Here is a 57671-nt window from a genome sequence, read left to right on the forward strand (position 1 = left end):
GGTTGAGAGCGCTGTTATTCCGAATGCCCAAGAAAAGAAAAGGATTTTATCGGAAGTAAGTGCTCTTGAGAAAAGGTACCAGCAGGATAAGACAGCTCTCCTGATTCCTGCTGGTGTTGGTATGACAGCTTCTTTTGCCATTCATGAGATTGAAAAGCTTGTTCCAAGATTACATGATAGCGTCAGAGAGAATCCCCTCGATTCGATAAAGCTGAAAAGCTTGGTTAACGAGTTAACTGACTACGTAAACGGAATTCTATCAATTTTAAGAAAGGGCGGCATCAAAAATATTCTGCTCGCTGAGACAGTTGAGCAGGCCGTAAAAAATTATGAATTGCGGCTGCAGATGAGAAAGGTCAACGTCAGCGTGCATGTCGACCCGGGAATCAGCGAAATCAGGTGTGACAAGCGCCTGCTGATAACGATGTTGATGAATCTCATCGATAACAGCATCCACTGGCTGGAAACAGTGTATAAGCCGAACAAAGGAATTTATATATCCGCGACCAAGTCGAAGGATGGCGTCTCCATCGTAGTGGCTGACAACGGCCCTGGGTTTAAAGACAACATCGAGGACATCGTGCGACCATTCTTTAGTAGAAAGGATGGGGGAATCGGCATTGGCATGTACATGATAGACACAGCCATGATGCAGTTCGGAAAGCTTAACATCATCTACGACAAGGAAGAACTGCTTGAGAGGAATATTCCGGCCATGTATAATGGCGCAGCGGTCGAGTTACTCTTTAATAAATTCTAGTATGCTACTCTTCGAGAAACTTCAGGGAACTCAGGTGGCACTGATTGATGACATGCCGGCTGACGCATTGCCCATTCAGACGGCTTTTGGAAGGAAGCTTATAAAAGCAGAATTCTTCGAGGTTAATCTGGAGGAAATGCAGGCTCCGCCACATCCCATCGAGAGCATAGAACTGGTATTTCTTGACCTGCACTATGACCCTAATATTGGCCTGCCGTTTGACCCATACAGGTGCGCCCAAAGCATCAGGAATATCGTTCCTGAAGGCAAGAGATACATTCTGGTTGTATGGTCCAGAGACACCAATAAGGCGCAGGATGTGATTGATATTCTGGATGATATAAACCGCACACCAACTCAGGTACACCTGAAATCAAAAGAACAGTTCTCTCTTGCTGGTGGGGCCTACGATGTTGAAAGGTTACTCGCAGAGTTGAATTTCGAGATAGGCACGCCTTCGACCACGGAGAGTTTTTACGGGCAGATAATCGAAGTAAAAAAGCAATCTGTATTGGTCGATTGCTTGGTCAACGAGGAAGAGAAAAAATTCCAACGAAGGAGATTCGACTTGGAGCCCTTGGAAGGCGCAGTGACCCTGGAAGAAGGAGGTTACATGTTCATCAGAGTTATTACCAAGCCAGGAAGTAAGGTGTTTGAGTTTTCAAATACCAAATCCGATAAACTGGCCACTCTCTTCTCAAAAGAGGGTTATTTTGATGACGTAGACGAAAGCATATTTAAAGAGGAATAATGGTCTCTTTAACTTTTAAGGATGTTGGCCAAGGCGACTCAATCATACTCGAATGGCTTGACGGCAGCGAGAAGCGGATAGGGGTTATCGACTGCAACAAGAAAGAGGACAGCAACCCTGTACTCAAACACCTCATTGATGGAGGCTACGACAGAATAGAATTTCTGATACTATCTCACCCCCACGAGGACCATTATTCCGGCTTTATTGAGCTTTTTGAGCATTGCCTGAAAGAACAGATTCCGATTGGGTGGTTTGGCCACACGGTCTTCCACCTGAACAAGGATTACTGGAAGTTTTTCGAGCCAACTCCCGGTCCTGTTCAGGAACTGGGCAAAATTGTGAAACTCCTCCCTGCCCTGCGTTCACAGGGTTTATTGGGTAAAATCTGCCAGCTTATGGAAGGATGGCAAAGGCAGCTCACACCAAATCTGGCGATTAAGACACTCTCGCCGGCCCATCTGGAGGGGGAAGCTTATAACCGGCTTGTCAGACTGGACTCCAGTTCCAATCCCAAGGAAGCCAGCCAAGCAGCAAACATGCTTTCGACTGTGTTGCTCATTACCATCAACAGTTTTAATATTTTGCTGACTGCAGATGCCGTCACCTCAACACTGAAGCGACTCAACAGCGACCCGGAACTGGAAGGCATAGCATATTCGATTGTCCAAGCCCCCCACCACGGTTCCAAGAAGAATTATTCAGGCAGGTTCTGGAAGGGGCTGGCAGCTGAAGCCGGGAGGAAAGCCGTGATTTCGTCCGGTCATCACGACGGCTACCGCCATCCACATCTTCAGGTGCTCACTAAACTTCAAAAGCTCGGCTTCACAATTCACGCCACAAACATCGAATACGGAATGGAGAAATTCGTTGAAGCCATGCGTAAGACCATTGTGCTGGATATGGTAAGTGTGCTGGACGACAAAGGCGGCGACAAAACGTTTGACTTTACTGGTAGCTGTATGGTCCGCGAAATCAATGTCTAGGCTGGCTTGGCCGGAACGACCAGAGAGACCGTATCTTCAAATGCCCATAAACAAACCCTCAAACTTGGTGGATAGTACAAGTGTACTACCGCCTTGAGGCCGAGTGGATGTGCGATGTAACCGCCAGCGCCAAGGGAACAAACAAGACCTATCCTATTCCCCTATACCTATGCCCGGCCACGGCAGCCCAGCGCCACCTGTCGCGCCCTCAGCGGAAAGCCGAGCTTCAGTCAGTTGAGAAACACGAACGACAATGCATAGACCGAAGCCGGGTGAGACACGCTCATAACAGAACTGCTACCTAACAGCATCCCTTTCCCTGAATAAAGGAGGCTTGGCTAAGGTTAGTCCATCACCCTGAAGCCTTCATCAGCTTCCACCTCTGAACTCTGTCTTGGGTAACCATCTGCCCCAGCAAGTTGAAGAATAGCTAAAAACTGCCATACCTTAGCTAATTGGCTGTCCATAATAGACCAACCAACTAAACAGTCTTCACAAATAATCGAGCGCATATGCAAGCCGAAATATTAGATACGAGAGTTGAAGGCTCTACAATGTGTTATTTAATAAAAGCCTCTTTGTTTGATTATATAAACAGCCTTCCAGAGAATTACCAAGAGTATAAGATTCAGCGTGGAATAGTATCGAATATATACTTGGACTCGTTGATTAATACTGTATTAAAGGGGAGCCATATTCCCCCAATTGTATTGACTGTTAGCAGTACAAAAGAGAATCCTCCGCAATGCGGCACTGTTAACATTGCTGCTTTTCGAATACTTGATGGACTACAACGCACGTATAGGCTGCATATGATATGGAAAACTATAATGTTAGCTAAAGAGCAGCTGAGTGCCAGCAGAGACATACTTGAGCTTAACCGTTATCAGATGTCGAAGAGGTACTCTAAGGAGCTTACGAACATAAACTCCAGTACGAAGATATTATTTGATATAGTACAGGATTTCAAGCAAAAGAGACCATCAGGAGATATTGAACAATCATTTAAGGACAACTATCAATGGTTTGAAGTCTGGTACAATCTGTCTCCGGATGAAGAAGTGAATAAAATGCTTATTCTAAATGCTGGACATAAGCCAGTTAAAATTAAGCATCAACTGGAGTTGATTTTTTTAAACATTTTACCGGTTTTTGAAAACATCAATATTGGCAGATTTCATCTTGTTAGAGAACGAGAAACCAGTTCAATTCATTACGGCAAAGAAAGGTCAAGGGGCGAGTTTTTGTTCTCACATTTAATATCAGCATTACTATCTTTCAGAGTAGGGCAACCTGTCACAACAAACTCAACACTCATTCTAAAATCTCAGAATGAAGATTTTGCGACCGAAATTGATTCGAAGTTGCTGAGTTATGAATTCTTGGTGCGCTATATTAATTCTGTTCTTGAAATAGAATCCAGCTTACTGGCTAATTATGATATTGAAGGGATAAAATGGATTGGAAGAGAAGTTGTTCTGTCCGGTATCTATGGAGCAATTGGCAAGTCAATAGGAATACACAATATTCACATTGAGAACATTGATTCCGCATTTGAAGGTGCTGTAGACTTATTACTCACGAATATCCGCAGATTGAATATTCACGAGTTCGAAACAGAACGTAACAGCTTAGATTTGGCAAAAGTGAATATCGGAACAGCTAATAAAAACGCTGTTTTTAGAGGGGTTTTACACGTGCTAAGTAGCCGGAATAGTGGAGGCATTTCATGGGTTGAATTCTTCAAAGGCTCCACAAATGAATAGAACGGATATCATCTTTGACAACCTTCTTGGCTTCTTACAGAGTCTGAATGACGAGCCATCAATCGAAGCTTTTGTTGGAACCTTAAACTCGGCAGATGAGGAGAGATTTGTGGAAATCAGCGAACAGCTTAGTACAATAATAACTAATCTCACTCTCGCTAAAGAAAATCAAGTATTTCCTGCGGACTACCCGAATATACTGGCTATTATTGCCATACTTGAATCCGATTTTCCTTTGTATCAAATACTTAATCTAAACGAAATTCGATTTATTACAATAATATCTAATCTACTCGCGAATGAGTCATTTAACCTAACCGACCCGAATCCAGTTAACTATACTGTTAATTTTGATATTGGTCGAGCCTTAGAGCTTGATTCAACCATAATACCATTTTTTCATTTTTACAACAGCAGTCATTTTGACGAGTCAATTTTTGTTATTGATTTCAGCAATCCATCCGGATTTCATGACTATATAACGCAAAACACAATCCCTGAGTCACTGTATCTTGTTTTATTATCTAAACTTGCAGCAGGGTCGATAAATGAAAAAAGGAAATACATATTGGCAAAAAACGGAAGTTTTGCTAGTATGCCAAGTACAATCGCTGGGGTCCTTATGCATTACGTTTCAGCTGGATTACCTTTCCATAGCCCCAAGAACTATACTTCAGCTACATCCAATCCATGGCGGGATAACATCTCCATCTCGAATAAATATCAGCAGTTCAACAACGTTCTATACGTATTGAGTGAATACAGTCATAATAAAGAGATTTTATCTAAATATTTGCTTATATACCATGTTATTGAAGAATTTATGTATAAATCATTACTAGTGAAGATGGAGAGCATTAATAATGGAAGAATGTTTTCGATGAGAGATTTTAGTACAATGAACAAAAAAATTGCAGAAAGCGAACTGGTAGCGTTAAAAGATTTTTTAGCTGATGTCAATGCTTTGCCATATGCAGGCGGCTTTGTTGCCGACCTGATTTACTCGAAGTGGAGCACGTTTGTTAGTGGGCTGAATCCTTCTCAAACATCTGATGTCGAATCTGTAATGAATGCGCTTGCTGTATCTAAAAATGGTTTTACAATTAGCGCTGTCAATAATGTTGCTAAATTGAAGGAAGTATTGCCAAAAATGGTATACATGATACGAAACGCTATTGTGCATAACAAAGCGACTGAATTTCACTTAACTTATATATCGCTTAGTGATGCGATGTATAAATTGATAAATGAATTCATGATGCCTTTTTTGGAAGAGGCTATATTTTACATTACGACTAACCCAAACACAAGCCTAGTTTGGTTCATACATAGTGAATTAGCTCTTTGGGACAACAACTAGCCACTTAGTTGCATTACATTTTCTACGTTGTTAGTACAGGAAGAACATACCCGTTACGAACTACACTATTCTGTAAATACCATACTTTGCCTTTGACCGAATCGCTGAGCCTCAATTCCCCTTTCTTTATTTTGATAAGGAAGCCTGCATCCTCTGCTTTGAGCTTCCTGTTCGATTTTTCCCAATCAACCAGATGCTCAACATCCTGCATGGTTATGATTCTACGGGGCGCAGTAGTGGTGGCTGATACAGTCTGTTCAGCATACAGCTCTTCAAGCAGCTGCGGATTTTTCTCCAGCACCAAGTCGACAACAGACCTGCCATTTTCAACTTCGCTATCCGTAAGAGGACGTTTTTTATTGATGCTTAGGGCGATTGCAGCACATTTTCCGCGTTTATGCGGTGTCAGCAGGTCAGTCTGACGACCCCATTGCTCAATGATTTCCCATGCCTTTGCCCCAAGGGAGCGAAGTGACTCTTCCTCCTGCCGGCGCTCCTCAGCTGCCAGTTCATCGTTGTTCTGACTGTAGCGTTTCTTTTGCTGCTGTGGGTCCGCAAAGTCATCTGCCAGCAGGTTGAGCATCTTCTGGCGACTGTCGCTGGTCGGGGCTTTGGTAAGCAGCAGCTTCCAGTAATCCTCCTGCTTGGCCCGTTCACTTACTAGTTTTCCACCGGCATTGTCCAGCAGGAATTTGTCGACCACGTAGAGCAGCTTGCGGATAACTTCCCGCAGGTTTTCTGATACCTCCTGCTGCTTCCAGATTTTAAACAGGTCAATCCGCCCTCCGGTGAGGTGGTTCAGAAAGGCCAGGGTGTAAGGGACCGTAAGGAACTTGAAATCCCCGATTTTGGTAGCCCCCCGGCCATACTCTGTATCCGCGGCCCGGAACAGAATGGCTTTGGCTATCAGGTCCTCAAAGAAGACATTATTGGGCAGGAAATCCTTCTTCAGCTTATCCTTCAGAAACTCCGAGTAGTTCTTCTGGGCACCCCTGGCCACAAGGTGGGGGTAGCCGTTCCACATGTGCTCGAACTTGGCAACCATTTCCTTGCTGAAAAGCTGTTTGCGCGGGTTCTGCTTCTCGAAAGCCGTGCGCCGGCTCGACGACAGCTCCCGGTTGTAGGCCACCTTGTACTGGCCGCGGGCCCGTTCAAAGAACCAGCGGGTCTGCAGCGCGGAGCCTTTGATTGCTGGCGCCCAGCAGGTACGGGAAATCTTTTCGAGTTGCCGGTTAAAGGCATTGTTGGCCGACAGGTCGGCCGCCTGAATACCATTCTGACTGTTGGCGTACTGGGAAATCAGCGGGATGATTTCGTCCATCTCCTCGGGCCGCCGCAGCACCGTCAGCTTCATCTGGACGAAGACCGTGCTGATGTCCGCCTTGTCCTGGCGCTGTGTGCGGAAAATAGCGGCCGTGGTCTGGCCCCCGTTTACAATCTGCAGGTCGCGGACCTTGTAGATGGCCCACCCTCCCCCGGGCATCTCCCGCACTTCGGCATCCTCGGCAGTGGCCGCGATGCCGTTGTTGTAAGCCAGAAACCGGTGGGGAGCCGTGCGGATGGTGTTGCGGATTCCCTTGTTTACGCCACCCGTAAAATCGAGAAAGGAACGAACGTTCTGCTCCAGCAGGCGGGCACCGTAGCGCTCGTAGATTTCCGCCAGCATGGTCCCGGAAACAATCGCCAGGCAGGATTGATAATCATTGTTGCTCACCGGCATGGGCAGGCACGCCAGCGGCTTGCCATAGCTCTTTTCAAAGTCTATTTCAATGGGCTCCCGGCGGTTCCGGCTGGTCCATAGACGGTGGAAGCGCTCAAGGTCCCACAGATGGTACTGGACGTGCAGGGTATCCCGCAGTTTGCGGTCCGGCAACACAATGTCCGAGGTCAGCCGGGCATTGGTCAGGATGAAGATGCGCGCCCGCACCACTTTGGCGGCGTGCTCAAACAGCACCTGCGCCAAGTCATAGACCGGAGCCGACTCATCGAGCTTTTCCCGGTAGCCGTTAAATACATCCTTCAGAAAGCGCTCCGACTGGTTGGCAGCTGTTGTTACCTCGCTTTTGGGAAACGAGCGCACCTCCTCACCCTCCTGGAAAAAGGTAATGAACAGGTCAACGGTTTCGTAGTCCTCGCTGAGCGCGTACCCGTTGATTTTATGCTGAATCTGATTGGCTTTGTTTGCTTTGATGCTGGTACAGACGCGGGCATCCTCCGTCTCACCAGCATCAGACAGCATGCCAATCATGTACTCAGTAGCTTTTTCTTCCAGTAGCGCTCCCTCCTGCTCCGCCTCTGTAAGAGCACGGATTTCCTGATTCAGGTCGGTCAGAAAGGTCAGCAATTCGTCGGTATCAGACATGGGAATCGAGCGTAGCAGTGAGGGTAGCGAAAGGAATCAGATAGGGAAGCAACTGGTCGGTGTCGACGGTGTAAGCGACTGAGCCAAGCCCGGGCGGCAGGTCCGCCGCCCGGATGCGCGGGAAGGCCTCGTGAACCAGGGCCGGCATGGTATGCCGCACCCGGAATCCCTCCGCGTGGTAGCGCTCGGCCTGCGCATGGAAGTAGCCGGCCTGGTGCAGGCGGGTTTCAAAAAGCTTGAATACGGCCGGGTCGGACTCTAGCTGTGCAACCAGATGCTGCACCAGCTGGGGCAGCGTTTCGCCGGCATTTTCCGCTACCTCCAGAAACAGATGCACCAGAAAGAGCTGTTCGAAGGGACTCTCATCCAGCTGGGCGGCGCCGCTGACCTGAAAGGACTGACTGCTCCCGGAGCTGGTTTTCACTTCCACCGCGTTTGGCCCGAAGTGAAAATCCTGGGGGTCGTGCAATGGACCTGTCCAGGCATTTATTACCAGACCAGGTGCCAGCCCCTCCGCGAGCAGTTCCCGCATCAGGTGCAGTTCCCCGAACAAACCCTGCCGCGCCGGACCACTGAGCCCGGCCGGGTTAAACAAGCCGAACAGTTCCTGCCAGCGGTTGAGCCGGGCCATAAAAGCCCGCAGGTGGGCGTTGCTGTCATGGGCATCTGCCAAAGCCGCCACGATGTCGGCCGCTAGGATGGAGAAGATGTCCGAAAACCGCTCATCCGTCAGAATCAGAGCCAGCAGAAACGCTTTTTCGGGTTCATCCGGGTCCGGCAGCGGCTCAAGGCTCAGGCCAGAATAGCGACGGTCGGGGGTTATGCGCGAACGCAGGCGCACCGGCAGCGCAAGCATCAGCACCCGGCGGATACCTCCGTCGGGTGCATTGAGTATCCCTGCCGAAAGCGGGCTTTCGGGGTTGGCCGGCAAACACGGGAGGGCCTCTACCTTACCGGATGCCGGCGGTTCGAGCGCAAGTTCTTTCCAGATGGCTTCTAGGCCAGCGGCGGTTCCGGCGTTAGTCATCGTCGCGGGTTATCTGCTGGTCGGCCTCGTCGTCCAGCTCGTTATCGTCTTCATTGGTAAACTCGGCCAGCAACTGTGAATTACCCATGTAAGTCACTTTCCGGTCACCTTTCAGCGCCGGGAAACTAATGGCGTAACCCATCACCGGGATACCATCCTCATATTCTGCGGGCCTCGGGTCGAGCGGGTACAGCAGCAGCAGCGCCTCGGAAGCAGGCCGCTGCAACCGGATTTGCTCCCCGGAAGGGTAAGCAGCCCCGGCACGCTCTGCCCGGGTGGCTTCCAATGCCTTGCTCAGCTGGGTGTCGTCCAAATCAAGCGCTTCGTGGCGCGGACTGATAATGTGCGCCTTGGGAATTACGTATTCGACGGTACTGACCGCTTTGGACTTATCCTTTGCCCCGGCCGCATTACGGAACGTGGTGCGGACCATTTCCGGCTTTTCGTTGATGATAAACGGCACCTTCAGGTTCGTATCATTTTCTGCCTGCATCAGGATGATGGTCCATTTAGTCAGGCGTCCGTCCTGTTGCTGTTTACTGATGTAATCCGTCAGTTTCCCCGGCTCGATGTTGCGCTGGGTCGTCAGGTATTCCAGCAGGAAACCCTGCACCGTATCGGCGCTTACCCCGCGCCAGGCATAGGGCTGCCTGCCCACCGGAGCCAGTGCCCCCAGTTGGTTGATGAGCTTCTGCACCGCATCGTAATTGGTCTTTATGAAACCGGGGTCGCGACGGGGGAAAGCATAGGTCTCCATCAGCTCACCCGCAAAACTCAGCTGCAGCGGCCAGGCCCCGCGCATCCGGTTGGTCGCCGTAATCTGGAGCACCCCGGGCTTGGAGCGGATTTTCAGGCCGTACTCTTCCGGCGTGCGGCGCTGCCGTACCATCCGGTCAAACTCCAGACGCAACTCTTCGGTGGCCAGGGTAATGTGACGGTACCAGCTGATGATTTCCCCGCTGGTAAACAGCCGGCACAGGTCGGCGTATCCGGGACGGTAGCCGAACCAGCGCCCCATCTGCATGAGCGTATCGTACATCCGCGATGCCCGCAGGTAATAACTCACGCACAGTCCTTCCAGCGTAAGCCCACGGGAAAGCTTGTTTCCGCCGATGGCAATGACAAATAATCCCGTATCGTCGTAATCGCTGTAAGCCAGCGGCAGGTGCAGGGTATCGCCGGTTCGGTCCGGGGTGCCGTGCACCACCCGCACCTTAATGCGTTCCATGGCCGGCCGGAGCTGCTTGCGCACCGCCTCCCAGCTCAGGGGTTTGATGGCGTGGTCATCCAGCAGTTTTTCATCGATAAACCGCGCCGTGACCGGCTCGTACTCGTTTTCCCATAACGCCTTCAGCGCCGGCTCCAGACTGTTTTTGCGCAGGGTCAGCTTGGAGCGGCAGTCGCTCAGGTACTCGCTGACCAGTTTTCCGGTCTGGTTCTGCCAGCGCACAAAGCGCGAGACGTGGATGAGCATCGAGCTGTGCTGCCGGGTCTGCCCGCGGGCCATGCGGGCCGCACAGGTCAGGAAGAAGTGATTCACTGCATCTTCCAGGGAATCCGGCAGGGAAGTGGGCAGGTCGTCGTCCTTTTTGTGTTTGTTGGGAAACAGCTCTAGGTAGTTGTCGGTCTCCTCGTCCAGCTCATGCACCACCGGCAGGACGTTCTCATGGGAGCCATCCTCTTCGTCATCCGGGTCGCCGATTCCAAAAATCTTGTCGGGGCCGATGTAATTGGTCGGCGGGGGAATATTGACGATGAAGTCCCGGGGGAACAGCTCCTGCCCGACGGCAGCGTCCAGGGTGTTGTGGCGCCCTTTGATGCTCAGGTTTAATGCCTCAAAATCGGCGCGGCTGAGTACGGGAATGAAGATGTTGGCAAACGGAGTCGCCGTGTAGCCCACGTAGGCCTTCTGCTCAAACAGAGAGAGCAGTACCCGCACGGCGGCGTTCACAGCCGATATATTCTCCTTGCTGACGTTAATCGAGGCGTTGTCAGCCTCGTCGTCAATCAGCAGCAGCGGCATATCGCTCAGCAGGCGGTGCCCTTTCTCGGTCTCCTCTCCCTTGGCGGCAAGCCACAGAATCAGGTTGCGCAGGATGCTGACATTCTTTTTCACCACTATCAGCACCGGGTCCGACCCGAAAATGGTAGCGGGTACACTGTCCGCCAAGGAGGTTTTAAAATCCCCGTTTGACGCGCTGGTGGTCAGCGAGTGAGCCGGCACCTTGCGGTCACGCTTCCCCACACCAATCCAGTGGTTTCCGGTGCGGTGAGTACGGGCCGTCTGGGTATTATACCCAACGAAGCCCTCGTCCAGACGTTCCTGCGTCTGGCTGCGGAGGCTGCTATGGATACCCGCCAGCACAATAATGAGCTTGTAGCCGGCATCCGCCGCCTTGCAGATAAGACCGGTGTAGTTGCCGGTCTTGCCGGACTGTACCTGCCCCACAACCATACCGCGCCGGTCAAAAGGCAGGGTGCTGCGGGGGTTACTCAGACGGTCAAGGATGTCATCGGTCAGGTCGCCCAGCTGGTCTACGGTATGAGCGGCCATCCGCCGGTCGAACTGCATGTAGTCGCGGTAGCGGCTCCAGAACTTCCATTTGATGTCCTCACGGGCCTTGTCCAGCCACGGGGGCTGCCGGTTGGCCTTATCCTCCAGAATGGCGTAATCCAGCGATTTCACCCGGTAGTAGGCCAGCAGGTCCGCCTGCAGCCGCTCTTTGTCAGCCTCGGGGTACAGCATCCCGACCCGGCCCACCGTTTCGGTTATAACAGCCGGGGTTTTATGGGCCTTGGGCGTGAGCATGGTGATGGCCACACTCAGGGCCTCCTCGTGGGAATCAGGCATTCGGGAGCTTGTCGATGAGGTGAGGGAAATAATTGAAAGGCTCCATGTTGAACAGCAACTGCCGCACGTCAGCCGCGGAGCGGCCGGCCGCCCGGAAGTCCCTGAACAGGTCCTGCAGCAACGGCATGATTTCCTCGTCGCCGACGTTTTCGTACGGCACGGCCTGTTCGCGGGGCTTTTCCGCCTCACTCAGCACAATCAGGGGTACGGGGATGGTTTCCTCGCACATCCGCAGCACGGCATGCAGCAGCGCGGAAGACTGGCCTTTGCTTTTTTCGAGCAGGTCCTTTACCAGCGGGTGCTGGCGGTTGATGGTGTAGTGCCGCTGACCCAGGCGGACATTCTCCTGCCAGACCGGTGTGAAACCAATGCTGTGGGTGTGCTTGAGCTTGCGCCCACGGGCCCGGTAGACTTCCACCGCCCGGGTGCGGGCATGGGTGCCGATTCGCTTGAAGTCGCCCTGCAGCGTGGTCGGCGGGAAGGACTGCGCTTTGCGGATGTCAATCTGCCAGGCATCGTCCAGCGTGTTGGGCAGGTCCACCATGATGCGGGCCAGCTTGCAGTGCTCCTCGCGGCGGAACAGGCCCAGCCAGTCCCCCGCTACCAGCAGCCGCCGGTTACGGTAGATATAAAAGCCCTGGTGGGCACCCCAGCCGCGCAGGCCCCCTGCTTCCTCAAACAGGTCGGGATGGGAAAGCCGGCGGTGATGCGGCAGAATGTAGGGTCGGATAACCACCTGCCCGCTGAGCAGGGTTTCGTCAATCAGACGCTGGGTGAAGGGTTCAGCCGTGAGAAAAGGGTCCCAGGGGCTCAGCTTCTCTCCGTTAACGTAAATCGTCAGGCTGCCGTCTTCCAGATAACGGTGAAAGACCATGGCCAGATGATGTTCGACCAGCTTGACGTACTGGCCAAAAAGCGCTTCGTGCTTTGGATTGCCCAGCTGCAGGGTTCTCACCAGCCGGTCCATCTTTTCCCAGAACACAATGGTACCCTGCGGCTGGGCTGCCAGTTGTTCCACCAGGGATTCATCCGAGACGTGGCACAGCAGGTTCCAAGCCTTTGCCTCGTTCACATAATCTAGGTCCCAGCACCGGAAAGTCACCTCTCCCAGCCGGGGCTTGGAAAGAACTGTGAACCGGCGGCATTGGGAGAAAGAGGCAGTTTTCAGGCCCAGTCCGAACCGTCCCAGGTCGTCTTTGTGGCGCACCTGGCTGGGGTGCCGGCTGCCCGGTCGCATTGCTTCCCGTAGCGCTTCCGGGTTCATACCCCGGCCATTATCCGATAGTGTCAAAGTGGACTGCTGCCCCTGCCAGATGATTTCGAGCTGTACGTCCGTTGCTCCGGCTGCAATGCTGTTATCGATTATATCGGCCACGGCCGTGTCCAGCGTGTAACCGATGGAGCGTAGGGTTTCGAGCATGGAATCAGCCCGCGGGCCGGCCTCCTCGAAAGGAATTGTCTCAAAGCTCATTGATAGCCGGCCTGTTGCCGGTAGGTAGAAACCCGATAGTGGAGGTATCGGATGAAGGTAAGAGTTATATCAGATTTGGCATGGGGAAGAAAACAGCTGGTACATCCCCTGAACGAAGATGGCACCAGCTGTCTGACTGAAATCCGGATTAATATGCAGCAGGAATCGTATCGGATTCTTACTGCGCGTAGTTTAGCGCCAACTGCTTGTCTTTTTTGCCGGAGCGGCGTTTACCTACCGGAGAGTCCGGCCGTAGAAAATTTCCGACGCCATTCAGCGCATTGCGAACGCTTAGGGCAATTCGTTCACCCATCAGCGGCGGGACTGCATTGCCAATCTGTTTCAGCGCCGAAGTCCGGGGTCCTTCAAAGTAGTAGTTGTCAGGAAACGACTGCAGTCTGGCCGCTTCCCGCACTGAAAGCGAACGGCGTTGTTTGATATCCGGGTGAATGTAATAGTGTCCGTCTTTACTGATATGTGCCACCACAGTCTGTGAGTAATGCATATCCGAGGCCACTACCTTGAACCTGTCGGTGAAGTCCGTCTTATTCACGTGAAAAATAAGATGACCCGGCAGCTCGTTATATCGCATTCGCTGATATTCATCGCCCCCGTCGTTCCAGTGTTCAATAAACAGCCGGTAAATCTCCCGGTCTTCCTCCCGGTGCGGCCGGGCGTGATGCCAGGTTATTACCGGGCATTTTTGGCGTAAACCTGACCATTTCAGGTATGGCGTATTGGTCTTGGGTTCGTAAGGAGTAGGCGGGAAAACCTGACCAGGCTCCAGAGGCGGCAGGTCACTGAGCAGTTCCTCTACTGTGAATCGTTTCTGTTCTTCTGCCGTCAGGGTCCCGAATGCCGGATAGCCTAATGCCGGCTGGTCAAGACGCCAGCCAATGATAATCAGTCGCTCACGGCTCTGCAGCACCCCGAAGCTTCGGGCATTCCACTCCCGCACATCCATAGCGTAGCCCGCTTCCAGAAACGTTTCCCGGATAAGGTCCAGTTGCTGTCCGTTCCTGAAGCTCAGCATCCCCAGCACGTTCTCAAACACGAACATACGGGGACGGTACTTTACCAGGAATTCTGCATACTGCAGATAGAGCTTACTGCGAGGGTCGTTTTCCATCACTGCGCGCCCCAGTCGGGCGCGTCCGGCAACGGAAAAGGTCTGACAGGGCGGCCCTCCGATAATCAGGTCTACTTCCTGCTTTCCTTCCGGCAGGCGTTTCAGTTGCAGGTCAATCTTATCAAATATTCCCTGCCGCGTTTCTTCACCAATGGCCTCGTTGATGACTGAATCCAGTAATCCTGGCTGAGTCTTTTCAATCAGTTCATACAACTCCTCGCGTGGGAGCTTGCCGCGGAGGTAATTGAAGTATGGCTGGTAATCCTTTTTCTCGTGCAGACAATACCAGGCCAGTCTTGTGCGGATAGTATCGCAGGCGTGGGCATCCATTTCTACGTGCGCCACCGGAGTGAAGCCCGCATTATGGAAGCCTTCGGATAAGCCACCTGCGCCCGCGAACAGGTCGATATAGTTCATTGTCAGCTATTTAGCGAAAACACTCGCTTTTCCAGCACACAAGTACGGAACTTTTCGGCCATTTGCCAGCAGATTTAGCATTCCAGTTCATCCGATTCGGGGGCTGTCAGGGAATAAAAGAGCCTTTCCAGCGTACGTTCCCGATGCGGTGGCCGAAGCTCACATTCCCACACAACCAGCACCCGCCACCCCTGATTTTTTAATTCTGTCTGCTGGCGCTCGTCATTGGTTACGTTGCGCCCGATTTTTTCCATCCAGAACTCGGTCCGGGTTTTCGGCACCACAAAATACCGGCATCCTTCGTGCTGATGCCAGAAGCAACCATGCACAAAAATCACGGTCCGAAGTCCGGGGAACACCATATCAGGCTTTCCTGGCAGCCCTTTGACATGAAGACGGTACCGCAGTCCACGGCCATGCAGGTACTGTCTCACCAGCATTTCCGGCTTGGTATCCTTGCCCCGTATGCGGGACATATTGAAGCTGCGCGTGGAAGGGGTATGAACGTCGGCCATCAGTAGGTAAACGTTATGGCAGCATATAAGGTGCTTTTTGCTGAACACCCCCCGTACCGGAACCAGCCTCATTGCAGGTCGGATATTCGCGGTTTCTTTCTTCCTTTACAGGACAGTATCCCGCCTTCAGATGCCTGCAATATTATATCAACCGGCCGCTACGCCCCAGTCAGTATCAGACCAGGGATTGTGGACGCCCGGCCTGACGCCGGAATTCCAAGGCGCTGCAGACTTGGTGCCGGGTTTGTTACGCTGCAGCCCCAAACTGGTGGACGTCCTAGCGAATGGCCCTGGCTACATCGTCTACTCTGTATTCGATTGCGAAGACGAAATCAATCCGGCCGCAATGGAAGTGGTGGGAAAGCTGACCGGCCAGTCGTTTGATATTGAAAACGAAGACGAGATACTACGCGGACCGGTTCTGGTCGTCTTGGCCGGACACACACAGACCCCATAATTTGCTCGTGCTGCTTCCACCACTGGCCACCGAATACGGGTGCTTGGTGTAGTGACTGTGGTTCTGACGCTTACTTCTAAATACTTTCCCAGCCCGTACTATGCCCATGCCCGCAGAGATTCTGGAGTCAATGCTTGATTCTGAACTGGAAAAGTTCTCGGAGATAAGTGGCTTACCGGGAAGCGCTGTTGTCAACATAGTCAGGGAAATGGACATTGTTTACCTGTATCTGCGTGGCAGCGGACAGTTTGACGCTGCCTATACAGACTATTTTGAAACCATTCATCAGTATGGATGGCCACTGCTACTCCAAGCATGGTATTCAAAAATCGAGCAGTCCGAGTTCCAGCAAGTCCTGTACTCAAACAACGATATTACTGCCTGGGCCGACTCTGTCATTCACGCAACTGGTAAGCTTGCTTTTGCTCGGCAGCTGGTAATGTTCTGCAAAATGGGCTTTGCCTCAATCAGTCAGCCAATTGAAAGCGAGTTTGTATTCGCTACTACGGAATCCTATTCCAATGCTGAATTTTTTGACCTGCATGACTGGCAGTTTGTGCAGAAGCATATAGTCGGGCAGCTGACAAGCAAAAAAGCTGACAAGGACAGATTCGACGCTGACCGGGTCTACAAGCGGGTTATGCTCTCGGTTAAGAGCCCCGACAGACGAACCATTGCCTATCAGGCAACCCCTTACGTTACGGAATACTTCATTCAACAGGGCCGGCAGCACATTTTTCGCAAACAGGTCCACGACGATTTTGACGAAGCAGACCTGTTCGGGCAGGTACCTTATGGGGCCTACGTCACCATGGTCGAGTACCTGGCTGGTCTAGCGTTGCTCCATAAGGCGTTCTGTGAAGCGGCACACAAAAAATATGACCGCCTCGAACTGCGAAACATTATATCCTTATTCTGTTCCAGAGAAGGTGTTGTCGCCGACCTCGCCCGGTACCTGGGTCGTGCCGGGCAGGAGGTTAGCGGCATGCTGAACCATATCACGCTGAATAAAGACAATTACCAAGCTTACCTGTCAATTCCCCGCATAGCTCCGCCTCCTTTTGTTCAGGTTTCAGATTCGCAGCTACTGCGCTCGACCGCCGGATGCCTCAATAACCCTTTTCAGTTTCTGAACCATGAATTGAAAAGAACCTGCGAGCTGGATTACTCCAAAGCAGTGAACAACCGGGAGGACCGGTTCAGGAGAATGATATTTGGCTTCTTCACAGAGGACCGGTTCGTGCGTATTCCAGTTGAGATACGCATGTCTATTGACGGGCGCGAAACGGATATCGACGCGGTTGTCTTTGATAAAGCAACCAAGTCACTGGGGTTATTCCAGCTAAAATGGCAGGACCCGTTTGCCAACTCCATGCAAAAGCGGCGCAGTGTCATCAGCAACCTCCAGAAAAATGCCTTGAGCTGGCTTGACAAGGTGGTGACGTGGGTAGAGCGGAACGATGTGAAAACGACCCTCAACGCGCTGCAGATTACGCGGCATTCCCCGGCAGAAAATGCGATAGGCAACGTGTATTTCTTTATCATCGGTCGTCACAGTATTCATTTCACAGGGGTTGAGCAGGACGAGCGAGCCGCCTGGGGCTCTTGGCCACAATTACTGGCAGGAGCCGCTCGCATCACCAAGCAGGCGACAGAGTCCGACCCGATTCATCACATGCATAGTCACCTGAAGCACGATGCGCCACGATTGAGAATGGAGCGCGAAGGTTCTCCGGTACTGGCCGATTTCAACCTTCGGTTTGAGAACTTTCAGATAAGCCACCTAAGCCGCACTGAGTAGTACCCTCAGTTAAAGGGTTGGCACAATGTTGGCTGCATTTTTTATAATCGATTCGACGGATTTTGCCATTTACTATCCTGCTGCGGCATTAAAAAGCAGGCCTGCGGAGGCACGAATTCGTTGACTGTTTCAACTCTAGATGATTACATAGGAATGCTTTGACAAAAAAGCAGCATCAGGAGAGTCACAAAAAAGGGCATTACCAGCACCGAAAGCCCGAAAACACCTCGCATGCCGGGTGTGGGCCGCTCGAAGCTAATGCGCGGCGAGCTGCCGCTGGCCGCGCTATGCACGGCCAGCGGCAGCTTGATTGCAAGACTACGCTTGCTCCTTTATTAGATACGCACTCTCAGTCCGTAGATGTAAGACAGGCAAGTTGCGCCTGGAAGGTAGCCAGCGCCTCGCCATCCGGCAGCAAAAACCGCTGGCTAGGGCTATCCGGCGGAAACTGCAGCAACTCGTTCTGCACGTCGAGGCTACGCAGCAGCCGGTGCAGCAACCGGGGCTCTTCCTTCTTCAGGTTGCCGTTTTTCAGGTTGATGATGGTGGTGTAGGGAAACCTGTGCGCTTCGCAAAACGGCAGTAGCCCGCCCCGGGCAATCATCTTCAATCGGTTCTGGGCGTAGAGCAGCGCGTCCTGATAGGGCAAGGCTAGGCTCAGGTCGGGAAAGCTCAGGGGCGCTACTTCCGGCCCGCGTTTTTCTTCTTCCATGCTTTGTAGCTTTTAATCATTTCGGCGGCCTGCTCGGCCGTGGTGGCCCGGGCCTGCTCCTCTGTACAGTCGGGCTTAAACTTAGCTTTTACCTCCCCATCGGTGACGTAGAGGCCCCACTCGTTGCGGCCAATGGTATACTTGCCCACGGTGGCCAGCACGTTTTTGGCGGCCTCCGCCTGGGCTTTGATGAGGTAATTGACGGCCAGGGCCGGGGTAACGGCCGCGACCGTGATACCGGCCGGCACGTTGAAATACTGCTCGCGCCACTTCAGGTAAACGCCTTTCGGCCCCTGGCCTACCACCACCGGTTTGCCCTCGTGCTGGACCACCTCGCGAGGAGCCGACGCCCGGCGCTGAGCAATCAGGTTCTGGGCCTGCGCCTCGCTCAGCTGCGCAGAGCTGATGCTTTCGGGAAGGTTGTAGTATTTCTCATCATGCAGAATGTAGGGGCCATTTTTGCCGGTTCCCAGCAGCATCTCCGCGCCTTCGAAGTGGCCGATGAGGCGCTTTTGCAACTCGGACCGGTCCGGGGTGAGTTGGTCGGCAGCGACCACCCAGCCCAGCAGGTTCTGGTCGAACATCGGCACGAACTGCTGGTAGGTTTGCTGGCCCCGGGCAATCTTGTCGAACACGGCTTCGCAGCCGGCAGTGAACTTGTAGTCCATCACCTTGGGGAAGTTGCGCTCCAGAAACTCTGTGACCTGGGTGCCGGTGGCCGTGGGCAACAGCTTATCCTTATCGGCGCCCAGCGTCTCACTGCGCTGGCTGGTGGTCAACTGCCCGCCCTGCCAGGTTAGCACCTGCGCCGTAAGCTTCTTGCCCGCCACGCTGCCGGTGCTGATGTACTTGCGGGCGAAAATCGTGCGCAGGATGGACGCGTAGGTACTCGGGCGGCCAATGCCCTGCTTTTCCAGGTCCGCGACTAGGGTCGCCTCGTTATAGCGCTTGGCGGGCCGGGCAAAGCTCTGGCGCGCCTCCAGCTTTATTAGCGTCAGCGCCTCTCCCTCCTGCACCGGGTGTTTAAGCGTCATTTCCGCTTCGTCGTCGGGCTCCTCCCCTTCTTCCTCGGCGTCCTGATACACGACCAGGTAGCCGGCACGGGTGAGCACGCGGGTGGCACTGGTGTAGGTGTCGACGGCATCGGCCGCCGGGGCGATGGTTATCGTGGTGTGGTCGTACTGGGCAGCCAGCATCTGCGAGGCTAGGGCGCGGGTGTAAATTAGCCGGTAGAGCGCCTGCTCGTCGGGCGTGTCACCGGCGCTGGCCTGCTCCCAGTGGGTGGGGCGGATGGCTTCGTGGGCCTCCTGCGCGCCGTCCTTGTTCTTGGTCTGGCGGGCCTGGAACTGGCCGGCCCCAAACTGCGCCGTAATCTGCGCCTGGGCCTGCTGGGTGGCCTCCTCGCCCAGGTTCACGCTGTCGGTGCGGATGTAGGTGATGTGGCCGCCCTCAAACAGCTTCTGGGCCAGGTCCGACACCTTCTGCACGGTAAACCGGAGCTTTTTCACGCCCTCCTGCTGCAGCGTCGAGGTGGAGAACGCCGGCGCGGGCTGGCGCTCTACCGGTTTTTTCTCCACGTTCAGTACGCCAAAGCCCGCGCCGTGGCCGACCGGCGGCAAATACACCTGCGCTTGGTCGAGCGCGGTGAAGGGTGGGGCCGTGCGACGGGCCCGCAGCTGCTCGCCGTGGCTGGTCTGCAGGGTGGCCACCACCGGTACGGTGAACGTGTCCGTAAACTGCTGAATCTGCCGCTCCCGCTCCACCACCAGGCGCACGGCCACCGACTGCACCCGGCCGGCCGAGAGGCCCACCGCCAGCTTGCGGTTCAGCACGGGGCTGATGGTAAAGCCAACTAATCTATCCACAGCCCGGCGGCCCTCCTGGGCGTGCACCAGGTGTAGGTCCACCGTCGTGGGCGCGGCCAGCGCGGCCCTGATGGCCTTCTCGGTGATTTCCTGGAAGGCAATGCGCTTGGTCGTGCGCGGGTCCAGGCCCAGCACCTCGCAGAGGTGGAACGCAATGGCCTCGCCTTCGCGGTCGGGGTCGGTGGCCAGATACACGCCCTGGGGGCCGGCAGCTTTGGCCAGGCGGCGCAGGTTGGCGACCACGGCCTTTTTGTCGTCGCTGATGACGTACTTCAGGGCGTGGCCGTGCTCGCGGTCAATGCCAATGTCGCCCCCGCCCACGGGCAAATCCCGGATGTGGCCGACTGACGCGGCCACCTCATATTCGGGCCCCGCGTAGCCCTTGATTTTCTTAATCTTGTTGGGGCTTTCGACAATTATAAGCTTCATGCTGCGTGGCTAGTACGCAGCGAAACTACCAAGCCCGGTTAGCCCTTCGGAGAAAAAAGGACGAGTGGTAAAAAGTCGGGGGTGAAGTGCGGAAACTGGCTACGAATGGTCGCGAAGCTGCTGCCTGAGCTAGGCGTTTCCTGACTAAAAGCTAGCCGAACCTTATTCGCGCAGCGCGGGACCACCGAACGCGAGCGCCCGTCCGGCCGGGCCGAACGGGCGCTCGCCGGGTTAGCTGTTGCCGTACATATTCGACTCGCCCCCGTCGATGGCAATGGTCTGGCCGTTGAGGTAGGAGGCCTCGTCGCTGAGCAGGAAGGCCACCACTCTGGCTACTTCCTCGGGCAGGCCCAGGCGCTTGGTGGGGTTGCGCTGGGCGTATTCGGTTTCGGCCTGCTTGGGGTCGGCCGGGTTCACCTGTTTGAAGGCGCCGGCCACCATCGGCGTGAGGATGGCGCCCGGGGCAATGGCGTTGGTGATAATGCCGTAGCGCCCGTACTCCAGGGCGGCGTTTTTCGTCATGCCCGACACGGCGTGCTTGCTGGCCACGTAGGGCATCTGGTTGAGCACCCCGCGGATGCCGCCCACCGAGGCCACGTTCACAATGCGCCCGTATTGCTGGGCCTGCATGACGGGCAGCACGTAGCGCAGCCCGTAGTACACGCCCATCAGGTTGATGTCGATGACTTTCTTGAACACGTCGATGTCGTAGTCCACGATGCTGGCCTGCTTGCCCTCGATGCCGGCGTTGTTATAAAGGCCGTCGATGCGCCCGAAGGCCTTGACCGCTTCGTCGACGTAGTGCTTGACGGCCGCTTCCTGCGATACATCGGCCACGACGGTGACCAGGCGGGCCGCCGGCGTTTGGGCGGCAATCTCCTGTTGGGCCTTGGTTAAGCTGGCCTGGTTGTAGTCGACCAGCACGAGGTTGGCCCCGCGGGCGGCGAGTTCTTTGGCCGCGGCCAGGCCCAGGCCCATGGCGGCCCCGGTGATGATGATGCTTTTCTCTTGAAACTGGCTCATAAAAAACGGTAAATGGTGAACGGCGAGGCGGGCCGGCTTGGCCCGTCAGTACCTCCCGGCCGCTTACAGCGGGCCGGAGCACCTTTTCAAAAGCCCGTTTTCCAGGATTTGTTTGGCCCGTATAGCTCAAGGGTTAGCTCGACAGTCATCTTCCCACCAACTGTTTAACGCATTGCTCCTGGTTGCCGGGGAGCGCCTCTAGTGAACTCTGGAACCCTAGGCGGCAGGCCAACAAGGTCCTGTGCGCGCAGTAGTTGCCCGGCCCCCACTTATCCGCACCAGGTACCCAATTGCAAAAAATAACCTGCGTCGCGTCCTCAGTCAGGCTTACCCGGCGTCGGGCTGATTCTTCTTGAAGCGCGGGCGGCCCAGCGCCGGCGCGGGCGGCTCCACGGGATTGTCCATCTGCTTCTGGGCCAGCTTGGTCATGGTGAGCAGGTCGGATTTAGCCAGTTCGGCCACCTTCACCAGCTCATCCAGCGTGAAGCTGCCGGGCTTGGACATGCGCACGTTGAGCGTGTTGTGCGAGATGCCGATGTGCCGGGCCGTATCGCTGCGCATGCCCAGGGCGTGAATCAGTTCGGCCAGCGAATTATAGGAACTTGGTTTAAGCATAGCCGGGGCCGCAAAGAGGTCTAACACGAGCAAAGATTAGTCAATTTTTGCAACATTACGGCCCCCGCCGCCCCGTAGTTCGGCTACTCAAAAAAGCTGGGCGCCTGATAGCGGACAATCTCCGCTCCGTCCGGCTCAGTGATGCGGTCGAGGAACACCAGCACATTGCCGTCGCGGGCCTCGCGCTCGTCGGCCCGCTGCCAGATGGAGTAGAGCTCGGAGTAGGGGAAGAAATTCATCTGGTCGAAACCGCTGGCGAAGCCCTGCACCATTTCCTCGACCTGTTCGCGCTGCTCGTGGGAAACGTCATTGTACACCCAGCGCAGAAACTCTGCCGTGTCGGCCGGCAGGTCGAAGTAAGCCACCGTCTGCGGTACGGTGTGGCTGCCCATGTAGAGCAGCAGCTCCCAGAGCCGGTAGTGATTTTTTTCTCGCTGCCAGTATTCCACGATGTCCCGACGCCCAGTCCCCACGGCCTGCCCGGCAAACTTCATCGTGCCGGGGTCCGCCTCAAGGGCTTTGCGAAAGCCATAATCGGTGGCCCAGTCTTTTTTCGTGAGGCTCTGAAAGTTGTACATGCCGGGGTGTAGTGGTCAAGCGTTGGAGAGGCAAGTTAAGGCAAAGCCGGAACTGAAAAACCACTTTTTATAAGCGCCTATTCTAGCCTCAAGGTGGGTAAAGGGATATCCCACTCGCGGTAGGCGGTGGTATAGCGGTCGGCCACGATGGCCAGGCGCTCGGACTGGTCGTCGCGTTTTATCCAGACGTGCGAGCTGCCGCAGTGCACGCGGTAGCCGGGACCCAGCAGCTGGCGGGCAGCATCGGCAAACTCGCGCAGGTCGGTCGTGTCCGGCGCGGCCTCAATAAGCTGCCGCAACTGCTCCAGGCGCTGCGCTTCGGGGGAGTCGGCCGGTTGCTGTTCAACGGCTAGGTAAGCCAGCTGCGGGGCGAAAACGGGGCTATTCTGAGAGGGCTGAGTGGTCGGAGGCATGGCAAAAAGAACAAAAGGGAGAAAATGGCTACCTAACGGGTGGTTCAGAACTGGCCAGCTCCCGCGCGAGCAGTAGTACCCGGGCGTTGTGGAAGGCCTGGCCGAACACGCCGCGCTGGTAGTCGCGGGCCAGCTGGCCCACGTTGGCAAACTCGTAGCGCAGGCCCGTATCGCCCAAAGGCTGCAAAAACTGGTCGGCCTCCTCGGCGCTGAAGCCGCTCAGGTCACGGCCGTCGCTGAGCAGCAGCTGCACGCCGGGGCGCTCGTGGCGGCCCCGCTCGTAAGTGGTGTAAATCAGGCCCACGGCCCGCTCCCGGGCGTAATACACGGCATCGCCAACAACTAAATCATGGAGCTGGGGCATGGTAGCAGGGTTAAAGTAGCAGGAGAGAAAACTGACCGCCCTGGTCCTCGCGGGTAGCCCGTAGCGCCTCACGGCCGATGGGGCGCACCGCCCGCACCAAGGCACTGAGCACGTCGAAATCAGGCTGGGTATTGATGTGGAGCCCGAGCCGCTGGGCTACTTCGGCAGTCAGGCCGTCGCTGTCCAGGCCTCTGCCCAACTGCTGCATCAGCATTTCCACGTCGGTGATGGCGGCAATAACCCGGCTGCGGTACTGGTTCCAGCCCGGGTGGGTGATGGTAGGGGCTTCGCTGGCACGCATCAGGCAGGGGCTAAAGGTGGGTATCGTAGCCCGTGACCGAAGTGAACAGGGCCGGCAAGTCCTCCCCGTACACCATTTCAAACGTCTGCTGGTTGGTGATAACCGGCTCCCAGTCGACCAGCTTCTGGTGGTAAAATTCCACCTTGTAGGTGTCGGTGGGCATGAGGGTAATTTTCAGGCGGTTCACCCGGGCCTGGTTGTCGCGCAGGTCCATGCGCAGCCAGGGATTGGGGTTGCTGGCCGTCCGTCCGGCGGCCATGAGCTTATCGGCCCCGGTTATCACCAGGAAGCGACGTCCTCCCAATTGTGATAAGATGGTATAAGCTTCTTCGACGATTTCGGGTTTGGCGCTCATAAACGGCTTTTTTAGTGCGTTGCTGATACTTATTAAACGTGAAATCAATTATTAATGTTTCAATTTTATTTAAATTATATTATCAATTATTGACTAATTAGTGGTGTAAGCAGGCTCTCTGAATAACTTTTCCCCTCTCGTTTTTTTGGAAATCCAGCCCGGTACTGGCCACTGGCCGGGTGCTTATGCGTTCAGTCGGTCCGGTCTTGCCGTTTTAAACTGCTGGTCTATGCTACCCTGTACAGGGCTTTGGTGGCTAGCTATTTGTCTTCGCCTTGGTAACAGCCCGGTTGCCGCCTCGCAAGTATGTCCACGCAGCTCATGCTCGTCCGGGCGGTTCGATATGGGCCTAGGAAGAGGTGTTCCCGTCGCTCAAGGAAAGTAGGTAGTGAGTGAAGTCCTGAATATCTTCGTTTCTGGCGCTTAAACCACACTTTTGGCTTATAAAACCTTTCCCTTAGTACAGTATAAGCTGCGCGAAAAGTTGGGTAAATGTTCGCAATCGGCTTATAAAACCTTTCTTTTAGCTTACTCAAAGGTTAGTGAAAACCTATTGGCAGGCTTATAAAACCTTTCTTTTCGAAGATGAATCGTGCCTAGTGCCTCAGCTGCGGAGGAATTGACGGCCGTGAGCAAGTCATCAATGGGCCAGTGGGAGACTTATAAAACCTTTCCTTTCGTCATTGTTATCTCCTGCTCTCAGGCAGTTGGTATCTTTATAGAAGGGTTTAAAGCTGCTTCAGAAGGGCTGTTCAAATGCCAAAGGATGCCCTCTACTTTATTTGTATCATATTTAATATAAATAAAGTACAATCACTGTTTTTTAATGGGTGGGCATCCGATTTTGTTGTTTTCTGTTTTGGTCCCCGGCCCACCCGCCGTCAGACCTTTTAAAAGCCTTTTTTTGTCCTCGTCACAAGCTTGTGAGATTTGTTAGTTATTTGTCTTATTTGTAGGGCTTGTAACGTGTTGATTTTCATGGCCTATGGAGGCACTTAGGAAAGGTTTTATAAGTCAAAGGAAAGGTTTTATAAGTCTAAAGGGAAGGGATTATAAGCGAAGGGAAAGGTTTTATAAGTCCAGAGGAAAGGTTTTATAAGTGAAAAGAAAGAACCTTAAGGGAAAACTTTCTTTTAGTCTTTCCTTTTGACATCTCGTTGTTATCTTCGCCTATACTACCACTTTCCCACCCCCATGCAAGGTCTTGATACTGCGGCTGCTATAGCCAATTCCACCGGGCTCGAAATTCGACAGCACAACGCCATCACGACGGCGCGCTACGAGATGACCGCCTGCGAGATGGACATCGTGTTCTACCTCCTCTCGCTCCTAAAGAAAGAAGACCGCATTGGCACCTTCTACCGGGTGAAAGTACTGGACCTTCAGCATCTCACCGGCCGGCAGTGGAACTACCAGCAGTTTCTGGAAGCTACGTCGGCCTTGCGTACCCGGGAATACGTGATTGAAGACAACAAGCGCATTCTGCAGGTGGGCCTGCTGGCCTCGGCGGAGTACATGAAGGGTGAGGGCGTCATCGAGTTGGAAATCTCGGAGAAGATTCGCCCGTATCTCATCGACTTAAAGCGCAACTTCACGTCCTTTCGTTTGCAGGCGGCTTTTAGCCTGAGCAGCAAGTACGCCAAGCGCATCTACCAGATTGCCTCGCAGTGGAAAGACAAATCCGAAACCCGCACCTTCACGCTGCACGACCTTAAGGTGATGCTGGCGCTGAAAGACCCCAAGGGGGTTGAGCCGGAGCAGTACACCAAGGTGTCCATGTTCCAGAAGTACGTGCTCGACGTGGCGGTGACACAAATCAACCAGAATACGGACCTGCACATCGGCTACGAGCTCATCAAAAAGGGCCGCTCCTTCGAGAGTATCCGCTTTCAAATCAAGCAGCAGGAGCCTCATCAGCTGCCCCTGCCATTCGAGCAGCCCCTGGATGACTCCCGGCTGCAGATGGCACGGCAGCGGCTGGCGGAGCTCGATATCCGGGACACCCGGCTGATTGAGCAGATTCTCGGCGAAGCGCGCATGGTGGATGAGCTTTTTGCCTTCTGCTACAAGCTCAAAACGGGTAAGGTGAAAGCATCTACTAATCCTGGGGGACTGTTTTTAACTGTGGTGGGGCTTCGCAAATCTCAAGCGGCACCCGTCAAAAAGTAACCGCGACAGTATAAAGACTAGTACATGTGGAGCCTGCTCTGGCAAAAGCTCATATTCGGGGTGATTAAGAGTAAAAAACAGTACAAAATGTTAATGATTTTTATGCCTTTTTTGACTATTAATCAGTTAGTTAAGGCTGAATTCCAGCGCGGTTTCTTCACACTCCCTTATGCCGGTACTAGACCGTACTTACCAGTGGCTTCGGGCGCAACCTGAGGCACTCATTGAGTCAGGAAGAATGCGGTAATACCCGGCAAGGCCGGCCAGAAAGCAATTTCTGGCCGGCCTTTTTTGCCTGAAGGCTCATGGTTTAGTGCCTTGGCTCCAAGGTAACCGGGGGCACATTGCCATTGACGCCGAAGGCCAAGGAGTGCCTGCTGGTGTCAACCCGGCTACTTCTCAACGACGATTTTTCCTCTTAGCGCCGCCTCCAGCTCGAAACGTGAAAGTGCCCCGGTTTACCCTCGTCGTGAACCTTTCTGCCGCTCAGCATCTTGATACCCGTTGGGCCCAGCCTTATCGCCAAGCGCCGGGGGCTGGGCCTTACACCCCTTTGAAACCAAAACAAGTAGCAGCGTTACCGCATGAGACAGCTTAAAATCAGCAAGCAGATTACCAACCGCGAAAGCCAGTCACTCGACAAGTATCTTCAGGAGATTAGCAAGGTGAGCATGGTGTCGATAGACGAGGAAGTCGAGCTGGCTCAGCGCATCCGCGAGGGCGACCAGATGGCCCTCGAAAAGCTGACCAAAGCCAACCTGCGTTTCGTCGTCTCGGTGTCCAAGCAGTACCAGAACCAGGGCCTGACCCTGGGCGACCTCATCAACGAGGGCAACCTGGGGCTGATTAAAGCCGCCAAGCGCTTCGATGAGACGAAAGGGTTCAAGTTCATCTCCTACGCCGTGTGGTGGATTCGCCAGAGCATCCTGCAGGCCCTGGCCGAGCAGAGTCGCATCGTGCGCCTGCCCCTGAACCGGGTGGGCTCGCTCAACAAAATCAGCCGCTCGTTCTCGGAGCTGGAGCAGAAGTTCGAGCGCGAGCCCTCGGCCGACGAGATTGCCGAGCTGCTGGAGCTGAGCACCTCTGAGGTGGCGGACACGCTCAAAATCGGGGGGCGCCACGTCTCGATGGATGCGCCCTTTGTGCAGGGCGAGGAAAACCGCCTGCTCGACGTGATGGTGAATGCGGACGCCGAAAGCCCCGATGCCGGCTTGCTAGACGACTCCCTGCGCCGGGAGGTTCAGCGGGCCCTCTCGACCCTGACCCTGCGCGAGGCGGATGTCGTGACGCTCCACTTCGGGCTGAATGGGCACACGGCGCGAACGCTGGAGGAGATTGGTGAGCAATTTAGCCTAACCCGCGAGCGGGTGCGGCAGATTAAGGAAAAGGCCATTCGACGCCTCAAGCACACCACGCGCTCGAAGGCCCTCAAGCCGTACCTGGCCTAGCCGCGGCGGTCTACCTGATGGCCCGCTTCAGTAGTAGGGGTGTTGTTAAACATCACGCTGGTTTTTCCTTTTGTCGGCGGCCACCGGTCCCCAAATGAAAGCGCCCCGGCCAGCTGACCGGGGCGCTTTCGTTAAGTACTCAGGCGGGCGGGGATACCGGCCCTGGCGCATTCTCCACGCCCACTGGCTGCCGCACGGTGGGCGTGGGCGCTGAAAACCGTGAGCATCAGCTAGTCGCGCTGCTCGTCGGCCGGGTACTCCGGGTAGTCGGTGCTATCCTAGTTGTCGGCCAGCTCGTCGCATTCCTGGGGCGGGTACTCCGGAATCCAGTCGCCGTGCTCAGCCGGCGCAGGCTCCTGGCCGTTGGGCGTGAAGTCGAATGAATACCGCTCCTGCACCTCGGCCAGCGTTAGCGGGGTCAGTGTTGGATAGTTCGGGCCGTAGTGAAAGCGGGGCTCGATTTCCACGTAGTACTGCCCGCTGGGCTGCTGCCAAAGCGTTACCCGGCCGTTGCCCTCCCCTTCCCCGGGCGTGACCCGCCGGCCGGAAATGTAGGCATAGCTGTCCAGCGGCAGTTGGCCCAAGTCAAGCTCTAGGCGCTCCCAAGGGCACTCCCCGCTGCCCCCCATTTCTTCCTCGAACGCAACCCAGGTTCGCCACTCGTTTTTCTCCACGATGCGGCCCCGGTACTGCGCCCCCTGCTGCTTCATTTCCTCGGCTAAGGCGCTGAGCGTGTCGTACTGCTCGAACGTGTACGGTTCGCGGCCGGGGATTCGGAATGGTCCGGAAAACTGCGCGGTCAGATAGTCCACCTGGTCGGCCGTACCGGCGCGAAGGGCGAAAAGCTGCGGCTCCTTGCGCTCGTGGCTGTTCTCGTGAACCTCTAGGTAACGGTGCTCGGGAATCTCCTGCCAATTGGCCGGGTCGGCCAGCTGGGCCGCGTCCTGCCGGTCTGTGCCGGTGAAAGCTTCTACCTCATAAAAGCCGTAGTAGTCGGCCAGTCCTCCGTACACCACGGTAATGCGGCCGGTGTGAAGGTTGCGGTAGTAAAGCGGGGCCGAAATCACCCGGTAGTCCTGCGAGATGATTTCTACCACTTCGGGCACTTGGGCGGGGGCCGCTGGACCGGGCATGTAGGGCTCCAACTCCCGGCCGAAAAAATGCCCCAGCGTTACGCCTGAACCCCGTAGGTGCTCCGGCATCGTGTCTGGCTGGCAAAGGACGCCTAGCCAGCCCTCGCCGTGAAAGTACGCTTTCACTTCGGCCGGTCCGATGCCGTTCAGGTAGATGTGAACCCGGGCACTGATGGTGGGCACCTCGCCGCTGCCGGACCATTGGAGGCCAGCCGGTAAACCGGTTCGGGAGAGGAATCCTACCCACTGCGGGCACTGCTGCGGGTCACCGGCCCAATCAAAGGAGCTAAGTCGGGGCTGCTTGGCGGCGGGGGCTGGGGTTATCATATCGAATGGGAAAAGGGAGTAGTGAAAAGAAGAGCCGGGGACTAGGCGGCAAGGGCTAACTGGCTGCCGAATACCACGCCGGCGCGGGGGCTGCTGCGCATCCGGCGGCTGGCGGACTTGGCGTAGTGAGTAGTTTCAGTTACCAGTCCCAAAAAGCCGGCGGCATGGGTGTAGCCCTTCACCTCGGCCCGCTCCTGGTGGCCGTCGCGGTTCACCGTTACCGTGGCCCCTACCGCTGGCACGGGCTGCTGGGCCGACCAATGCAGCCCACCGGGCAGCATAGTTAAGCGGGGCGCGGCCTCGAACTCGGGCACCGGGTTGGTCAGCTGCGCAGCGGCATCCTGACGGGCTTGCCAGGCATCCTCGCGGGCCTGACGTTTGGCGGCGTTGGCAGCGCGGAGCCGGGCGAGGCGAGCAGCGGGAATGCGACGGGCGGGGCGGAAAGTGGCGGGGGCGTTCATACTGGAAAACGGGTTTGAGGTGAAAAGTGCGGCTAGAACCACGGGGCGGCTTCCCATGCTGCGAGCTCAGCGGCGGATACTACCGGAGGTGCGCTAGGCGCTTCGTCGGCGGGGTCAAATCGGTCGGCCCAAACCTCGCCGGGGGCTAAATCAAAAGATTCGTCAACCATTGATAAATAGCTGTTTTATAGTTCGTTGCTTATACCTATAAAACGCAAATCCAGCAATAATATTTCAATTTTATTTAAATTATAGTGATAATTATTGATTGTTTAAGTTGAGTACGGCGATAGTATTACGGTCGAATTTTTCCCTCTTGTATAGCTTTAACAATTGCTTTTTTGCAATTGCAATTTCCTTTTGTTGCCTGCCCCCGTGGCCGCCCGACGGAATAGCTCCACCGGGCGGTTGTTGGCCTTACTGCGGAGTGGCTTCGGCTCTGGGGGCTTCCTCCGCTTCGTAGCTGGGCACGATGCCCAGAATGTGGTTGGCGGCTTTCTGGCCCTGACTGGCTGCCGAAATAATCAACTGCTTGTCGTTGCGCAGGGCTTGCAGCCAGTTGGCTAAGTAGCTGGCGCTGCTGGGCTCGGTGCGGGTTAAGTCCAGCCCGGCCGCGTGGCTAAGGAACGAGGCCCCCAACTCGGCCACCAGCTCTTCCTTGGCGTAGGTTTCGCTGCCAAAGGCTGCTAATTCGGTGAGCGTGGCCCGGTCCAGCCGCTTGGCGTGGCCGGTGGAATGAGTCAACTCGTGAAACAGGGTGTGGTAGTAGTCTTCGGCCGTGTGGAAGTCGCTGGCCTCGGGCATGGTCACGGTGTCGGTGCTGGTGCGGTACATGGCTTCACTGCCTTTATGCAGCACCCGGGGACCACCCACGTAGCCGGCCAGCACCTGCTCGGCGGCCTGCTCGGGCGTGTGCTCACGGCTGGGCAGCGCGGGAAACGTCCACGCCACCCCATCAATCTGGGCCACGTTGAACACCGTGGAGTATTTCAGGAAAGCCTTTTTCTTCTCCTCGCCCTTGCCGTCCTCCTTCTTGGTCACGGTGAAGAAGACCACCGGCATGCCCTTCTCGCCCCGGCGCACCTGCCCGCCCAGCTCCTTGGCTTGGTTGTAGGTCAGGAAATACGGGTGCTCATACTCCAGCATCCCCAACAGCAGGGCATTTACGCCCTGATACACATGCTTGCTACGGTAGTTGCGGGGCGCGCCGTGGGCGGCGTTCCACGGCTGCTTCCACGGGGTCACGCCGTTCTCCAACGCCAGAATAATGCGGTTGGTGATGATTTCGTAAACGTCGGGGCGGGGAGCAAAAGGAGCGGGCTTTTTCATGAATTAACAGGTTGGTTTTATGCTTGCTGCTTATACTATTTAAACGCAAAAACCTGCATTAATGTTTCAATAATATGTAAATTAAAGTGTCAATTATTGATTATTATACCCTTGTATTTGGCACGGATTCTGATTTTTCCCTTTTGTTCTTTATTGCTCATCTCAGGTATTATTCGTCCGGTACTCATTGACGCGGCTGTGAATTGGTCGCCCGGCTTTTTCCTTTGGTTCGCGAAAGGGATGGCAGGGGTTCAGTCCGCAGGACCGCAGGCACCGCCGGAGCGCCGCACAGCCCGGCCCGGAGGGATTCGCCCAACTGCCTACCCCTGCTAAAGCGGCTACTCCATCGCTCAGCATGGGCATTAGCCGTGGATTTGCTACTTTTGGTAACGCTTTCAGCCGCCTGCTCACTTTCCTTCAATCCATGACATCTGCCAGCCAAGCTGCTTATCAGGCCCTACGGGATTACCTGAACTCGCTGCTCAGCCCCACCCACCCCGACCAGGCGCTGGTGGAGGTGCCGTCGGCGCTGCGCCCAAGCCTGGAAGCTTTTATGCGCGGCAAAACCGAGTACCAGGATGAGGCGGGACGGCGCATGATTTACGCCCACGACCTGGCCGCCTGGGCCGGCGACCTGATTCACGGTGCGGGCCTAATCACGCCCCTGCCCCTGGCTACGGTGGACGTGGCGGCGCTGCGGGCGGCCACCCTGCGGCAGGCTGCATGACGTGGGCCGAGATTGAACGCCTGACCGGACTGGTACAGCAGTTGCCTCCGGTGCGCCAGCAAACGAGCCAGCAGCTTAGTCAGGTGATGGTTTCGGCGCACTCCACCATGATTGAGGGCTCCCGGGTGACGGTGCTCGAAGCAATGGATTTTCTACTGGGCGAGTCCCCCATCCTGGGACCGGGCAAGCCCCTGGAGGGCTACGACATGCTGGGCGACCACGCCCGCGCCCTCGACCTGGCCTTGGAGCGGGCCGACGCGCAGCAGCTGCCCGGCCCGGCCTTCCTGCGGGAACTGGCAGGGTCTGTCATGCGCAGCACCGGCCGGCTCATTAACACGGCTTTGGGCACCGTGGACCCCACGCAGGGCGACCTGCGCCGCAACAACGTGTTTATCGTCGGGGCCAGCTCGTTTCCCAATGCGCAAAAGGTGCCGGCCCTGGTCGCGGCTCTGGTGGGGGAACTGCGCGAGCGGATGCCGGCGGCCGCCACCCTGCGCGAGCAGTTGGAGCTAGCCTTCGAGGCCCACCAGCGGCTGGTGAGTATTCACCCCTTCAACGACGGCAACGGGCGCACTTCCCGACTGCTCATGAACTACGTGCAGCGCTACTATGGCCAGCCGTTGACCATCGTGTTTCGGGAAGACCGCCAAGCGTATTTCGAGGCGCTGGAGCAAAGCCGAGTGGCGGAGGATTTAGCGGTATTCATTGATTTCATGCTAGGTCAGCACGGTAAGTCGCTGGCGTATCAGCTTTCGGCAGCTCCGCCCCCTGCTCATTCCTGATGGCTACAGCCAGCAATGGCTGTTTCTTACTCACCAACTTTATCCTTCGTATGTCCACGGCCAAAGTAGAACTAACGCTTACCCCCGAAGGTCGTCACCTGGCTTTCTCCAAAGAAATGCTTGAAGTAGCTCACGTATTCCGCCGCGCTGGTGGGGAAGGCAGCCCATGGCAGCGCGTGGCCATCAATGCCCGTTCGCCCTACCTCGACACGGATGTTTTTGCACCCGGCACCCACCTGGAATACTATGTGCAGTACGAAACTCAGCAGGGTTCACCCGAAGAACGCAGCCACATTGTGGGTACTACCACGGGCCTATTATAGCTTAGAGTGGGGGCAGCCTGCCTGTTGGGAAGGTATTATTAGCCTTTGTTAAAAGGTTTGTCCAAAATTCGCGTTTGCAATTCCTAAACCCTTCCCCGCAAGTACTTTCGGTTTCTATACATTTGGCTCATTAGACTGGGTCAGAAACCACGGCTCAACTACTAATAGACTAGCCTACCGGCCCTCGATTGTCACTGTTATTCAATTGCTTACTAGAGGGCAGAACTTAGCACAGTACTAGGCCCAGTATGGCGTGCCTTTCTGGGCCCACTGCTGCAGAGCCAATGCACGTTGACAAGTTCGCCTGATGGGCTTCCGTTCAACCTTGCACCAAACTTTTAACCAAATCCAGCAATTAAACCTCACCTACATCAGCCATCGGCCGCGCAAGCAGGACACTCTACCACTACGGCAGCCAATAAGCATAGCAGCCCTTACCTGAGGGCGTGATTGCCGCACCGCCGGCCCAACGGATTGGTGTGCGGTCGTAGCCATTTTGAGCAGCTGTTAGCCCGACTGCTGACGCAAGTACCCGGGCTTATTCGTCAACCATAAACTGGAATACTGCCGGCTTCAGCACGTATTGACCAATGTGTGGCACCATCTACAGGCCAAATACTATGCTGCGGGCCTCTAGAATGTGCTCAACCAATCGCAGGCTGTGTCGAAGCTACTACCCAGTTCCGCTTCAACAGCTGCGGATGGCTATTGCGGCGACAGATTGCGGATAATGGTTTTCTTTTTCCCCTGAAAGACCACCAGCACCGAATCACGGAATATCTTCGTCAGCACGATACCTTGTCGCTCGTCGCCAGCTTTGAGCATGGCCTCTTTCTCATCAATTGCCAGTAGCGCAATCCGGGTATTTTGCCGGGTATTGTTGATAGAGCCCATGTACTTGAGGGAGGGCCACACGACGGGAGGAACCGGTACGGCGGGCGCTGCCACCGGAAAATTAAGCGCCCGCCCTGGAGCGGGGGTGGCGGCTCGTATGGGGCTATTCACTGGTCCGGCCACCCCTACCGAAAGGGGCGGGTTTATCTTCCCGCCTTTGAACGGGTCGACGTAATTCAGCAGCAATTTTGGTGGTCCGTGCGAGGCTACCGGGCGGTGGATGAAGCGCGGTGGGGTTATTTCCGTTACCGCCGCCTCCGGACCACCCTCCGCCGCTGACCAGAGGCGCTGAAAAATAAGGCCCCAGATGGCCAACACCGCTGGCAGCAGCACGTAGAGCAAACGCTTATTTTTCACTCGGGACCCGCGTTATTGGATGATAAAAGGCCTTTTGGCAGCTGCCGGCCCCACGTTGCCCGCCCGGTCGACGGAGCGCACCGACCAGTAGTAGGTGCCGGTGGACAGCGGAATGGCGGGCGCAGGCAACACCAGCGTCGTGCCGCTGCTGGCCTTGGGAAAACCGCTGAAAAGCGCTGTCTGGTTGGGTTCGTAGAAGAACACGCTGTCCCGCACGACATCCGTCGAAGGATGGGACCAGGTGAGTGTTACCGGCAAGGTCAGAAACAAGGCCGAAGCCGCCGGGCTCACCAGGGTTGGAGCGGCGGGCGGCGTCACGTCTACTTCCACGGTTCGGGTGGCCGAGGTTGCCGAACTATTCGCGTTTAGGGCCGTGATGTGCCACTGGTACACCTGACTGGTGCGCGGCAGGCGCAGGCTAACGGCCGTGGCCGTACCCACCAGCGTATCCAGGGCAGCTCCGCCCCCCGCCCGCGGATTAGGCGAGATAACTAGTTGGTAGCGCTGGGCCATCGGCAGGCCCGTCCAGCTAAAGTTGACGACCGGGACATTGGTCACCGCCCCGGCGGCGGGCAATCCCAGCTGTAGCGTTTGCCCCGTCAGTCGGGTGGTGGTGTCGAGTTGGAAGCCCCGGGTGCTGAACGCGGTTTCGTAGCTCCCGTTCACGGCCTGCACCCGCCACTGATAGGCACCCGGCACCAGGGTCGTGGTGAAGAAGGTGCGGGTCACCGTCGAGTCGTGGAACGCTTTGGTGGGGCTGGCGAACGAAGGCGATGCCACCTGAATCCGGTAGCTGCGGGCATTCGCCACGGGCTCCCACCGAAAGGTCTGGACCACGACGGCGGTGCGGCTGCTGTCGGTGGGCGTGAGCAGTAACACGTGCCGGGCCGAAATATCCGGCTCGATGAGGTCGTCGCAGCTGGCCAGCGATAGCCCCATTAGGCCCGCGCCCAACAGGAGCAACAAGGAATTACGGCAGAGGCTTCTCATGGACTTCGCGGGAAATGCTTTGTAAATAAAGGTAGGCAAACAGAAAATCGCGGCGTTGCTTGCGGTCTTCTTCCACCACGAACCGCACCGAGGCGAGCCGGCCCACCGGGCGCTCGTACTCCAGGCTGTGCACGGCCTGGACCAGCCCCCGGAACGGGCCTCGCAGCTTGGCAATGCGCGTCTGCACCTGGTAGCCGGCGTGGTTCAGGGTTGCCCCGCGCGAGAGGGCCGCCAACGTCACGCCGTACTGGCGCGCGGTTTGGCTGAGCTGGTTGAGTAGATAACCTTCCTGGCGGGTGGTGTCGATGCGGTAGCCGCGCATCAGCCAGGCGTCGGCCCGCGCCTGGGCCGTGAGCTGTTGGAGCTGTTCGGGAGCGCGCTGCAACTCCACGAGGGCCTGCGCCTGCGCGACGTTGCTGCGCCACAGGGCGAAGGTGGGCTGCAGGTAACCCGCGCACACGATGACGAAGAAGAGCAGGCCCGCGCCCAGCACCAGGGCCGTGCGCTGCCGGTAGGTAAGGGTTCGCATCAGGAGAGGAGCACGGCGGGTTTAATCACCAGCGTAAAGGTGAACGTGCCCACGCCGGCAGCATAGTCGTAGGTGAAATTCTGGTCGCGCACGGCCCGCACCCACGTCCGCTTGGTAATGCGCTGCAGCCAGGCGTTAAACTGCTGGGCGTCGCGGCACTGGCCCTTGACCGTCACCAAATCGGGCTGAAACGTTGCTTGCGGCTGGGCACCGCCGCCCGCCGAAGCCGGCGCTACGTCTAGGCTGAGCAGGGTCAGCCCGGGGGCCATGGAAGCGGCCAGCCGGTCGGCGCAGACGCTGTTCCAGGAGGGCTGAGCCCAGCCGGTGCTGGTGAGAAACTGGTGTTTCTGGGCCGTGCTCTGGCGCAGTTGCTGCACCTGCTGCAGCAGGTGCTGGTTATTGCCGAGGCGGGCCGTCAGATGGTCCCGCTCGTCGATTAGGTGCTGGGCTACGAAGAAGTTGGTCAGCAATAGTACCAGGATGACCAGGGGCACGGCCAGGCGCAGGCGCTGGTAGAGGCCGCGATAGCTCCATTCGGCCCGGAGTTCCCGTACGCGGGGGACTGGCAGCCGCTCCTCCCCCGCTGCCGGCGGCTGCACCAATGCCGTGAGCGCGGCCGCGTAGGGCAGGACCTGGCGGGAGGAAAAAACGTCGTTGCCCACCGCGAAGGCCGCCGGCACCGCTTCCTCGCCCGGCTGGTATTCGACGGCCGCCAGGCCATCGCCGGCCGCGCTGAGGCGCACCTGAAAATCGCCCACGGCCAGCACCGGGCGTTGGGCCGCCGCGGGCAGATACGGCAGCAGGGTGGCAAAATCGTACGGCCCCAGGCTGACGGCCACCACCCACAGGCCGGCCGTGTGGAGCTCGGCCAGCAGCGCGTCCAGCAACTGTCGGCGGATGAGGGCCACCTGCGTCTCCCCCGCCCCGGGCTGGTACTGGATGTAAAAGTCGCTCAGATTAACGCCCGGCAGCGCGGCCATGAGTGGCTCCGCCCGGGCGGCGGCCGACTCCGGGGCCGGACCGGGAAGGGCGCGCCACAGCACCCCGCGCCCGGCCAGCACCAGGGCCAGCGGCACCGGCCCCGGGGCCAGGGCTTCGCCCAGCGCGGCGGCCGAAGTTAGGTCCTGCCCCTGCTGGGTGAGGCGCACCAGGTCGCGCTGGCGGCTGATTCCGCAGAAATCAGCGCGCCAGCTACCGTCCGCCTGGAAGGTGAGCGCCACGCCGGTGACGGCGGGCAGGGCAGAAAAGACCATCGGTAAGCGCATCGCGGGTTAGTACATGATGGTGGGCTTGATGAATACAACCAGCTTGTTGGTCTGCTTGGCATCCCGGCGCGAGCTGAACAGCCACTTCAGGATGGGGATGCGCGAGAGGATGGGCACCCCCGAACCGCTCCGGGTTTTGCGCACTTCCTCCAGCCCGCCCAGCACAATCATGTCCTCGTTCTTCACCCGAATCATGGACGTGAACTGCCGGGTGGCATTGCCGGGGGGCGCGCCCACGATGACGGGGTCGATGAAATCCGAAAACTGCGCGTCCACCGTCAGCGTGATGTTGTCGTCGCCCGACACCATGGGGTTGATTTTAATCGACAAATCGGCCGAGACCTGCTTGAACACCTGGCTGCGGGTGATGATGGGCGTGACGCCCCCGCTCACGTTCTGCACCGTTTCGACGTAGTACACTGACTGACCGATTTTCAGGCTGGCCTCGTGCCCGTTCAGGGTGGCGAGCTTGGGCGTGGAGCGGATGTTGAGGTAGCTGTTCTGCTCCAGGGCCTGCAGCGTCACGTAAAAATTCGGCGTTACCCGCCCCAGGTCCACCAGGCCCCGCGAGGTGAGCTTGCTGAGCACCGAGTTGATGCTCTTGGAGTTGAGGGTCATGTCCAGGCCCGGGAAGACCGTGCCGCCGGTCTTGACGGTGGAGTCGCCCAGGGCGGCGCTGATGCCGGTGCTCACGGTGTGCCCCCGGCGGAGTTCGGCCACAATTACTTCGATGAGCACGTTGACGACCGGCTTGTCGATGCTCTTGAGAAACTCCGCGATTTCGTCAATCTGCGGCGGGCTCCCGCTCAGGATGACGCTGTTGAGCTCCTTGAACACCTTGATTTCGACGCCCTTCTTAAGCTCGGTCGGGATGACTTCGTCCAGCTTGTCGGCCGGCCGGAACTGGAGCTTGACCACCCTGGAGCGCCGAAACCCTTCCAGGGCCCGCCCGCCGATGGCGTAGCGCCCCGCCGTGAACTCAAAGGTGTGGGTGGTGCCTTGCAGCAGCAGGGCCAGAAAATCGGCGTAGGCCAGCTGCCGGATGTGCATGGTCGTGTTGCCGGTCAGCTCCGAGAACAGGACGTAGTTGACGCCCATGTCCAGCGACACGTCGGTGAGCAATTGGCCAATGGGCACGTTGTCGGCGTCGATGCTGACCCGCGACTGGCCGTCGGCACCGGCGGCCACCACCACGTCGGCCCCGCTCAGGCTGCTGCGCCCGGGGTTGGATAATCCGACGCCATTGCCGGCCGTACCGCGGCCAGTCCGGGCGGGGCGGGCCGCAGTAGCCGCCGTGGCTGTACCGGCGGCCGGTTCCGTGGATTGCAACACGTACGACTGGTCGTCGACGCGCACCAGGCGCAGGGCGTTGGCATACGCCAGCCGGTCCAGGGCCTGGGCCAGGGGCAGGGCCTCCACGTAGCCCGTGATGGTGCGCCCGCCTAGTCCAGGAGCCAGCACGATGTTGCGCTTGGTAAGTTGGGTCGCTTGCTTTACGAAGCTGCTGAGGCTATCGCCGGCCAGGTCGGCGGTGAACCGGTCCTGGGGGCCATCGTAGGTCAGGCGCAGCTTCTTGGCGAGCAGCGCGGGCCTGGCCTCGGGGGTCGGCACGTACTTGTAGAAAGCAATGATATTGCCGGTCACGCGCACGTCCAGGTCGTATTCCCGGGCCAGGAACAACAGCAGGTCCACCACTTTCACGTCCGTGAAGTTGTTGCTCACCTTCACCTGCAGGGCCGGGTCGATGCTCACGTTCAGGCTGTGGGTTTCGGCCAGCCCCCGCAGGAACTCCTGAATGGACACCCCGGCCACCGAGAGGCTGGCGCGCTGGTTCAGGCCCGGGGCCGTGGAGTCGCCCAGGGCCTGCAGCCGCCGGCCCATAACGGTGAAGCGGTCGGTGCTGGGAAACGTGCTGCTGGTCGACGCGGTTTGCGCTTGCGCGCGCGGCGTCAGCAGCACGAGAAAGAGAAGGAGCCAGCCGAGTGGTCGGAGGCGCTCCGGTCGGTTAGTTGCCAAAGAGTAACGGGTAGATTTCTTCCAAGGTCGTTTCCCCCCGTTCGAATAAAGCGAAGGCATTCTCCGCGAGCGAAATAATGCCGCGCTCGGCCAGCAGGTGGGACACATTCAGGTTGTTGGCTTTCAGGTGGTCGGCTAATTCTTCATCCAAGGGAATCACTTCGTACACGGCCTGCCGGCCCCGGTAGCCGGTGAAGTGGCACTGCTCGCACCCCACTGCCACTGAGTGGGCGGCCACCGGCCGGAAGGGCACGAACCGCCGCGGGTACAGGGCCGGGCTGAACGGCTCCTCGCGCTTGCAGACCGGGCAGAGGCGGCGCAGCAGGCGCTGGGCCACGCTGGTGTTGAGCGTATTGGCCACCAGGTAGGCCGGCACGCCCATATCAATCAGGCGCGAGACCGTGCCCCAGGCCGAGTTGGTGTGGATGGTGGAGAGAACCAGGTGGCCGGTCAGGGCCAGGCGCACGGCCATGGCCGCCGTTTCCGGGTCCCGGATTTCGCCCACCATGATGACGTTGGGGTCCTGGCGCAGAAACGTGCGGAGCGCGGCGGCGAAGGTCAGGCCGATGTTTTCCCGCAGCTGCACTTGGTTGACGCCATCGAGCGTGTACTCGATGGGGTCTTCGATGGTGAGGATGTTGCGGCTTTCCAGGTTCAGCAGCTTGAGCGTGGCGTAGAGCGTCGTGGTTTTGCCCGAGCCCGTGGGTCCGCTAATCAGCAGCATACCCTTGGGACGGCGCACGCCTTCGAGGTAGGTGGCCAAATCGTCGGGGTGGAAGCCGAGCGAGGACAGCTCCACGGCCACGGCCTCGTTGTTGAGCAGGCGCAGCACCACCTTCTCCCCGTGCAGGGTGGGCATCACCGACACCCGCACATCCATCTTCTGCTGGCTCCCCGCGGCGATGAACAAGCGGCCGTCCTGCGGCAGGCGCTTTTCGGCAATGTCGAGCCCGGCCATGATTTTCACCCGGTTGATGAGCGCCGGGTAGTCGGTTCGGGGCAGGTGGTAGCGCTCCACCAGCTGCCCGTCGATGCGGATGCGAATGCGGGCCTTGGCCGCGTACACTTCGATGTGAATGTCGCTGCTGGCCAGGTTGCGCGCTTCCTGGATGAGCTGCAGCAGAAAGTCGTCGGAAGCGGCCACGGCCTTGCTGACCGCCGCGGCCGGGCCGGGGGCCGCGGACCCGGCAGTATTTTGCCGCAGAAAATACTTGTTGAGCGTGCGCTCTATCTGCGCCACCGGGGCGGGGCGCAGGCGCACGGCTCGGCCGAGCAGCACTTCCAACTCTTCGGCCAGCGCCGGGGTGGCCCGGTCCGGCTCGGTGTAAAGCTCCAGCTCTTGGGCGGTGGCTGAAAACGGCACCACGCGGTAATGCCACGCCAGTTGAGCGTTGAGCAAGGGCAGCAGTTCGGCGGCGATAACCAGGGGCTCGGCGTCCATCACGGCAGCAGCAGCGTTAGCCGGTCAAGGTCCGACCCCGGGGCGGGCCAGGCCGGCACCAGGGTCTGAATGCCCAGCACCAGCAGCAGACACGCGGCCTGCACCCCCGCCAGGGGAATGCGAAAAGCCGCGGGGGCGGCCGGCCGTCGCCACTGCGCCACGGCCGCCGTGACCAGAGCCACCACCGAGCTCCCCAGGAAGTAGAGCAGAAATTCCGCCGGGGCGAAGTACAGGGCCGCCACCACCCAGTACAGCACGTCGCCGCTGCCCAAGCAGTCCCGCAGGCGCAGGCCTCGGAAGCGCAGGCGCACGTAGACCGTGAGCGCGGTCAGCAAGATGGCCAGGGCCGTCCAACTCACGGCTACCTGCCCGACGACCTCGGCCGCCGGGGTTCGCAAAAGATGCAACGCCACTAAGGCGACGCCCAACGCCGGAAAGGCGGGCCAGCTGATGCTGCGGGCCTGCCAATCCTGGTAACACATCAAAGCCAGAATGCTGCCGGCCCCGATTGCAATTCCCAGTGGTAGATACTGTTCCATGGCAGGTACGGGGCCTAGTCTTTGGTGACCTCGACCAGGTTCTGATTCTGGTCTATTTCCCACACGTTGAAGGCCCCGTCCCCGTCAAAATCGACCACCGAGGTCGCGCGGGCGGCGAAGGTGGTGGGGCCGGCGGCGGTAATCACGATTTGGTAGTTCGCCTTGCCGTTCTCGGTGGCCAGCTTCTCCTGCTCGAAGCCGATGTCGTCCAGGCTGTTGGTGTAGCGCGAGTGCTCGTAGAAATACGTTTTTTCCAGTGCCTGCAGGTGGGTCAGCATCTGCTTGGCTTCCACGCTCCGGGTGCGGCTAATCAGCGGCATCAGGGCGGGCAGGGCCATCAGCACCAGAATACCGATGATAACCAGGACGATGAGCAGCTCGGTGAGGGTGAACGCCGGCAGGCGACCCGCGGAAACGGACTTCCGAATAGCAGGGGTAGAAAAAACCATGGAGTAGGCAAATGAAAGGACGATAAACAATCGGGGGCTAAAAGTAAAGAAATAACTAGTATTTTCCCGCACAATTCGCCGGGCATCTACCTTATTTACAAATCCGGACGATTCGCTGATGAATACTATTTATTGCCGCGTGCTTTGGGGGCTGTTATTGAGCGGACTGATTCCGGGGGGCTTGCACGCTCAGTCACTGCGCAAGCTGGAGCGCGGGTCTATTAACCGCACGCGCATTACCCTCGTCAATGGGGACACCATCCAGCGGTTCACCACCACACTGCGGCACCCACAACCCAGGCCCGACCGGTTTTATTATTGGCAAGGCCAAGACCGTATCCAGCGCAACGCGGGGGGCTACAACGGCCATTTGCTTGATGGTTCCTACCAATTGACTGACCGCGACGACCACTTGCTGGGCAACGGGGCGTTGCGCCAGGGCCTGAAAACGGGCACGTGGCGCACCTGGCGTCCCGATGGCAGCCTGGCCAGTACCAGCCACTGGCGGCAGGGGCGGCAGCGGGGGCGAACCATCGCCTACGATGCCAACAGCCGGCCCTTGCCCATCGCCGCGCCCCCGAAGCACAGTCCGGCTGCTCCAAACGCCGCTGCGCCAGTGGTGCGCTGGTGGCAGCCGGCCTACTGGAAAATCAAGCTCAAGCGTCGCAGGGCGACTCGGGCGATTCCCGCCCCGGGCAGTGCCCCCGTCACGCCTGCTCCGATGCCAAAGAAAAAGAGCGGCTCGAAAAAGGAGGTGCTCCCGCCGGTAACGCCTAAGCAGGCCGGTTCGTGACCCGGAACTTCGGCCGGCCCCAGCGGCTGCCCGCGGGGGCGCTGATGCTGGTTATCGTCGTCAGCATGCTGGTGGCGGCCATTCTGCTGTCTCTGCTGTTTTTGACCAGCAACCGCCGGCTGCTGATGCAGCGGGATGAGCGTCGGCAAATCGTCAGTCGCAATCTGTTATCCGGACTAGCTTATGCCCAGGCATCGACCAGCCTGCCTTACTTAAGGCGGCAGTCGCGGGACTTATTCGGGGAAGGCACCGATTCGGTGATGATTGAGAAAAAGCCCTGGGGAGTATTTGACGTGGCGGTGGTCATCGCGGCTCGGGGCCCGCTGGCCGATACCGTTATGGCGCTGTTAGGTAGTCAGTTTTCAGAAGCCAACCAAGCCGCCTTATACCTGGCCAACGAGAACACTCCGCTCAGCCTTAATGGCGACGCCCAGGTTCGGGGTGGGGCCTACCTGCCCAAGGGCGAAACCGCCCGCGATGCCAACCTGCCCCTGACCGGCCCCGCGCGCACGGGCCCGGCCGTGACCGGCCGCCGGCAGCCCAGCCGGTCCGGTTTGCCCATCAGTGCGGATTCCAGCTTGGCGCGCCTGGGCGAATACGCCACCCTGCGTCTGGAACACCTTTTGGCTACCGGCAGCAAGCCGACTGGCAACCTACGGTCGTTGCGCACTTCCTTCGTCGGGGCGGCGGCCGTGCTGTACCGGCCCGAGCCTATCACGCTGACGGGGCTCACCCTGGAAGGACAAATTGTGGTCATCAGTTCGCGTCGCTTGGTGGTGGAGGCCTCTAATCACTTTGATAATGTTCTTTTGATTGCGCCAGTGGTCGTGGTGAAATCCGGTTTTCGGGGCCGGGTTCAGATTATGGCCCGCGACACCGCCGACGTCCAGTCCAACTGTGAATTGTTGTACCCAAGTGCCGTGTGTGCCTTTAATTCAGTTGGAGCGGTGCCCACAGCAGCGACCGCGCAGGTCTTGCTCGGCGAGAATAGTATTATCAACGGCGTTGTCGTGGCTGCCCAAACCACGAGTGGAAGCAATGTACCCTGCACCATTCGCATGGGGCAAGGGGCCACCGTGCAGGGCCAGGTGTTCTCGGCAGGCATCATTGAGAACTGCGGCACAGTCCGCGGCACGGTGATGTGCCGCCGCTTGGTATATCGCACGCCCGCCACCTTCTACGACAACTACTTGGTGAACGCCGTGCTGGACCGGCCGGCGCTCCCCGCCACGTTTCTTACCTCGCCCCTGCTTAACGCAGGAGCGCCTACTGGCATTATCGCATGGCTTCACTAAGCCGCCGCCGGCTGGTGGCCTCGTCATTGGTCGAAGTCACCGTGGCCTCCGTCATCCTGGTGCTCGTGTTCAGCCTCGCGATGGCCAGTCTCACGCGGCTGGTCGTCAGCGGGCCGCAGCGATTGCCGCTGCGCGCCCGGCAAGTGGTGGCCCGGGTGGCCGCCGAGACGATTCGGGACCGGACCTGGCAATCCCGCGTCTGGCACGAAGGAGCCCTGGAACTGGAACAAGTAGTGAGTACTTCGCCGCAAGCGCCTTACCTGATTACCTTGCGCATCACGGCGGCCGTGCGCGGCCACGAAATGGCCCATTTGCAACAGCTCGTTTATGCCCCGCCGCTCGTCTCGCCTTAATGCTTTCACCGTGCTTGAGCTCCTGCTCGTGATGGTGGTCAGTGCCCTGCTCTTCAGCATGGCCTATGCCGCGTTGCGCATGGTGCAGCGCCAGCAACGGGCCATCGAGCGCAAATCAGCGGCGCTGAGCCAGGTCAGCACCTGGCAAACGGCGTTGGCAGCGGACTTCCGAGCCGGCACCATAGTCGCCGTGGCCGATGACCAGGTGCGCTGTGAACGCGAGGGCCGGCGGGTGCTTTATACCTTCCGGGATTCGGTGCTGGTGCGCGAGCAAGGCGAAGTCATCGATACGCTGCCGATGACAGTGCGGGAATGCACTTACTACTGGCAAGGCCAGCCCCGCACGAGCGGCTTCATCGATGAGCTGGCCATCACGGCGGGCACCGCGGCCCGCGACACGTTTTACCTGCAAGCCGCGGCGCGATACGCGGCGCAAGAACAGGTACCCTCCCTGCCCCTGACCGCTTCCCCGCTATGAGTAATGGCTTGCGCCTGCGCCCCGTTGCCCCACCCTTGGCCGCTCCCTCCTCTGCAAGGGGTGGGCAGTTCAGCACCCTGTTGAGCCGGGACATTTCATTTGGAAACCGGGGCAAGCCCACCGCGAAGCAGCGCGAGGCCCTCTACCTGGAACTGGGCATGTTGCTCGGGGCCGGCGTCGATATCAAAACGGCACTGGACTTGCAGGTGGACCAGCACAAGGGAGCCTTACGGACGACGCTGGAGGAACTGCGCAGCGCCGTGGTAAGCGGCAGCACGGTGGCCGCGGCCCTGGAAGCATCGGGCCATTTCTCTGCCTACGAGTTTCACAGCGTGCGGATTGGAGAGGAAACCGGCCGCCTGGCCGACATCCTGCACGAGTTGGCCCGCTACTACACCCGCCAAATCAAGCAGCGCCGGCAGTTGCTGCAAGCCCTGGCGTACCCGGCGCTGGTGCTCTCCACGGCGGCCGGGGCGGTGCTGTTCATGTTGCGCTTCATCGTGCCGATGTTCGCCGACGTCTTTCGCCGCTTCGGCGGCGAGTTGCCGCCCCTGACGCAGGCCATCGTGCGCCTGTCGGCCGGCGTGCGCGAACACGGCCTGTTAGGGGTCGCGCTCGTATTCGGCCTCGTGCTGCTGGGCCGTTGGCTGGCCAACGTGCCGACCTATCGCTACCTCCTTAGCCGCTTTATGTTGCGCATCCCCATCCTGGGGCCACTACTTCGCGGCGTATACTTGGGGCGGTTGTGCGGGTCCCTGGCGTTGCTCACCGGTGCCCACGTACCGCTGCTGCAAGCCCTGGCCCTGGCCCGGCAAATGCTCAGCTTTGCGCCCCTGGCGCGGGCGTTGCAGGAGGTAGAGGCCCGGGTGCTGCTGGGCGCGCCGCTGCATAGCAGCCTGCAGGAGTTTGGCTTTTTGTTCGATGCCCGGCTGGTGGCCCTGGTTAAAGTCGGGGAAGAGGTCAATAAGCTGGATTATTTCTTCAACCTGTTGGCCCAGCAATACGGCGAAGAGGTGGACCACCGGGCCGCGCTGCTGAGCACGGCCCTGGAGCCGCTCATCATGCTCTTTCTGGGCGGGGTGGTGGGCCTGATTCTCATCGGGATGTACCTGCCCATCTTCCAGATTAGCAACGCTATTCAATAATATGGTCGACCGGCAATGGGGGAGCGGAAACCGGTTTATATTTGGCTTCCTTTTGTGACAATTTTCAACGGCTTAATTTCTACCTGATGAAGCAATTCTACCTTTCTTTTTTCTTTTCCCTCCTTACTGCTTTTACCTTTCGTCCGGCCACGGTGGTGGCCCAGTGCCCGGTGGCAGCTACCTGCACCCCCGGGCGGGCCAGTAACCCGCAGGCAGCGGCGTTTGGGATGGGTATTTTCCGGGTCCGGCTCGGCAGCATCGATACCACGACGGCGGGCACAGCGGATGGCTACCAGAACTACGGTTGCACGCAGCGCACATCGCTGGCCCCCGGCCTGAACTACCCCATCAGCATCACCACCAATGCCAATACGAACGAGAACGTGCGCGTGTGGCTGGACTACAACAACGACGGGGCGTTCGACCCGGTGGGCGAGTTGCTGTTCTCGTCCAACAACGCCCGGCTGCACACCGGCGTCACGGCGGTTATTCCGACCACGGCGGTGCTGGGCGTGCGCCTGCGCCTGCGCGTGGCCGCCGATGCGCAGGCCTCGCCCCTGCCCACGCCCTGCTCGACTCCGCAATACTCCCAGACAGAAGACTACGGCGTGCTGCTTGGCGTGCCCACCCAGCCACCCGTGGCTGCCTTCAGCGTTGATGCCACGCAGGCCTGCGGCGGCACGTTCGGCTTTACCGACCTCAGCCAGCGCGGCCCCGCCACGTGGCGCTGGACGTTCGGCGACGGCACCACCAGCACGCTGCGCAACCCCAGCCATACCTACACCCAGACCGGCACCTACGCGGTGAAGCTGCGCGCCTGCAACGCCTTCGGCTGCGATTCGGTGACCCAGGCCACGGCCGTGACCTGGTACCCGGCGCTGGGCGTGGCCGCCGCCTGTGCCCCCGTCGCCACGGCCCCCTGCTGCGGCTACGGCATCACGCAGGTGAGCCTGGCTGGGCAAAGCCATGCTTCGGCCGACGGCCGGGCGGGCTACGAAGATTTTAGCTGCGTGCGGCGCTTCGTGGTGCAGCAGGGCCAGATTTACCCCATCCAAGTAACCACGGGCAATACCTCGCCGCACCAGGTGCGGGTGTACATCGATTACAATAACAACGGCAGCTTTGCCGAGCCCGAGGAACTGGTCATGGAATCGCTGTCGGCTATTAGCCCGTCGGCGCGGGTGGGCATTGCGGGGGGCGGCATTACCGGCACCCCGCTGCGTATGCGCGTAGTGGCCGACATCGTGGGCCAGCCCGTGACGAGCTGTTCGGCCCCTTCGCTGGGGCAGGTGGAGGACTACAGCCTGACCATCACGCCGTCGCCGTGTGCGGGCCTGCCGGTGGCCATGCCGCGCATCACGGCCCCGCAGGTGTGCGTGGGGTTGCCGGCCACGCTCTACTACCCGGCGGCCGCGGTGGCCGGGGCCAGCCTGCAGTGGCAGTCGTCGGCCGATAGTCTGACGTGGACCACCGTGCCGCTGGCCACCACCGACCTGCTGACTACGTCCCCCATCACGGCGACGCCGCTTTACTACCGGACGCGGGCGGTGTGCGGCACTTCCACGCGCTACAGCCCGGCGTTCCGGCCCGTGCCGGTGCCCGCGCTGTGCTACTGCCGCCCTCCCATCTCAAGCACCAGCACCTGCGGCAATTTGAGCCGACTGGGCCGGGTGTGGATGCCCAATACAACTCTGGACGTGCCCCCGACAGGCTGCGACACCCAGCCCGACGAAGTGGGCCGCATCCTGAGCCTGTCCCCGGCCTCGCAAACGGTGACGTTGCAGCGCGGGGGCGTGTACCTGCTCAGGGCCGTGGTGCCAGCCGGGGAGTATGTGCTGGGCTGGATTGACTTCAACCGCAACGGCGTGTTTGAGGCCAACGAATACCTGGCCTTCACCAACAGCGGCCCGGGCAATACCCAGGTGCAGGCCACCGTTACGGTGCCGGCCACCGCGACCTTGGGCCTCACCGGCCTGCGGTTACGCTTGCAGGTACAGAGCCTGGGCTTTCCTAACCTGATACCCACGTTCAGCTGCACGCCCGAGGGCACCGGCGAAACCCTGGATTTACTCGTCACAATTGGGCCGCCGGATTGCGCGGCGTCGCCGCTGGTGAGCGGGCAGGTGCAGGGGCCGCGCACCTTCTGCCCCGGCACGGTGCCGCCCGTCTCGGTGCTGGCCCCCACGCCCAACGCGGCCCTTCAGTGGCAGACCTCGCCCGACAGCCTGGCCTGGACCGACGTGCCGGGCGCCACCGCTGCCCAGCTGAGCGGCCCGGCCAGCCGCTACCAGGATTCGCTCTACGTGCGGGTGCGGGTGCAGTGCACCGGGCGCACGGCCTATTCGCCGGCCGTGTACCTGCGGCCCGACCCGCAATTGTGCTTCTGTACGCCCAGGACCCAGCAGGGCAGCTCCAGCATCGCGCTGGCGTCCATTGCCATCGGCAATACGCCCTTGTACGTGCGCCAGAGTGCCTCGGTACCCCTGATGGTATACCAGTATTATCCGCCTGCGGTGCCCGCCAACACGGCGACCCTGCTCATCGGCCTTTCGTACCCGGTGTACCTCAAGCACGTCTACGGGCAAAGCCTGTACCCGGTAACGGTCTGGGTGGACTACAACGCCGACGGTCGTTTCACGCAGAACGAGGCCACCGTGCTGCGCCAGGGCTTTGCCTACGCCAACAACGACACGCTTTCCGCGCTGACCGTGCCGCCCACGGCCCGCCCGGGGGTGGTGCGGATGCGCGTGATGAGCGGCCAGGGCCTGCTGGCGGCCTCGACCCAGTGCGGCCCCAACGTGTCGTACCTGCGCGACTTCCTCGTGACCCTGGCCCGGCCCCCGGCCCCCGCGCTGCCGCTGTCGGCGGGCACGGTCACCGGCGCGGCCAGCGTGTGCGCCGGCCAGCCGGTGCGCCTGGCCACGGCTGGCTATTCGCGCGGCAGCGGGCTGCAGTGGGAACAGCTGGTGGGCACGGCCTGGCAGGCGCTGGCCAGCACCGAGGACGTGCTTTATTCCGTTCCCATCACCACCGCCACGTCCTTCCGGGTGCGGGTGACGGCGGGAGCCAACACGGCCGTGTCGGCCCCGGTGACGGTGGCCCCCACCGCGCCGTGCCCCTGCACCAGCAACCTGGGCGGCTTTAGTACGATATCGGACGGCATCCGCGCCTTCGGAATAGACGGGGGCGGGGCCTCGTTGGTGGCAAACACCAGCGGCATCCGAACGGCTTCGCCCGCGGCCTCGATTTACGGAACCTACGGGATGACCGACTCAACGCACGCCGTGGTGACGGCCGGGGCCGGCTGCGTCTGCACGGTGTCCACCACCAGTGGATCCTCGACGGCCGTATGGGCCGACTTCAACAGCAACGGGGTGTTTGAGGCCAGCGAATACCTCCCCCTGTCAAACCTCGGCCCGGCGTTTCGGCTGTCGCTGCCCGTTACCCAACCGCTGGGGCCGCTGCACCTGCGCGTACGCTGTGCGGGAACGCAGATTCCGGCGGGCGGGGCCTGCACGCGCTTCACGGGGGGCGAAACCCAGGACTACACGGTAACCGTGGCGAGCTTGTCGGCGTTTGCGCCGCCGGACATTACGGTCACCGGCACGCAGGGCGTCGGCGGCTCCGTGCAGTTGGGCACCCGCGTGGCACTGGCCCCCAACGCAACGGCGTTGTGGGAAGGGCCGCTGGGCTTCACGTCCACCCAGGCCCGCCCGACGCTTACCAACCTGACGGCGGCCCACTCCGGCTACTACCTGCTCACGGTGCGCAGCCCGGCGGGCTACCAGTTGACCACTGCCCGTTACCTGCAGGTAGGCACGCCCGCGGCCACCGCTGCCGGGGCCACAAAACTAGCGGCAGGTTTTACCCTTTTTCCGAATCCGGCAAGTGGCGCGGTCACCCTACGCATTGCCAACCCTTTGCGGCCTTTTCAACGCGTACGGGTGCTGAACAGCACCGGGCAGGTTGTGCTTAGCCGTGTGCTCACCGTCCACGAGCAAGCCGAAGACGTGGCGTTGGATTTGACACAGCAGGCGCGCGGCTTGTACCTGGTGCAACTCATTGGGGATACGGGTACGGCATCGCGGCGACTCGTGCTGGAATAAACAAGCCCGGATTTTTAATTAACTCATCGCGAAACAGCTTGTTGTTTCTAGCTTTGACGCACCCATTTCTTCTGTCATAAATGTCCCCTACCCCTACTACCCGCCTCGACTGGCTTTTTCGACTCTTGACCTTGCTGGCCTTGGTCGGCTGCATCACGCTCTACCTCACGCACCGCCCGCCCCGCATTGCCTACGTGAATTCTACCCGGCTTCTCAGCGATTTCCAGGGCATGGTGGAGGCCCGGCGCACCTACCACCGTCAGCAACAGGAGTGGCAGCGCAACTTTGATACGTTGCAGGCGGAAACGGCCCGCAGCATTCAGGAATACCGCAAAAAACGGCCCAGCCTCACGTCGGCGCAACGTGTTGAGTCCGAAACAGCCCTGCGGGTCCGTCAAAAGCAGTTAGGAGAGTACCAACTGGCCATTCAGGGCCAGGACCGGGAAGCGCAGGAAAAGCTTACCCGCACGGTGGTAGACAGCACTAATGCTTTTCTAAAGCAATATGGCCAGCAGCATAACTATGATTTGATATTTCTTACTGCTGAAGGGGACAATATTGCGTATTCCAAGAACGGGTTTGATATTACTGTCCCAGTACTCGTAGAATTGAATGCACAGCAAAGTACAAATAAGTAGCCGCTAAACTATGTTCAGCATGGTGTCCTCAGTGTATAGCCCCAGAGAGCGATGGTGTATTTGCTGGGCTGGAATTTCGCATACACTTATGAGATAAGTACTACACGGCAGCACCCGCGCAAGGGCAGCGTTACGGTGCGCTATCCAACACAGCCAGGAAAGCCTACAAAGCTTAGCCACGCGCTACAGCATCAACCCGAAAACGGTGGCCAAGTGGCGCAAGCTCCCCGGTGTGCAGGACGCGCGCATGGGCCCGGAGCCAGTCTCAATGGTGCTTACGAACGAGCAGGAAACCATCGCCGTGGCCTTTCGCCGGCACACCTTGCTCGCGTTGGACGATTGTATATACATGCTGCAAGCCACGATTCCGCAATTCTCCCGCTCGGCGCTGCACCGCTATTTCCAACGCCACAACATCAGCCGCCTGCCCCTCACCGAGAACGGGCAGAGTCCCCCGAAAAAGAAATTTAAGACTACCCCATCGGTTACCTGCACGTTGACTTCGCCTAAGTACGCACCAAAGGAGGCCGCCAGTACTTTTTGTCGCCATTGACCGCACCAGCAAAGTGGCGTTTGCCGAGTTGCACCTGCGGGCCACGCGCATGGTCGCGGTTGACTTTCTGCGGCGGGTGCAGGAAAAGCTGCCCTACGAATCCCATACCGTGCTGGCCGACAACGGCGTACAATTCACGCTACAGCCCCTCCAGTGGTTTCCGGGCGGGCACATCTTTGACCGCATCTGCCGGGCCTTAGGCGTGAAGCACCGCCTGACCAAACCGGCACACCCGTGCACCAACGGCCAGGTCGAGCGCATGAACCGCACTATCAAAGAGGCCACGGTCCAGCGCTACCACTACCAGACGACCGACGAACTCAACAAGCAACTGCAAGCCTTTTTGCTGGCCTACAACCACGCCAAGCTCCCGAAGACGCTGCGCGGACTGACTCTATACGGATTCGTCTGTGCCCAGTGGCAGATGAACCCGACTATCTTTACCCAAGCCCAGCCTACCTGACCTTGTGACTATACACCAAGGGCTTGCTATTGCATCACGCTTTGATTAATCAATATAGTTTTTTGTTGTTATTAAAACCGTGCCACAAGCAGTTGTACGTGTCTTGCTTTTTAATGGATTATTTGATATATTAATATACTTCAAAGCTGTTTTCTCGCAGATTGACGCATCAATTTCTGATAATTCATTGTACGAAAAATCAGCGGATGTCAAATTTTCTAACGGCTCTTTGAATGTTAAAACTCTAATCTTATTTTTTGCAAAGCTTATAGAGGATATAGAATCGTTAAGCCCTGTAATGTTTATGCGACCTTCCAAAAGGTTGTCACTAATATCTAAGTATTTTAAGTTCGGAAGAGCTTTTTTTAGGTTTGGAATATTTGAGAAATTGTTTTTAGATATATTTAAAGACGTTATAATTGGATTATGTATATTTTTTATATCTTTTAATTTGCAATTAAATATTGTTAATTCATACAGGTGTCGTAACATATTGATTGATGAGGGTATACTATCTAATGGCATATCTACAATGGATAGTTGTATAAGATTGCCCCCTATAAATACAGGCGTTACTTTACCATCGATAACATTCTCTGTTGACTTGTTCATGACTCTTAAGTCTGCATATAACTTTTTAAACAAAGTTATATCATCATGATTTTGTTCAATCACGGGCGAGCATCCTAATAGGATGAGCAATGACAGCCCAATAATGCGATTTGTTAAAACAAATTCCATACTTAGTTTTTCCCTTTAGATTCTTTCACCTTTTTTTCTCTGTTGTCCGCAGGTTTGTTTTTACTTGGAAATTGGCGACGCATTGCGACTTTCTCTTCCTCATTAGAAGTTTCTCTTCTTCGAAAAACGAATTCTCCGTCATAACTTCCGACTGTAAGAGCATCGTTATTATTAGTGCCTGTAGGTGGGGGACCTGGAATGTGGCTTCTGCCACCATTGTGGATTATGCCATGAATTATAATAGTGGCAACAGCTAACTCGTTGCCAATTTTCATGCCATTGTCTTGAACAGCTTGCGTCACGTTATCCATTTTTATACCTATGATATCCGGTGTAAGAGGATTTGAACCATAATCACCGTTCTTCTGGTCTTCAATCATGGTATTGGATGAGGATAGGTCCAAGTTCTCAGCACCTGCAGTAAATGCTCCCTTAAGCATAAATCTACCCGAACCAACAGAAGCATAGCTAGCAGTTTTTTCATTTATATCATTCAATTCTAGCCCAGCCTTATCGCTTTTATCCCCTGTTGTGCGAGTCGCGCCACCTACTACTGCAACAAAAGTGTCACTACCATCCAGCGTATTTGCTTTCTGAGGAGTATTTACAATCATTACACGAACATTGGTAAGGCCGTGAATTGATAAAAGTCGCTCAGTTTCCTTTTGCAATTTGACATTATCAAATTTCTTAACAGATGTAGTTATTGAAGAAGACACATATATATATATGATATTTTCTTTTCCGTCTTGGTCCACAAAAACGTTAGGGTTATTATTAAAGGCGTGGTAAGGGCTTAGAGCAGGATACTTACTCTGCAATGGGTCTAGGCTAAGCCATCTTCCAACGCTAGGATTGTAAATCCTAGCGCCATAGTCATAATTAGTCAACCCCAATTCCCCGTTGTTATCCTTCTCTTTACCATTATAACCAAACCGGTAGCCAGTGGCAGAGAAGGTACTATTGCCGGGGCCATAACGATTAGGCTGAAGCATGCCGAAAGGATAGTAATTGTAGTAAGCCGTCAGCTTAGGCACAAAACTGGTTATATCCGGGGTCCCGTTGGTCACGGTGGCGAGCTTTTCGTCGGTGACAACAGCGCGCACGTTCCCCAAGTGGTCGTTGAGTTCGTACTGCTTCAGGCCCAATACGCGCGAGTAGCGGTTCGGGAGGGCTCCGGCAGGAGGCAGCAACAGGTTAGGCTTGCGCTCCCCCAGGCGGGCCGCGCCATAGAGGGGCTGCTCCAGCAAGCGGAGCTCGCTCGTGCCACTGGTGGCGTTGTCGAGCTGTTCGTACACGCCCATCATGTTGCCTTGCGCATCGCGCACGTAGTAGGTGGTCCGCGTATTGGTGCCGGGCGCGGCGTATACTTTGCTTACGCGGTTGCCGGTGGCGTCGTAGTTGTAGTCGATGAGCGTCGCGTAGGCCAGGCTACCCACGTGGGCGGGGTCGTCCTTGCGGATGCGGTCAATTTTGCCATACGGCGTCCAGGTGATGCTCGTCACGCCGCTCTGCTTGTCCTGAATCAGGTTGCCCGTGGCGTCGTAGTCGTAGTTGTCCGTCGTCTGGGTCCCGAGGTCATCACCCGTTACGCTGGCGCCCGCTGCGTCCGTTACCGATAGTAACTTGTTGTTCGTGCGCACCGCGTTGGCTCCGGTACCGGTGGTTGGGTAGTTGTAGGTGAAGTCGTCGATGAAGTCGCCGCCCTGGTCCCTCCGCTTGAGCGTATTCAGGTTGCCGTTGGCATCGTATGTATAGGTTGTCGCGTAACTGCCGAGGGCCGTACGGGCGTTGCCTGCGCGGTCATACTGCGTGCTCCCGCGCAGGCGGTTGAGTTGGTCGTACTGGTAGAGTTCGTTAGCCTGCACGGCCGCCGCGGTGTTGCCCGTCACGTCCTGGCGGCTTTTGGTTTGCCAGGTGGCGATGTTGCCGTTGTAAAGGCTCTGGGTAGCACTGGGCTCAAACAAGTCCGGGTTAGCAGTACCGCTGCCCGTAGCTGTCGCGTTGAGGAATGACTGGGGGCGGGTATAATCACCCTGGAAGTATCCCAACGTCATGCCAAAAGCATCCTTGGCCGCGCCACTCGTCGTACCGTCATGGCCCGGGTCTTTCGTGTCGTCAAGGTTGGGGTGGTTGATGCCTTTGAGCCAGCCCTGCAGGGTGTACGCATAGTCGAGGCCCTGCACCTGGTCCTGCCCCAGCAGCAGCCGCTTGAGCGGTCCGTGGGCGTAGTACTCGTAGTGGGCATCCTGGTCCCAAATCTGGCCGTCGGCCGAGGTGTAGGCGGACAGCAGCCGGTTGTCGTCGTCGTAGGTGTAGCGGTGGAAGAACTGGTCCGGCTGTGCCTCCTGATAGGCCACCCGCAGCACTTTGTTGCTGATCAGGTCGTATTCATACCGGGTGCCTTTGGCGGTCAGGCCCGGAATCTGCTGCACCAGCCACTCCACGTTGCCGTGCGGGTCGTAGCTGTAGTAAGTGTACACCGATTTGGCCGGGAGCTCGGCCCGGCTCACGACGTAGCTGATGCGGTTGGTCAGGTAGCGCTGGGCCTTGCCGCGGTACGTGAGGTTGGGCGCGGGGGTGTTGTAAACCGTTTGCGTGACAAACTGATTGGTCGGCCCGCCTAACGTGGGCACCCCGACAAGGGACGTGGAAGGAAGGGACTTGGGGTCCTCGTAGTTCAGCGGAAAGCTGCTGGTCTCCAGCTGGGCCAGCACCAGGTCCAGCGAGGCCGTGAACGCGCGGGAGCTCTCCCCGACTTCCACGACGCGCCCCAGGTTGTCGTACTTGGTGTAGGAGTACACGCTGGCCGCCCGCTGCTTGTCGTTGAGGGAGAAGCGGAGCTGCCCGATGCGGTTGTAGTAAAACAGCGTCTTTCCCCCATCCGGCGTGTTTTGTTCTTCCAGTTGCTTGAGGCTGTTGTAGAAATAGGTGGTGGCCATGCGGTGCACCGGCGTCCGCACGGGCGTTGTGGTCAGGTCCACCAGGTCTACGCCTTGCGGCGGAACGGTTTTGATGAGGTTGCCGCCGCGGTCGTAGTAATACAGCGTGTAGTGGTGGAAGCCCAGGTCGTACTCCACCTGCAAATCATCCCGGAGCTGGTCCGTTGAGGCGCACTTCATGGCGTATTGCGACCGCAAGTCCGTGATTCTGCTCTCAATCCAGGTATCCTGCTGGGCGCTGATGTTGCTGGTCAGCGTTGCTGCCACGAGGCCTTCGCAGGTGGGCAGCACCGGTTCGTAGGAATAGGGGTCTTGGGGGGGAATAACCAGCTTTACCCAGCGAAAACAGGTCGTGAAGCGACGGGGGTCGGAGCGGCACTCCTGCACGTCTTTCCACATCATAAACTGTTTGAGGTAATCCGCATCCGACATATTCACAGTAGCTGGCTTCGGATAGGGGGCCGGCGGCAGCAGTTGAATGTGCGCCCGTTGCGAGCCCCCTCCTTTCATGGCCAGGATTACGTAAATGCCATCGGTCGAAAGCGGGTCGCCATAACCGGTGACCGCAGGGCTACCGGCCACGGCGTAGGGAGCCGAGATATTGGTGATGTCCCCTTTTGGAATGGGGTTGCCTTTGTCGTCGAGAAAGCGTAGGATGTAATCAAAGGTGCTACTGGCTGGAAACGTCAATAGTTTCGGTACCCCCGGTACGTCTTCTCCACGAGCGTAGCATACGTAGGGAAACGTTGTAGCTACTTTCTCATCAAGTGCCCAAATAACCCGGAAGTCGGAGCCCAGCGCATTGGGAAGGGTGGAATTAGGGTTTGCACACAAAGGAGGGTTCGCAATGTCTGCAGTCCGGTCCCCACGGGGGTCAACCACGGTAACCCAGTAGTTGCGCCGAAGTCCGGCAAAAGTACTGCCATCGTTAAACAGCCGGTTGCCGGCCACTTCCAAAGGGCCCACATAGCACAGGATGCCCTTCTCTATTTCGCCCAAGCCTTGCACTCCAACCACCGGGCCCATTTTCTGGCGGCGGGGGTCATCTACGGAAATGGAATTGGCCTTGTGGACCAAGGTGTTTATGTAATTGACCAGGTCTTCTGCTGTTTTACTCACGCGTACTGTTTGCAACAAGGGACCCGGCAGTAACTTAATAGGGGCATAACCCGGTTGGCAATCGGCACCGATTTTCTTCACGTGCAGGTCGGCACGGTCGAGCATGGCCGACTGAAAGAGGTTGAATTTGTCCTGGTCAAATTCCAGCCCAGAGGCTGTCTGCGTAACTTGCAGATTACAGTAGGTTTTGCAATTATCAACCAGTTCCTGCACCATAAACAAAATCTCACATTCCTCCACATCATCGGGCTCGGGCTTCCGCTCATCGGTGGAAGCCAGATAGGTTTTGAATTCGTCGCTGAATTTGAGCACGTAGCGGTCCGTGGAAACGTAAATGTTTTGTTTGTGGAAATCGGCGATGATTGCCTGACGAAACTCCTCGCGGCGGTCTTCGCACCGCTGCTCCCCGCTAGCCTGCATGGCGTCGAGCTGCTGCTGGGTAAACGCGCCGGCATTTTGGCCCGTGGCCGGTAAGGGGGCGTTGGGCGAAAACCGGGTGCATTGGTAGATGTCGTTCAGGATTTTTAGCTGCTTGTCGTCGTTGGGGTCCAGTTTGGCAACATCCGCAAAACTGTAGAGGATGAAGGGCGGCGTTGGATTACCAGCCGACGGCTGGTATTGGCGCAAGCAGTTTTGATGCCCTAGGTTGTTGTCGTCAAAAACGAAGGTGAAATAGCGCTCTTCGGGCAGAATAGTTGTGCCCTGAGGAACCACCTTGCGCATTTTCACCCGAAAGCAATCAAGAAAATCTCCTAGCAGGTCGGGTAGCGGAGTGGAGGCCCCCCCCGTGTTGCTCATCTGCACAAATGCCTCGTAGGAGTCAATGGTATTGTGCCAGCAGTTTTGCAGGGAGTCGCAGTGCTGGTTGTACAGCGGGTCTTGCATTAGGGCGTCCGCCATCTTGTCCAAGTCCCCAGGTTGCATGCCGGGAAAGAAGGTGTTAAAATTCGCGTAGCATGTCTGCGCATTGTCTTGCAGGTAGGATTCAAAGCCTGCTTTACCGGGTGTACAGACGATGGCAGGCGTACCGCAAGTGAGGTCCAGCTTGGGAATCTCAATGGTTGTCGCTTCGCAGCCGGCCGTGGCCGGCGCAAAGGGCACCAGATACGACTGCACCGGACCCGTGGCAGGCACTTTGGTGACCGAAGTGCTCTTATCCAACAAGTCGTACAAATCCTGCACTTTTTTGGCGGTTAGCAAGGCGTTGATGGACGGCCAGAGCCCAACGGCCTGATAGGCGGCAAAGGTGGTGCGGAGCTCGGCCGCCCGTTTGTCAATCCACGTCGTGGTTTCATTGGTGGCATTGTTGTAGGCCACCACGGATTTCTCAATGGAATAGGTGCCCTGTGCCAGCGGTAAATCGGGGATTTTGTCGGGTGCCTCGGCAAGGCCACATTTGATAAAGGGCGATTCGTATGTATACGGCTGCCTTTGCGGCATACCCGTATCCACGTTCCGCACGGTGATGACCGCTTTATAGTCGCAGGTATTACACGCCCCACAGGCATCCGTAATGGTTTGGTGATTGATGGTATAAGCCAGCTTCAATTGAATACCA

The 57671-nt window shown here is 57.7% G+C and carries 48 protein-coding genes and 1 pseudogene (2 of these 49 cut by a window edge); 20 read left to right on the forward strand and 29 right to left on the reverse strand.

Annotation, left to right across the window (positions count from 1 at the left end; all coding sequences use genetic code 11):
• The 3 genes in view from ACYU70_RS21940 to ACYU70_RS21950 are tightly spaced (at most 1 nt apart) and all read left to right on the forward strand, a layout consistent with a single transcriptional unit that may run on beyond the window.
• Window positions 1–760, forward strand: partial view of an ATP-binding protein gene (locus ACYU70_RS21940; protein WP_342297228.1) — the 3' end only. It extends 1475 nt beyond the left edge of the window; only the last 760 of its 2235 coding nucleotides appear in the window; its start codon lies beyond the left edge, outside the window; its stop codon occupies window positions 758–760.
• A gap of 1 nt (window position 761) precedes the next feature.
• Window positions 762–1511, forward strand: a complete 750-nt coding sequence (locus ACYU70_RS21945) for a hypothetical protein (protein WP_342297229.1) — start codon at window positions 762–764, stop codon at window positions 1509–1511.
• Window positions 1511–2497: a ComEC/Rec2 family competence protein gene (locus ACYU70_RS21950; RefSeq protein ID WP_342297230.1), complete on the forward strand. Its 987-nt coding sequence runs from the start codon at window positions 1511–1513 to the stop codon at window positions 2495–2497. The genes ACYU70_RS21945 and ACYU70_RS21950 overlap by 1 nt, the downstream gene beginning before the upstream one ends.
• A gap of 344 nt (window positions 2498–2841) precedes the next feature.
• On the opposite strand, the gene ACYU70_RS21955 is transcribed toward ACYU70_RS21950, so the two are convergent.
• Complete coding sequence (locus ACYU70_RS21955) at window positions 2842–3009, reverse strand: hypothetical protein (protein ID WP_342297231.1); 168 nt, start codon at window positions 3007–3009, stop codon at window positions 2842–2844.
• Between ACYU70_RS21955 and ACYU70_RS21960 the strand changes: the two genes are divergently transcribed.
• Both ACYU70_RS21960 and ACYU70_RS21965 read left to right on the forward strand, forming a co-directional pair.
• On the forward strand, window positions 3010–4263 hold the full coding sequence (locus tag ACYU70_RS21960) for a hypothetical protein (RefSeq protein WP_342297232.1): 1254 nt from the start codon (window positions 3010–3012) through the stop codon (window positions 4261–4263).
• On the forward strand, window positions 4256–5623 hold the full coding sequence (locus tag ACYU70_RS21965; protein WP_342297234.1) for a hypothetical protein: 1368 nt from the start codon (window positions 4256–4258) through the stop codon (window positions 5621–5623). The genes ACYU70_RS21960 and ACYU70_RS21965 overlap by 8 nt, the downstream gene beginning before the upstream one ends.
• Window positions 5624–5645: 22 nt before the next feature.
• Here the strand turns inward: ACYU70_RS21965 and ACYU70_RS21970 are convergent, their stop codons facing one another.
• The 6 genes from ACYU70_RS21970 to ACYU70_RS21995 all read right to left on the reverse strand — a co-directional run bounded on the left by ACYU70_RS21970 (window position 5646) and on the right by ACYU70_RS21995 (window position 15395).
• Complete coding sequence (locus tag ACYU70_RS21970; protein ID WP_342297236.1) at window positions 5646–7985, reverse strand: AIPR family protein; 2340 nt, start codon at window positions 7983–7985, stop codon at window positions 5646–5648.
• Window positions 7978–9012: a PD-(D/E)XK motif protein gene (locus ACYU70_RS21975; protein WP_342297238.1), complete on the reverse strand. Its 1035-nt coding sequence runs from the start codon at window positions 9010–9012 to the stop codon at window positions 7978–7980. Before ACYU70_RS21975 ends, ACYU70_RS21970 begins: the two co-directional genes overlap by 8 nt.
• Window positions 9005–11863, reverse strand: coding sequence for a Z1 domain-containing protein (locus ACYU70_RS21980; RefSeq protein ID WP_342297241.1), 2859 nt, complete (start codon window positions 11861–11863; stop codon window positions 9005–9007). Before ACYU70_RS21980 ends, ACYU70_RS21975 begins: the two co-directional genes overlap by 8 nt.
• Entirely contained in the window at window positions 11856–13283 is a 1428-nt protein-coding gene (locus tag ACYU70_RS21985) for an ATP-binding protein (protein ID WP_342297242.1), read from the reverse strand. The genes ACYU70_RS21980 and ACYU70_RS21985 overlap by 8 nt, the downstream gene beginning before the upstream one ends.
• Window positions 13284–13512: 229 nt before the next feature.
• Window positions 13513–14880 (reverse strand): DNA cytosine methyltransferase, encoded by a 1368-nt coding sequence (locus tag ACYU70_RS21990; protein WP_460616126.1) that lies wholly within the window; start codon window positions 14878–14880, stop codon window positions 13513–13515.
• 74 nt (window positions 14881–14954) lie between these two features.
• Complete coding sequence (locus ACYU70_RS21995) at window positions 14955–15395, reverse strand: very short patch repair endonuclease (RefSeq protein WP_460616127.1); 441 nt, start codon at window positions 15393–15395, stop codon at window positions 14955–14957.
• A gap of 187 nt (window positions 15396–15582) precedes the next feature.
• Here ACYU70_RS21995 and ACYU70_RS22000 point away from each other — a divergent pair, with 187 nt between their 5' ends.
• Together ACYU70_RS22000 and ACYU70_RS22005 are read left to right on the forward strand one after the other, a co-directional pair.
• On the forward strand, window positions 15583–15852 hold the full coding sequence (locus tag ACYU70_RS22000) for a hypothetical protein (protein ID WP_460616128.1): 270 nt from the start codon (window positions 15583–15585) through the stop codon (window positions 15850–15852).
• Window positions 15853–15952: 100 nt separating this feature from the next.
• Window positions 15953–17653, forward strand: a complete 1701-nt coding sequence (locus ACYU70_RS22005) for a hypothetical protein (RefSeq protein WP_342301119.1) — start codon at window positions 15953–15955, stop codon at window positions 17651–17653.
• Between the two features lie 349 nt (window positions 17654–18002).
• On the opposite strand, the gene ACYU70_RS22010 is transcribed toward ACYU70_RS22005, so the two are convergent.
• From ACYU70_RS22010 to ACYU70_RS22050, 9 genes are all read right to left on the reverse strand, one after another.
• Window positions 18003–18365 carry a hypothetical protein gene (locus ACYU70_RS22010; RefSeq protein ID WP_342301121.1) on the reverse strand — a complete coding sequence of 121 codons (363 nt, stop codon included), beginning with the start codon at window positions 18363–18365 and terminating at the stop codon, window positions 18003–18005.
• Entirely contained in the window at window positions 18335–20659 is a 2325-nt protein-coding gene (topA, locus tag ACYU70_RS22015; protein ID WP_342301123.1) for a type I DNA topoisomerase, read from the reverse strand. The genes ACYU70_RS22010 and topA overlap by 31 nt, the downstream gene beginning before the upstream one ends.
• A 231-nt stretch (window positions 20660–20890) precedes the next feature.
• Window positions 20891–21682: a glucose 1-dehydrogenase gene (locus ACYU70_RS22020; protein ID WP_342301125.1), complete on the reverse strand. Its 792-nt coding sequence runs from the start codon at window positions 21680–21682 to the stop codon at window positions 20891–20893.
• A 327-nt stretch (window positions 21683–22009) separates the two neighbouring features.
• The gene (locus ACYU70_RS22025) at window positions 22010–22297 is read right to left on the reverse strand and encodes a hypothetical protein (RefSeq protein WP_460616129.1); all 288 of its coding nucleotides are present in this window, start codon (window positions 22295–22297) and stop codon (window positions 22010–22012) included.
• A gap of 83 nt (window positions 22298–22380) precedes the next feature.
• Window positions 22381–22875, reverse strand: a complete 495-nt coding sequence (locus ACYU70_RS22030; RefSeq protein ID WP_342301129.1) for a hypothetical protein — start codon at window positions 22873–22875, stop codon at window positions 22381–22383.
• A gap of 77 nt (window positions 22876–22952) precedes the next feature.
• Window positions 22953–23288, reverse strand: coding sequence for a hypothetical protein (locus tag ACYU70_RS22035; protein WP_342301131.1), 336 nt, complete (start codon window positions 23286–23288; stop codon window positions 22953–22955).
• Between the two features lie 28 nt (window positions 23289–23316).
• Window positions 23317–23652 (reverse strand): hypothetical protein, encoded by a 336-nt coding sequence (locus ACYU70_RS22040; protein ID WP_342301132.1) that lies wholly within the window; start codon window positions 23650–23652, stop codon window positions 23317–23319.
• Window positions 23653–23662: 10 nt separating this feature from the next.
• Entirely contained in the window at window positions 23663–23953 is a 291-nt protein-coding gene (locus tag ACYU70_RS22045) for a hypothetical protein (protein WP_342301134.1), read from the reverse strand.
• Window positions 23954–23963: 10 nt separating this feature from the next.
• Window positions 23964–24308: a hypothetical protein gene (locus ACYU70_RS22050; protein ID WP_342301136.1), complete on the reverse strand. Its 345-nt coding sequence runs from the start codon at window positions 24306–24308 to the stop codon at window positions 23964–23966.
• Window positions 24309–25502: 1194 nt separating this feature from the next.
• Between ACYU70_RS22050 and ACYU70_RS22055 the strand changes: the two genes are divergently transcribed.
• Window positions 25503–26477: a replication initiation protein gene (locus ACYU70_RS22055; RefSeq protein ID WP_342301138.1), complete on the forward strand. Its 975-nt coding sequence runs from the start codon at window positions 25503–25505 to the stop codon at window positions 26475–26477.
• Between the two features lie 584 nt (window positions 26478–27061).
• On the forward strand, window positions 27062–27925 hold the full coding sequence (locus ACYU70_RS22060) for a sigma-70 family RNA polymerase sigma factor (protein WP_342301140.1): 864 nt from the start codon (window positions 27062–27064) through the stop codon (window positions 27923–27925).
• A 278-nt stretch (window positions 27926–28203) separates the two neighbouring features.
• On the opposite strand, the gene ACYU70_RS22065 is transcribed toward ACYU70_RS22060, so the two are convergent.
• The 3 genes from ACYU70_RS22065 to ACYU70_RS22075 all read right to left on the reverse strand — a co-directional run bounded on the left by ACYU70_RS22065 (window position 28204) and on the right by ACYU70_RS22075 (window position 31175).
• The gene (locus ACYU70_RS22065) at window positions 28204–29385 is read right to left on the reverse strand and encodes a hypothetical protein (protein ID WP_342301142.1); all 1182 of its coding nucleotides are present in this window, start codon (window positions 29383–29385) and stop codon (window positions 28204–28206) included.
• 41 nt (window positions 29386–29426) lie between these two features.
• Window positions 29427–29846, reverse strand: coding sequence for a hypothetical protein (locus tag ACYU70_RS22070; RefSeq protein ID WP_342301144.1), 420 nt, complete (start codon window positions 29844–29846; stop codon window positions 29427–29429).
• A 417-nt stretch (window positions 29847–30263) separates the two neighbouring features.
• A complete protein-coding gene (locus tag ACYU70_RS22075; protein WP_342301145.1) occupies window positions 30264–31175 on the reverse strand; it encodes an ArdC family protein in 912 nt (303 codons plus the stop codon).
• Between the two features lie 424 nt (window positions 31176–31599).
• Here ACYU70_RS22075 and ACYU70_RS22080 point away from each other — a divergent pair, with 424 nt between their 5' ends.
• Genes ACYU70_RS22080 through ACYU70_RS22090 form a run of 3 tightly spaced genes read left to right on the forward strand, consistent with a single transcriptional unit; the run spans window position 31600 to window position 33007 of the window.
• Window positions 31600–31902 carry a hypothetical protein gene (locus ACYU70_RS22080; RefSeq protein ID WP_342301147.1) on the forward strand — a complete coding sequence of 101 codons (303 nt, stop codon included), beginning with the start codon at window positions 31600–31602 and terminating at the stop codon, window positions 31900–31902.
• Entirely contained in the window at window positions 31899–32684 is a 786-nt protein-coding gene (locus ACYU70_RS22085; protein WP_342301149.1) for a Fic family protein, read from the forward strand. The genes ACYU70_RS22080 and ACYU70_RS22085 overlap by 4 nt, the downstream gene beginning before the upstream one ends.
• A 50-nt stretch (window positions 32685–32734) precedes the next feature.
• Window positions 32735–33007: a hypothetical protein gene (locus tag ACYU70_RS22090; protein ID WP_342301151.1), complete on the forward strand. Its 273-nt coding sequence runs from the start codon at window positions 32735–32737 to the stop codon at window positions 33005–33007.
• A 705-nt stretch (window positions 33008–33712) separates the two neighbouring features.
• Here ACYU70_RS22090 and ACYU70_RS22095 read toward each other — a convergent pair.
• Genes ACYU70_RS22095 through ACYU70_RS22130 form a run of 8 tightly spaced genes read right to left on the reverse strand, consistent with a single transcriptional unit; the run spans window position 33713 to window position 41487 of the window.
• Entirely contained in the window at window positions 33713–34258 is a 546-nt protein-coding gene (locus tag ACYU70_RS22095; RefSeq protein ID WP_460616130.1) for a hypothetical protein, read from the reverse strand.
• A 12-nt stretch (window positions 34259–34270) separates the two neighbouring features.
• Entirely contained in the window at window positions 34271–35248 is a 978-nt protein-coding gene (locus ACYU70_RS22100; protein WP_460616131.1) for a hypothetical protein, read from the reverse strand.
• Entirely contained in the window at window positions 35229–35777 is a 549-nt protein-coding gene (locus tag ACYU70_RS22105) for a hypothetical protein (protein WP_342297139.1), read from the reverse strand. The genes ACYU70_RS22100 and ACYU70_RS22105 overlap by 20 nt, the downstream gene beginning before the upstream one ends.
• On the reverse strand, window positions 35777–37030 hold the full coding sequence (locus ACYU70_RS22110) for a hypothetical protein (RefSeq protein WP_342297140.1): 1254 nt from the start codon (window positions 37028–37030) through the stop codon (window positions 35777–35779). Before ACYU70_RS22110 ends, ACYU70_RS22105 begins: the two co-directional genes overlap by 1 nt.
• An 18-nt stretch (window positions 37031–37048) precedes the next feature.
• Window positions 37049–39001 (reverse strand): type II secretion system protein GspD, encoded by a 1953-nt coding sequence (locus ACYU70_RS22115; RefSeq protein WP_342297141.1) that lies wholly within the window; start codon window positions 38999–39001, stop codon window positions 37049–37051.
• 46 nt (window positions 39002–39047) lie between these two features.
• On the reverse strand, window positions 39048–40499 hold the full coding sequence (locus tag ACYU70_RS22120) for a GspE/PulE family protein (protein WP_342297245.1): 1452 nt from the start codon (window positions 40497–40499) through the stop codon (window positions 39048–39050).
• Complete coding sequence (locus ACYU70_RS22125) at window positions 40499–41038, reverse strand: hypothetical protein (RefSeq protein WP_342297142.1); 540 nt, start codon at window positions 41036–41038, stop codon at window positions 40499–40501. The genes ACYU70_RS22120 and ACYU70_RS22125 overlap by 1 nt, the downstream gene beginning before the upstream one ends.
• Window positions 41039–41052: 14 nt before the next feature.
• A complete protein-coding gene (locus ACYU70_RS22130) occupies window positions 41053–41487 on the reverse strand; it encodes a type IV pilin protein (RefSeq protein ID WP_342297144.1) in 435 nt (144 codons plus the stop codon).
• 181 nt (window positions 41488–41668) lie between these two features.
• Here ACYU70_RS22130 and ACYU70_RS22135 point away from each other — a divergent pair, with 181 nt between their 5' ends.
• The 8 genes and pseudogenes from ACYU70_RS22135 (at window position 41669) to ACYU70_RS22170 (ending at window position 51311) form a co-directional block, all read left to right on the forward strand.
• Window positions 41669–42280, forward strand: coding sequence for a toxin-antitoxin system YwqK family antitoxin (locus tag ACYU70_RS22135; RefSeq protein ID WP_342297146.1), 612 nt, complete (start codon window positions 41669–41671; stop codon window positions 42278–42280).
• Window positions 42277–43575, forward strand: a complete 1299-nt coding sequence (locus ACYU70_RS22140; RefSeq protein ID WP_342297147.1) for a hypothetical protein — start codon at window positions 42277–42279, stop codon at window positions 43573–43575. Before ACYU70_RS22135 ends, ACYU70_RS22140 begins: the two co-directional genes overlap by 4 nt.
• The gene (locus ACYU70_RS22145) at window positions 43563–43928 is read left to right on the forward strand and encodes a hypothetical protein (RefSeq protein WP_342297149.1); all 366 of its coding nucleotides are present in this window, start codon (window positions 43563–43565) and stop codon (window positions 43926–43928) included. The genes ACYU70_RS22140 and ACYU70_RS22145 overlap by 13 nt, the downstream gene beginning before the upstream one ends.
• 10 nt (window positions 43929–43938) lie before the next feature.
• Window positions 43939–44406, forward strand: a complete 468-nt coding sequence (locus tag ACYU70_RS22150; protein WP_342297151.1) for a PulJ/GspJ family protein — start codon at window positions 43939–43941, stop codon at window positions 44404–44406.
• Complete coding sequence (locus tag ACYU70_RS22155; RefSeq protein ID WP_460616132.1) at window positions 44403–45551, forward strand: type II secretion system F family protein; 1149 nt, start codon at window positions 44403–44405, stop codon at window positions 45549–45551. Before ACYU70_RS22150 ends, ACYU70_RS22155 begins: the two co-directional genes overlap by 4 nt.
• A gap of 86 nt (window positions 45552–45637) precedes the next feature.
• Complete coding sequence (locus tag ACYU70_RS22160; protein WP_342297154.1) at window positions 45638–49657, forward strand: GEVED domain-containing protein; 4020 nt, start codon at window positions 45638–45640, stop codon at window positions 49655–49657.
• 125 nt (window positions 49658–49782) lie between these two features.
• A complete protein-coding gene (locus ACYU70_RS22165) occupies window positions 49783–50295 on the forward strand; it encodes an OmpH/Skp family outer membrane protein (protein ID WP_342297155.1) in 513 nt (170 codons plus the stop codon).
• Window positions 50296–50437: 142 nt separating this feature from the next.
• Window positions 50438–51311: pseudogene (locus tag ACYU70_RS22170) on the forward strand (IS481 family transposase).
• 45 nt (window positions 51312–51356) lie between these two features.
• Here ACYU70_RS22170 and ACYU70_RS22175 read toward each other — a convergent pair.
• Together ACYU70_RS22175 and ACYU70_RS22180 are read right to left on the reverse strand one after the other, a co-directional pair.
• Complete coding sequence (locus ACYU70_RS22175; protein WP_342297157.1) at window positions 51357–52052, reverse strand: leucine-rich repeat domain-containing protein; 696 nt, start codon at window positions 52050–52052, stop codon at window positions 51357–51359.
• A 2-nt stretch (window positions 52053–52054) separates the two neighbouring features.
• On the reverse strand, window positions 52055–57671 hold the 3' portion of the coding sequence (locus tag ACYU70_RS22180) for an RHS repeat domain-containing protein (protein ID WP_342297159.1). Its footprint extends 2318 nt past the window's final position; 5617 of the gene's 7935 nt are visible here — the last part of the coding sequence; its start codon lies beyond the right edge, outside the window; its stop codon occupies window positions 52055–52057.

This window comes from Hymenobacter segetis (assembly GCF_054776495.1).

Bases quoted from the DNA above. Each gene is read 5' to 3' on its own strand.
- ACYU70_RS21945 (WP_342297229.1), top strand. From the start codon at position 762: ATGCTACTCTTCGAGAAACTTCAGGGAACTCAGGTGGCACTGATTGAT.
- ACYU70_RS21950 (WP_342297230.1), top strand. From the start codon at position 1,511: ATGGTCTCTTTAACTTTTAAGGATGTTGGCCAAGGCGACTCAATCATA.
- ACYU70_RS21955 (WP_342297231.1), bottom strand. From the start codon at position 3,009: ATGCGCTCGATTATTTGTGAAGACTGTTTAGTTGGTTGGTCTATTATG.
- ACYU70_RS21960 (WP_342297232.1), top strand. From the start codon at position 3,010: ATGCAAGCCGAAATATTAGATACGAGAGTTGAAGGCTCTACAATGTGT.
- ACYU70_RS21965 (WP_342297234.1), top strand. From the start codon at position 4,256: ATGAATAGAACGGATATCATCTTTGACAACCTTCTTGGCTTCTTACAG.
- ACYU70_RS21970 (WP_342297236.1), bottom strand. From the start codon at position 7,985: ATGTCTGATACCGACGAATTGCTGACCTTTCTGACCGACCTGAATCAG.
- ACYU70_RS21975 (WP_342297238.1), bottom strand. From the start codon at position 9,012: ATGACTAACGCCGGAACCGCCGCTGGCCTAGAAGCCATCTGGAAAGAA.
- ACYU70_RS21980 (WP_342297241.1), bottom strand. From the start codon at position 11,863: ATGCCTGATTCCCACGAGGAGGCCCTGAGTGTGGCCATCACCATGCTC.
- ACYU70_RS21985 (WP_342297242.1), bottom strand. From the start codon at position 13,283: ATGCTCGAAACCCTACGCTCCATCGGTTACACGCTGGACACGGCCGTG.
- ACYU70_RS21990 (WP_460616126.1), bottom strand. From the start codon at position 14,880: ATGAACTATATCGACCTGTTCGCGGGCGCAGGTGGCTTATCCGAAGGC.
- ACYU70_RS21995 (WP_460616127.1), bottom strand. From the start codon at position 15,395: ATGGCCGACGTTCATACCCCTTCCACGCGCAGCTTCAATATGTCCCGC.
- ACYU70_RS22005 (WP_342301119.1), top strand. From the start codon at position 15,953: ATGCCCATGCCCGCAGAGATTCTGGAGTCAATGCTTGATTCTGAACTG.
- ACYU70_RS22010 (WP_342301121.1), bottom strand. From the start codon at position 18,365: ATGGAAGAAGAAAAACGCGGGCCGGAAGTAGCGCCCCTGAGCTTTCCC.
- topA (WP_342301123.1), bottom strand. From the start codon at position 20,659: ATGAAGCTTATAATTGTCGAAAGCCCCAACAAGATTAAGAAAATCAAG.
- ACYU70_RS22020 (WP_342301125.1), bottom strand. From the start codon at position 21,682: ATGAGCCAGTTTCAAGAGAAAAGCATCATCATCACCGGGGCCGCCATG.
- ACYU70_RS22025 (WP_460616129.1), bottom strand. From the start codon at position 22,297: ATGCTTAAACCAAGTTCCTATAATTCGCTGGCCGAACTGATTCACGCC.
- ACYU70_RS22030 (WP_342301129.1), bottom strand. From the start codon at position 22,875: ATGTACAACTTTCAGAGCCTCACGAAAAAAGACTGGGCCACCGATTAT.
- ACYU70_RS22035 (WP_342301131.1), bottom strand. From the start codon at position 23,288: ATGCCTCCGACCACTCAGCCCTCTCAGAATAGCCCCGTTTTCGCCCCG.
- ACYU70_RS22040 (WP_342301132.1), bottom strand. From the start codon at position 23,652: ATGCCCCAGCTCCATGATTTAGTTGTTGGCGATGCCGTGTATTACGCC.
- ACYU70_RS22045 (WP_342301134.1), bottom strand. From the start codon at position 23,953: ATGCGTGCCAGCGAAGCCCCTACCATCACCCACCCGGGCTGGAACCAG.
- ACYU70_RS22050 (WP_342301136.1), bottom strand. From the start codon at position 24,308: ATGAGCGCCAAACCCGAAATCGTCGAAGAAGCTTATACCATCTTATCA.
- ACYU70_RS22055 (WP_342301138.1), top strand. From the start codon at position 25,503: ATGCAAGGTCTTGATACTGCGGCTGCTATAGCCAATTCCACCGGGCTC.
- ACYU70_RS22060 (WP_342301140.1), top strand. From the start codon at position 27,062: ATGAGACAGCTTAAAATCAGCAAGCAGATTACCAACCGCGAAAGCCAG.
- ACYU70_RS22065 (WP_342301142.1), bottom strand. From the start codon at position 29,385: ATGATAACCCCAGCCCCCGCCGCCAAGCAGCCCCGACTTAGCTCCTTT.
- ACYU70_RS22070 (WP_342301144.1), bottom strand. From the start codon at position 29,846: ATGAACGCCCCCGCCACTTTCCGCCCCGCCCGTCGCATTCCCGCTGCT.
- ACYU70_RS22075 (WP_342301145.1), bottom strand. From the start codon at position 31,175: ATGAAAAAGCCCGCTCCTTTTGCTCCCCGCCCCGACGTTTACGAAATC.
- ACYU70_RS22080 (WP_342301147.1), top strand. From the start codon at position 31,600: ATGACATCTGCCAGCCAAGCTGCTTATCAGGCCCTACGGGATTACCTG.
- ACYU70_RS22085 (WP_342301149.1), top strand. From the start codon at position 31,899: ATGACGTGGGCCGAGATTGAACGCCTGACCGGACTGGTACAGCAGTTG.
- ACYU70_RS22090 (WP_342301151.1), top strand. From the start codon at position 32,735: ATGTCCACGGCCAAAGTAGAACTAACGCTTACCCCCGAAGGTCGTCAC.
- ACYU70_RS22100 (WP_460616131.1), bottom strand. From the start codon at position 35,248: ATGAGAAGCCTCTGCCGTAATTCCTTGTTGCTCCTGTTGGGCGCGGGC.
- ACYU70_RS22105 (WP_342297139.1), bottom strand. From the start codon at position 35,777: ATGCGAACCCTTACCTACCGGCAGCGCACGGCCCTGGTGCTGGGCGCG.
- ACYU70_RS22110 (WP_342297140.1), bottom strand. From the start codon at position 37,030: ATGGTCTTTTCTGCCCTGCCCGCCGTCACCGGCGTGGCGCTCACCTTC.
- ACYU70_RS22120 (WP_342297245.1), bottom strand. From the start codon at position 40,499: ATGGACGCCGAGCCCCTGGTTATCGCCGCCGAACTGCTGCCCTTGCTC.
- ACYU70_RS22125 (WP_342297142.1), bottom strand. From the start codon at position 41,038: ATGGAACAGTATCTACCACTGGGAATTGCAATCGGGGCCGGCAGCATT.
- ACYU70_RS22130 (WP_342297144.1), bottom strand. From the start codon at position 41,487: ATGGTTTTTTCTACCCCTGCTATTCGGAAGTCCGTTTCCGCGGGTCGC.
- ACYU70_RS22145 (WP_342297149.1), top strand. From the start codon at position 43,563: ATGGCTTCACTAAGCCGCCGCCGGCTGGTGGCCTCGTCATTGGTCGAA.
- ACYU70_RS22155 (WP_460616132.1), top strand. From the start codon at position 44,403: ATGAGTAATGGCTTGCGCCTGCGCCCCGTTGCCCCACCCTTGGCCGCT.
- ACYU70_RS22160 (WP_342297154.1), top strand. From the start codon at position 45,638: ATGAAGCAATTCTACCTTTCTTTTTTCTTTTCCCTCCTTACTGCTTTT.
- ACYU70_RS22175 (WP_342297157.1), bottom strand. From the start codon at position 52,052: ATGGAATTTGTTTTAACAAATCGCATTATTGGGCTGTCATTGCTCATC.